The organism is Gilliamella sp. Gris3-2 (assembly GCF_001690345.1).
GTDB classification, from domain to species: Bacteria; Pseudomonadota; Gammaproteobacteria; order Enterobacterales; family Orbaceae; genus Gilliamella; species Gilliamella bombi.
In genome coordinates, this window is record NZ_LZHB01000002.1 from 57,672 (window position 1) to 115,342 (window position 57,671).

The window sequence follows — 57,671 nt, forward strand, 5'->3', positions numbered from 1 at the left end:
AACTTTAAAATACACAAAATTTAGGAAGAGGGCGTTTATAGCTTATGTTTTAAATTAACACTAAAAATAAGAATAAGGTTTAGGTATACGGCGTTTTTTCGGCGTTTTCTTTTTATATGCTTTGGGCTTCCATTGAGAATAATCCGTGACATAAAGTTCATTAAGTTTTAAATCATAGGGGATGTCTTTTATATTATCAGCGATTTCATCGTAAGGTGAAGGTAGTGTGAAAGATAGACCATAATCATCATCAACAATCAGCATGCCAAGTAAGATAGCTCGAAACTTAGTTAGATAGCACAACTCTTCCATGGTAATGCCAGCATATAACTCGTTTTGATATTTATTTATATATTTGCCTTGGTAATTTTGGTTACATCCTATTCCAATAATGTCTCCGTCAAAAGTGGTAGTGATTGTCAATGTGCCATCGTTTAACGAATAGAAGCACCATCTATTTTGCTCACCAGGTGGAGAATACAATTCACATTCTTGACATTTAACATCAAAACGTTGGTACATTTCATCCAAATAAGTGAGAATGTTATCACCAATTTGAATGTTTCCTATTGATTTATAGCTAATAATGTTAGCATTCAATGCGATCATGACTTACCATCCTGATATTTGCCCATCGTCATCTAATATTTTAATCTCAGTCTGACTTCTTATCCATGTAAATAACTGCGCTAAATCTTTTTCGATCCTAGGCGGATGAGCACTTATTTCAATAAAAATTTGAGTATCTTCCAAAAATAGTCTGACATCGAACAATCTACTCTTACCATTATCCCAATATGGTGAGCCTGATAAACAGTATGCGTTATTTTTAGCAATATAAGTGGGTAATGATAAAATTTTATTGGCAATATCATAGGCATTTTGCTGATACCATGTGTGATTTATAAACACTAATCTAAACTCGGCTGACATTGAGTGGTGTTATCCTTATCATAATAAGTTTTATTACTAAAACGTATGGCTAAGTATTTGATATCCATTATTCAATAACTAAATAGTTAATCACCAGTAACACGTAATTGTTTAATATTTTTTTGTTTGAGCGTGATGATGATCCGTTGCAGTTCAGGAATAAAATTTTCAATTTGTGACATAATTTGCGTTAAATCAGTTATCAATATTGCCAAATTGCTAGCATTAAACACAACATTAACGGTGTAATAGTCACGAATTCTTTTTAATTGTTTAAGACTTTTCCAGCAGGTTGATGTACTAAATATTTTTCCATGAAGATCTTCGCTCATGGTAAATATTGCTGATTGCTGATTGTCAAAGTTGATAATAAAATCTAGCGCCATAAATTTAAATACCTATTAGGTAATGAATAGTAAGATATTATCTTACATATTTACAAGATTACTGGATTAATATCTTTGTTTTTACCATAATTATCAGACAGATTAGAGGCTGTTAGATAAAAAAGGTTTATTCAGTTTTTTAGCTAATTTTTCTACACATTCTCTAGCTGCGATTTTGTAATTGATTGCATTTTCATAGGATTCATTTTTATCAACATATTCTTCAAATGTTTTAAGTGCACCTAAAAAACGAGCGGCAACAATAGTAAATTCATTATTGATCCAACAAGAGAAAATTGTTGAAGCAAACCCTTCAAGATTTTTATAATAAACAATATTTTCGATTTTTTCGATATCTAAAATCAGTACATGATTTACCTGTAAACTTTCTGGTAATCGTTTAATCTCTGTCGCATCAATGTATAAAGTTCCGTTTACGGATAAATTTTCGGGCAAGGTGTTAATTTTTTGATTTTGTAAACTTAGATAACCTCCAACTGATAAATTTTCTGATAATTTATTGATTTGCGTGTGAAATAAATCTAAATTACCACCTATAGTAAGATTACGTGGCAATGTTTGAATCTTAGTATATTCAAGTTCTAAACTTCCAGAAACAGAAAGGCCTTCAGGCAGGTTTGTTAATTTAGTGCCACTTAATGCTAAATTACCATTAATAGAGAACTTTTCTGGTAAACTTGTGATATTTGTATAGCTTAAATCTAATCCCCCACCAATTGATAAATATGTTGGTAATACTTCAATTTGAGTATCGTATAAATTTAAATTTCCCTTAACTGTGATATGTTCAGGTAATGCTTTTATCTTAGTATATTGCAAAATTAAGTTACCAAGTACGGTTAAGTTATCAGGTAACGATTCTATTTTTGATGAGTCTAAATCTAAATTTCCTCCACAAAAAAAGTGTTAGGTAATGTTTTAATATCGCTGTAAGCTAAATATAAATTACCACCAACTGATAGATTATCAGGCAATGTCTGGATATGGGTATAATTTAAATTTAGATTGCCACCAATCGTTAAATTTTGAGGTAATTCTTCTATATGTGAATGAGCTAAATTTAGATGCCCACTAATTGATAAATTATTAGGAAGTGTCTTAATATTTGTATGATATAAGTCCACATTACCATTAATGGTTATTTTATTGTTTTTAATAAAATAATTTATTCCCTTTTTTTTAAGTAATATGAAAAATTTTTCCACCACTTATTTCCTTTTTTGTCAATGCGTTAATGGATTGTTGTGTACATAACTTGGCTTTTTTCTATACAGAATAGTTTTAATGATTAGTAATGTTTTAGTGCTATTGCTGTTGTCCTGCTTCAAAATGGTAGTGTTCCATTGAGGCACAGGTAAAAGATTCAATAAAGGCAGGTTTTGTATGCCACGTTTGTTTGGCAGTAAACAAATCATTAGCAATGGCCCAATCATACACCCCAGTATTCACAGGATAACGGGTTAATACACCAGATAATTGATGTTTTTCAATCCAAGTTTTAGCTTCAGTTAACGAGGTGAATATACCAGCAGGAAAGTTTGCTCCTTCACCATTAAATACCCATATTTCGTTCATTTTTGCTATCCTATTTAATCAATTCTGGTTGCAACATGGTATTATGCTATAAAATTAATATGTGATTTAAAACATGACAGTAGTTTAAGAGCAATGTTGTCGAAAATAGATAATTCAAAATTATTAAGATTATCTTGATATTCCATTACTTTATCCACACCATAATTTGAATAGACAAGGCAAGTTATATGTATCATATCGTTTGTGATGCGAATATTAACAATATCATTATCAAATAGTTCCATACTGTTAATTGATAATTTGAAACGCAGATAAATTTGTTGTTTCAAGATATTAACATGTACATAACTAGCCATATCAGTTAATTTAAACTGCCTAGCAATATTCGATTGTAATAAAATACCTAATTGATTGAGTTTATCAGATAAGTTTGATATCAAGTCAACTGTTTTTTTATTGTTATAAATCATCATACTGTAAAAAAGCATCGTTTTTAAAATAAAAGACAAAAGAGCTAAATAAATCCTCTAATGTTGGATTATCTAATTCATTGTTAGCTACGCTAATAATATCTTCAATTTCGGCTTTTTCTAGCGTTGGTATCCAACCTTCTTCTATAGCTTGTTTAGGCAGGTTTGAATCATCATCATCTAAAATATCTTCATCCTCAAGACTAAAAACTCCTTGGGTATTAAGTGTCCAAGATGAGTGATCAGCGGGAAGATAAAAAAAACTGTATGGCATGTTTTCTATGTTAGAAAGCATATCTCGTATAGTAATAAAATTCATCATTTTCAAAAAAAATTAAAAGGTTAAGATACTTTCAGTATTCAGACATCAGTATAATGGCATATTAAATGATTGTCAGTATATTTCAATAAGCAATGTATTCATTTAATCACCATCGGCAATAATCACTTCGTCTTCACTCACAGCTTGCTTAAGTAGCATAATTAGTTTTTGGATTTCGCTGTCGTTATGTTTTTGTAACAAGTTGATTAATATTTTTTGATGATCGGGATAGATTCTGTTTCGACCATAGACATCAATCATGATGCCTGTTTTCCGCTTTAAATCGATAAAAGCTTGCTCAAGTAATTGCACTTTTTTATCACTTAAAACAAGAGATGGCTTACTGTCTTTTTGATCTGATAAGTAGGAAAAATCTAGCATCTTTTATATTCCTTGATATTGGTAATGCGTTGATTATTCTTGGTTACATAAATTAAGAATATATTGAGGTGTCTTTTTTCGATAACGTATGCTCTGTTTTAAACCGATGGAGCCTTGCCTTACACATTTTAGCAGATCCTCATCACTAATAATAAAATCACTATCTTCCAGAAAAATATCAATCACTGCTTCGGCAAATGAATCTGGAATATGATTTAAGACAAAGTTAAAAATACGATTTTTTGCGTCGTTGTGTTGTAATATTGATTCAATGATGATCGATGCATTTTGCTGCTAATTTTCGGCAAACCGTAGAAAATCTTGCTCATTGAACGTATCTTGCAGAATGATTTTAGCTACCATTTCGCCTCTTTAGTAATATTGTAAGGTAAATATAATTGTTATTTAAAGATAAATCCTAACTCGCAACAACGATTATCGCTATATTGATTACCAATATTCAAAAAATATATAGATAATTTATTATAAACAATTTTTCATCTTAACAACTATCTAGTATTTCAATACAAAGATTTTAGTTAAGTGATATTTTATTCTTTTTAATCAAAAAATAGCGTTTGGAAGAAATTGGACGGGAAATGTAAGGTAGATATCTCAGTGCAAACGGAAAGGTTTTTATAGGTTCGTTAAAAAGTTCGAGTAACCAACCATCAGAATCCTTAAACGACATAAATTCAAAACTTATCGTATTATCGGATAAAATTTTAATATCATCAATACCATTCCCAGCAAACCAAGAAGAGTAGCCACCACCAATTCTAGCTCGATCGACGATTTTATTACTTTTTAAATCAAGTAAGTAAATAGATAAAATCTCTTCCCAAGCGTCACCATTTAGCGACACAAAAAGTAAGATATAATCATCATTATAACTAAAAGCCGCTTCTAAATAGCCCCCTTTCAGTTTTTCATTACAGCAAACACCATCAACTTCAACAAGTGAATAGATTTCGCCAGGTTTCCTGGGAGGTAATCGCTTTACTACAACATTGGATATCATTTTTATCATACTTAATCTAAAAAATGTTATTTAAAATATCAATAGAAAGCCTATCAACACTAAACTTAATAAAATCACCACTTAAGTAAGCAAAATCATAAAATAAATCATCTTGAAAAACAAGATTCGATAGTATTAATCTATTTTCAAATAGATAACCATTAATATGATGAACAAAAGTATCAGCTTGTTGCATAATAGAAAAATGCTTATCTCCAGATAGTTCAGGCTTTATCTTGTCAATAAAACACAAATTAAGTTCTAATAGATAAATATTGCCCTGATTTAGCGCACAAGCGGAAGAATTGATAAAACAGCAAAGTTGATATTGGCCAAAATCAAAAGTAGCCTGCTCCTCAATATATGGATCTATAGCAACTAGCTTTGCGTAATATTTCATTGTTTTTTCCATGTTTGATTGTGACTAGTGAGTGAGCGCATAATTAGGGGATATAATAACAGAACATCCAGATGCATAAGATCACTAAAATTCAGTTGTATTATCCTATAATTATCTTGGTTTGTGATTGTATGATATTGATTGCATTATTTCGTGAAATGAATGATTTGATATAAAAAATGAATTTAATAACCTTAACACTTTTCCCAAATCAAAATATTATCTTTGATCCTTTTGCTGGCCCCAATTGATCTATATCAATACCAATAGAGCCTAAATAATCTATCATTTGTTGATACAAATTGAATTCATGAATTTCATTAATAATCGTTTCATGTTCGTCGAAAAAATCCACACCATCGACTAGTTTTATAACTTCGTAAAGAACCCTATACTTTTTATTTTTAAAATTTATAGCAATAGTAGTAAATTGTGAAGCATTATTGGGAAGATCATCAATAATTGTTGTTTGTAATGTTCGCCCTAATCGAATATATTCATCTTTAGTATATTTCATATAACCATAACCTTTTTATTCAATATGATTTTAGAGCCTAATAGGTTTGTCATGCACTAAAGCATAAAAACAAATCATTTACTCAGTCTGATACGTTTTATACAATGCTATTTCAGCCGATATGCATTGGCTAAATTTGCAATTTAAATTTTTTATTACGTCACCTTCTGTATAACAATAGACCATAGGATCATCATGCCTATCCATAAAGAATAGACTTGAATAACCTTGATGTAATAAAAAAGCAAAGAAATTAGTGGGAATAGAAATATTGTTCTCGACCAGTAAAACTAAAGAGCCTTGGTTTATATCATCAATTTCATGAAATAATATAGCTGTACCAAGTTTAAAATCACTTGCATTAATGCCTAGTTTTGACAAAAAAATTTTATAATATACAGGAAGCCGACCATATTGGTGTTCAAGTTGAGCCAATTGTTGGTCATTACAGCCTTTGGTAACAAAACCTTTGGAAGTCAATATAGCAATTAATTGATTGAGTTGATGATTAAACTCCCATTTATTCAATGTGATTTTACCTTTATTTTTCTAGTTGGTAGATGTTCTTAGCTTGTAATTGTATTTTAAGACAGTAATTAAAGTACTTTAACAGTTGCCACTTGTTTAGGTCCCTCATAAATAATTATTTTAAACCCTTTATTGAGTAAGTAACTGGGCGCATTTTTCATTAAAAAATGGGCTTCACCAAAACCTATTCTTTCATGAGTATTAATGTTCTCATTATTTTTAACATTTATTACCAATGACCAACTTGTCATATCACCCTGCTTATCTTTAAGCGGTTCAGTGATCGGATAGTATTTTGTATTTATAGGAAGCGTTTTTTTTCCACCTTGTTGTATGGATCGCCAATAAATTTTGACATTAACTGTTGAATGTAGCATTTTTAGATTCCTATTTAGTCATTTGTTATTCTGTTATTTTTTAATGTGTTTACCAATTTATTTAATAGCCTTCTTAATAATAAATTATCAAATTTTATTTAGCCATAAAGATTGTTTTTTGTTTAAAAAATCAGATTTTACACACTTTCATTGTGATAGGAAAATTTATATAGAAAATTACACTTGCTTCAATTTTAAGCTGGTAGGTGAATACCTTCTTATAAATACATCACTGTATTGCTCAATCAATTCTTTTGTGACGATATTATTTTTATAATCTGTTAAGTAACTTTTGTTTAATTTGCTATAACCATTTTTATCCAATGTATCCGTCTGCCAATTGCAAACAGGGCATATTTCAAAAATAGCATCTTCAGCATTTTCGAACACCACAAATTGGCAACAAGCACAAGCTACCCCTGATATTCCACTATCTGGGTGATCTATAATCTTTATTTTATTACCGGTAATTTGCTCTATTTTTGTTTCGAGATAACGATTTTTTAATAACGGTGAGGGTTTATAATTATCAAAAATATCATTATTAAATATTGCTTGTTTAGCATGCTCGCAAGATTGCTGGTTTATTATGCCATTTTCAAACAAATATGTTGTTCTAGCTTGTAAGCTTAAACTAAATAACGCATGATAACTTAAAAAATTGATGACCTCATTACGCAAAAAAGATATACACATAATGTTGCTATGCCTCTATTAAGCTCATAATTAAATGAACGCTATAATGCTAATTATCTATTTAGCAAAAATATAATTATCACAAACGGTTATTTTTGGAAATAAATGTAAAGCGCAATTGAAGCAATAACCCAAACCCATATAAGAATATCTAGCTGGCGATCTTTCTTATATTTTTTGTCAAGAGATTGTAATACCTCATCCAAAAATAAAATAAAACAGTTAAATGATTCAAATTGCAGTGTTAATTTTTGCTCTACGACTGACCAGTAGTAAACACAACCATTATCTTGAGGCCTTAATGAAAGCAGGTAACAATTCGAGTATAGATCAGAAGCAAAAGGGAGCATATCTTGTAGCTGCGGAAAATCTCGCTTAAACTGCGCATAAATATTTTCTATTGTAAGGCCATATTTTATGCTAAAAAAATTAATCAAAAACTTGTCATCAACATAATTACTCATTTTACTATCAAGTTGTATAAAAGTTCCTCCGTTAAATTGGCGGTAAAAGTTGATAAAATCATCGGGAATTTTATTCCCAACGAATTGACTAAATTCGTTGAGTTCTTCATCAGTTAATTGTTGTTGTGTTTCTTCGAGTTTCAATACCATCTGTTTTTTCTTTTCACCCAAACCATATTAACTAAAAAGCATGACTTATTATTTTTTTGTTTAATAGCTTCATTATGGACTTTTTATTATTTGAGTTATAAATTGATTTCGTCGATAGTTTGCATTACTCGTGCTGTAATTAGAGGCTTAAGTATTGTATTCATGGTTTCAATTTTTCCTAAGTTGGTATCATTCTGATCATCTAAATAACCTTGCTCTCGTAGTGATGCGACTAATGTTGAAAATACACCTTTGTCGAAGAATTCTGGAGCATTAATACCATGCAAAACAGATAACCGTTCAGCAATGAGACGCGCCTCTTTTTCTAGTTTTGCACGGCTAATAGTTGGATCTTTTTGCAATAAAGAAAACGCAATAGCATAACGTTGTAAAGTATCTTTAGAAGATGAAGCAATTAATTGTAATCCCGAAATTTTTAAAGAATTTACTGTCAATTTATCTGTCGAGTCGCTAATTAAATTCAATTTGGCATAAGTTGCTATGATTTGTTGTACATATACAGTTAGCTGTTCATCATTATGATAAAGGAATAGTTCTGATTTTATTAAAGGGAAAAATCGTCTTACTTGTTCTAATATTTCGCCAGATGATATTTGGTTATATTTGAGCACAATTCTAGCTACTATTGCAGGAATAATCAGTAAATGCTGAATATTATTTCGGTAATAGGTCATTAATACTGCTTGTTCAGTTGTAAGTCCAACCATTTCACCAACTTCATCGGTAGTAATAATGAATTTACCCATTTGTTTGGCGTGTTCAAATAACTCTTCAGGTGTTTGATCTGGAATAGTTATCAAATCTGAATAAGGAATATTTTTTAATAATTTTAAAAAATAATCGATATGTTCCAGTAACCTTACTTTGGTTAGTGCGCGTTGGTCTGCGGCCAATAATATTGAACAGCATAAGTTCATCGCATTAATTGCAGCTGAAGAGTTAATATGCTCCATAATTTGTTTAGCAAGTAAATTGGTTGTTGGTGTTAACCAACTAGGGCGCTGTGTACCAGTTGGTTCTATTTCATTTCGCCAATCAGGAACTTGTTGGTTTAAAAATTGATTTAAAGGTATAGGTTGGCCAAAATTAACATAGCCAAACCCTAATTTTTTTAATTTGAAAAATGCTTTAATTGTGCGTCCTAAACTCTCTTTTTCTTTTTTTGCACCACGGAGTTCATTGGCATAAGTTGCAACTTCTAAAACATGTTCATAACCAATATAAACAGGAACAACAGTAATTGGGCGTGCATCACCACGCAATAATGTTTGGATTGTCATCATCAACATGCCTGTTTTAGGATCGAGTAACCGGCCTGTGCGTGAGCGTCCACCTTCAATAAAATACTCAACAGAATAACCACGGATAAATAGTTCAGCCAAATATTCACGAAAAACGGCAGTATAGAGCTTATTTCCTCTAAATGAGCGGCGAATAAAAAATGCACCTAATCGCCTAAAAATAGGACCTGCTGGCCAAAAGTTTAAATTAATGCCAGCAGCAATATGAGGAGGAACTAAACCTTGTCGATAAAGCACATAGGATAATAAAAGGTAATCCATATGACTACGATGACAAGGAGCATACACAATTTCGTGTCCGTTTTGCGCAAGCTCACGAACTGGATCTGCGTTTGTCACTTTAAGACCTTGATAGAGCCTATTCCATGCCCAAGTGAGAACAAAATCAGTTATTCTTAACATACGATAAGAAAAATTTGCGGCAATTTCGTTTAGCATTGCTAAAGCATTTTTTTTCGCTTTATCAATATCAATATTTTTGCTTTTAGCCTCTTCTTGTATTGCTTCTGACAGTCCAGGATTATTTAATAATTTATTAAGCATTTCTTGGCGAATGGGCAGTTTGGGGCCGACAGAAGCTACCCTTTGCTTTGCAAAATGAATACGCGCAACGCGAGCCAATTTATGTGCTAACACTGAAAGATCTTGTTTATCGACATGAATATCTTTAAACGAAACAGTACGAGAAAAGCGTGTATAACAGTCTCTGCCTGATGTCATTATTTTTAATAATTTACTGGGTGCACCAAGTACTTGCAGTGAAAGTTTTTTTTCTCCTTCTTTATCAGGGCGGCGACCAAACATGACCGAAATAGGTAGCATCTGAATATCAAGATCATGATTTTGTTGATGTGCAGAAATATAATCCCTTAAAATTTCAATCGCTTTACTTTTTTGTTGATTGGATGCAAAAATACCAGGTCCTTTATCAATATAGATATAAGCTGGAATAACTTTACCATTAATATCTATGCCAACTAATGGATCAGGTAAACTATATTGCAAACAAAGAGATCGAACCACCATCAAATCAATTTGAGAGTTATAAGGAAGTACGTATAAAATTGGCTTGTTGGTATCGAGGTCTAATTCTGTTATTGGATCGGTAGGAATTGGTTTGCTTTTAACAAAAAGCTTCACCAAAATTTGGATTAGAAAAAAATAAACTTTAGTCCACCAAGAAAACATAAAAAAATAAACCTCATACGTTTTTATTAATTATCCATTTAACTAACTTAGATTCTGCACTTTCTAACTAAACTGAGAAATGAATGTTTAAATTAAAAATTTAAAGCAGTTTTGTTTTTAGTCTGCAAAAGCATTTAATAGTTAATGCAGTATATACTTCTTACTGCTTATCTGTTAGTAAATTTGCACAATCTTTAGTCCATGTAATTAGCTGATAAAAACAACTTATATAACAATATCCAAGTCTAATATAAAGGTTTATTGATATCAACTACATGGCTCTATCTGTTTTTTGCCTTCTTTAGCTAATTGATTAATAAAATAGTTTCAGTTGAATTAACTACGACTTTGGTATAATGCGTCTAAAATATATCGTAATTGTTTAACATCTAATTGACCTGGTGCCGATGCATTCTTAGCCGCTCCAAAAGTCATTGCTGAACCAAATGTCGAACCAGAAATACGACTAACAGTTCCAAGCCCAGCCATTGACATGGTAATAATCGGCGTGGTTGAGTGTTTTTTGTTCATTTCTGTGGTGGCAGCTAGTAAGGTTAATACATCATCCTCGGTGTTGGGCATAACTGCAATTTTGGGAATGTCTGCGCCAAGTTCTTGCATTTTTTTTAGTCGATAGACAATATCGCTCTTAGATGGCGTTTTTTCAAAATCATGATTTGATACCACAACAAATATCTGATGTTTGTGTGCGACATCGATAATATCTTTTACATAGTCATCACCAATAAACATCTCAACATCAATCAGATCGATAAGCCCACTACAAGCCATTTCTTTATTCAATTGGACATAAGATGTTAATGGCCATGGCTTAGCTCCACCTTCGTTTGCGGTTCTAAAAGTGAATAAAATAGGTTTATTTGGTAGTAAATCTGCTATTTTTTTAGCGACTAACTTTACAGTATTAAGATTATCAACGTGGATAAAGTGATCAACACGCCACTCTAAAACGTCAAAATCAATTGATTGTAAAAACTGTACTTCATCAATTAATTCTGCTTCAGTTTTACCGATAATTGGCACAATAATTTTGGGTGCGCCTGAACCAATTTCAAGTTTTTTGATGGTTAGTGTTTTCATTTTGTATCCTGTTAGCTAAAAATTCCGTTAATAGACCATAATTTTATCTGGTTTTAATTTTGTATTAAATAAGACAGTAGAATGAAGTCATTAGCATAAGAAATTATTTATTAATCATTAAAACCCATTTGCTCTTTCACATATTCAATAGGGGCATCTTCACCTGTCCAAATTTTTATTTGAGCTGCACCTTGCCATAACATCATGCCAATACCATTTAATATTTTACAACCTTGTTGCTCAGCTATTTCAAGTAGTTTTGTTTTACGCGGACTATAAATACAATCTGTAACAACAAGATCGGGGGGGAACATTGTTGGATCTGTAATTAAGCTTTTTCCTTCTAACGGTTTCATTCCGACACCTGTTGCATTGCAAAGTACAACACTATCTGAAATTTCTTTGCGTAGCTTATCTTTATCGGCCAGATCGATAACGCGTACATGACATTGAGTATTTTGATTTAATTTTTTTGCAATGGCCTCTATTTTTGTATAGCACTCATCCTTTTGATTAAAGACAGTGATCTCTTTTACGCCATCAAGAGCAGCTTGCACAACAATGGCTGTTGCAGCCCCTCCAGCGCCTAGGATGGTTATTTTTTTGCCTATCACATCAATGTTGGCTTCTTTGAGCATGCGCATGTAGCCCATTCCATCTGTGTTATAGCCTGTTAAAACACCATTATCGTTTGAAATAGTATTACACGCACCACTCATTTCCACAGCAGGTGTTAACTTATCAAGGTATTGGCAGACTAGTTGCTTGTTGGGCATGGACACGGCACTGCCGCGTAATCCTAATGCTCGAATTCCTTTAATTGCGTCAGGGAGTTTTTTTTGGTCAACTTCAAATGCTAAATAAACATAAGGTACCTTTAATTTAGAATAAATGGTATTTTGCATTTGAGGGGATAAGCTATGGCGAATAGGGTAAGCCATTAAACCAATCAATAAAAAATGTCCGTCGATATTATTTCTCATTAACAACTCTCCACAATAGCCCTACAGTTTAGTTAAGGGTTCTATTTTTAGAATTTTTTATTAACACATTTTTAATTTTATATATATAGATGAAAGAGTGAGTATACACTATCGATTGCACTTTCAATATCTATCGCCTAAAATAATAAGTTTTCTTCTTAAATAAGAATTTATTTTATGAATACAGTGCTTGATTTGTTTTCTTCAATAAATGCGGTTGTAGTTGCGGTAATTTGCATGTTAATTTTATCTCTTTGCCGTGTTCATGTCGTTATTAGCTTAATAATTGGCGCATTTGTTGGTGGACTATTTAGCCATTTATCGTTAAAAGAAACCATTGATGCATTTAATACTGGGATCAGCAATGGAGCTAATATTGCACTTTCTTATGCTATGTTAGGTGCGTTTGCAGTGGCAATATCAAAATCTGGCTTACCCGAATTATTGGCTGATAAAGCTATTAAGCAACTTACATCAAGCGATGCCAAAAAACGTATCAAGTGGATTTTGATTGTTATTATTGGGTTAGTAAGTATTTCATCGCAAAATGTTATTCCTATTCATATTGCTTTTATTCCGCTTTTAATTCCACCGCTTTTATACGTAATGTCCCGCTTACAGCTTGATAGAAGAATGATTGCTTGTATTATGACATTTGGATTAATTACGCCTTATATGTTTTTACCAGTAGGATTTGGGAATATCTTTTTAAATCAAATTTTATTAAAAAATATTACCGCATCAGGAATGGATGTTAGCCATGTAAATGTAATGCATGCAATGGCAATTCCTGCATTAGGCATGTTTGCTGGTCTATTATGGGCTATTTTTGTTAGTTATCGTAAGCCTAGAGAATATAAAATTATTCGTGGAGAGGCAAATCAAGATGCTTTAAAAGATGTGAGTAAGCGCTCTCTTATTGTTTCATTATTGGCGATTATTCTATCTTTTACTGTTCAACTTTATACTGGTTCAATGATTTTAGGTGCCTTAATTGGTTTTATTTGCTTTATTGTATCGGGTTCGATTAAATGGGGCGAAGCTGATGGCGTTTTTACGGACGGCATCAAAATGATGGCTATGATTGGGTTTGTAATGATTTCAGCGCAAGGTTTTGCCGAAGTGTTAAAACAGACTCATGAAATAGAACCTTTGGTTAACAACAGTGCAGCATTATTTGCTGGTAATAAAGTGATTGCCGCTTTTGTGATGATGCTAATTGGGCTGGTTATTACATTAGGTATTGGATCTTCATTTTCGACAGTTCCTATCATTGCTGCAGTATATGTCCCACTTTGTGTACAACTCGGTTTTTCACCAATTGCCACCGTATGCTTAATTGGTGCATCAGGTGCAATTGGTGATGCGGGATCGCCACCATCAGATACTATTTTAGCGACCTCTTCTGGGCTAAATAGTGATGGGCAACATGATCATATTCGTGATAGTGTTATTCCAACATTTACCCATTTTAATATTCCATTATTTATTGCTGGTTGGATTGGCTCGTTAATTTTATAAGTTAATCCAATTAAATGAATTAAGGTCGTTATTCATTATGAATAAAAAATCATCCCAAAATATTAGAGCTATTTGTGCGCAAGCTATTTTTAATGTGCTAGAAGAAGGACAGTCATTAGGCGCTACATTGACAACTTTAAACCACAAAATAGCCGATAAAGATAAGGCGTTAGTACAAGAAATCTGTTTTGGTGTGATGCGAGTATTACCAGAACTCAACTTTTATATTCATACCTTGATGAGTAAAGTGTTAAAGGGTAAAAATAGAATTTTACATGACCTATTGTTAGTGGGTATTTACCAGATTCTTTATACCCGTATTCCTGCACATGCTGCAGTTGGTGAGACAGTTAATGCGGTCAATACTCTCAAAAAAACACAGCTTAAAGGGGTTGTAAATGGTGTATTGCGTGAGTTTTTGCGCCAACAAACATCATTACAGCAACAATTTATGCAAGACAGCAAGCAACAAAACCAGCAGACATTACACCCAAGTTGGTTATTAACACGCCTTAAGCAGGCCTATCCAGAGCAGTGGCAAGCTATTGTTCATGCTAATAATCAAAAGCCACCAATGTGGTTGCGAGTTAATATTAACCAATATTCAGTAAGTGATTACCAACAACTACTTGCTGAACGACAAATTGAATCTGATAGCTTTCCAGAGTTACCTAGTGCTCTGCGATTATTGTCGCCTGTCAATGTAAATAAATTACCCTATTTTGATGAGGGTGCTGTCACGGTACAAGATCTGTCTGCTCAATATGCCGCTTATTTGTTAGCACCGCAAAATGGCGAGCTCATTTTGGATATGTGCGCAGCACCTGGTGGTAAAACCACACATATTTTAGAAGTTGCTCCAAAAGCACAAGTTTTAGCGGTGGATATTGAGCCTAGCCGAGTGAAGCGCATTCACGAAAATTTAACTCGATTAAACTTACATGCCGAAGTTAAAGTTGGTGATGGATTAACCCCAGAACTATGGTGTGAAGGGCAACAATTTGATCGCATTTTACTTGATGCGCCTTGCTCAGCAACAGGTGTTATCCGCCGTCATCCCGATATAAAATGGTTACGCCGAGATAGTGATATCATGCAGTTGACCGAATTACAATACGCCATTTTAACTAAAATCTGGGTTTATTTAAAAACTGGTGGTACTTTGGTTTATGCTACTTGTTCAATTCTACCAGACGAAAATAAATTACAAATTGAGCGTTTTTTACAAGAAAACACCAGCGCCAAATTACAAGGTGAACTTAAACAATTTTTACCTACTGAAAATGGTGGTGATGGTTTCTTTTATGCAGTATTAAAGAAAGTATAATTTTCCCTTTTATTTTTGTTAAAAAGTTTCAGGTAACTATGTGTTTAAGTATAAAAAACTAAAAAAATCACACAATCCTAATTTGGACAATCTTTAGTAGTTGTGATAAATTTTGGGCTTGTTTTATCTTATAAAGATGTTCAGATATGGCTTATACTCTCACCTACAATGATTTACCTGAAAATATCCAACATTGGCAAGGTTTACCGCTGTCATTAAATGGCTGTGAAGTGGTTCCTTTAGATTATAATGCAGGTAAAACAGGCTGGATTATTTATGGTAAAAAGTTAAATAAAACAGTCTTATCAAAATTCCAAGATCAACTTGCTATGCCAATGGTGATTGTTTCATCATGGAAAATCAAAACTTATCAGATTGTTCGTATTGCAGGGGTGATACCTAAAAAAGCTAAATCGATATCATTAGCATTAGGTATTGATGTTGCCCCAATCGATAATTTACCCACGCTACGCTCCCCAGGGTTACTTGTTATGGACATGGATTCGACAGCGATTGGCATTGAATGTATTGATGAACTGGCCAAATTGCATGGTGTAGGGCAGCAAGTTGCAGCGGTAACTGAACAAGCTATGCGTGGTGAACTTGATTTTGCCACAAGTTTGCGAAAACGTGTGGCAACCTTAAAAGGCGCACATCAAGCTATTTTAGATCAAGTTAAAGATAATTTACCACTTACTCCTGGGCTTACTTATTTAGTAAAAGAACTGCATAAAAAAAATTGGCATGTAGCTATTGCCTCAGGCGGTTTTACCTATTTTGCGGATCATTTAAAGCAAAAGTTAAAATTAGTTGACGTTTATGCTAATGAATTAGAAATCAAACATGGAAAATTAACTGGTAAAGTTTCTGGTCAAATTGTTGATGCAAAATATAAAGCAAGGACATTACAACAACTAGCAGCATCGCTGGAAATTCCCATTGAACAAACTGTCGCAATTGGTGATGGAGCCAATGATTTGATGATGATTCGTATTGCTGGTCTAGGTGTTGCTTATCATGGTAAACCTAAAGTTGTCGAAAAAGCACGAATTAGTATTAATTATGCAGATTTAACAGGTTTATGGTGTATTTTATCCACTAGTTTATTAAGTGAAGGTTAGGAGATTAAATTGGCAAAAGCAGTAAAACGTGCTTATGTTTGTAATGATTGTGGAGCAGATTACCCACGTTGGCAAGGGCAATGTAGCTCATGCCATGCTTGGAACACCATTACCGAAGTTAGGCTTGCAAGTACCTCTTCACGTAACGACAGATTAACGGGTTATGCAGGTAGCGGGATTGGGCAAGCTAAAATTCAAAAATTGTCCGAAATCAGTTTAGAGGCACTGCCAAGATTTTCAACTGGTTTTTCAGAATTTGATCGTGTGCTTGGTGGTGGTGTTGTACCGGGGAGTGCCATTCTCATAGGAGGGAATCCCGGAGCAGGTAAAAGTACGTTGTTACTGCAAACCATGAGTAAACTCTCATCACAAATGAATACACTTTATGTTACTGGTGAAGAATCCCTCCAACAAGTTGCAATGCGTGCCCATCGATTAGGCTTACCTGCGGATAATATCAATATGTTGTCCGAAACCAGTATTGAGCAAATCTGTTTATTGGCTGAGCAGTCCCAACCTAAATTAATGGTGATTGACTCTATCCAAGTGATGCACCTTACTGATATCCAATCTTCGCCTGGTAGTGTTGCACAAGTACGCGAAACAGCGGCTTATTTAACACGTTTTGCTAAAACAAAAGGCATTGCTATTATTATGGTGGGGCATGTTACTAAAGATGGCTCTCTTGCTGGTCCAAAAGTACTTGAGCACTGTATTGACTGCTCAATTTTATTAGATGGCGATGCCGACTCACGTTTTAGAACTCTACGTAGTCATAAAAACCGTTTTGGAGCAGTAAATGAGCTGGGTGTATTTGCTATGACCGAACAAGGTTTAAAAGAGGTTAGCAACCCATCAGCAATCTTTTTAAGCCGTGGAGATGAAATGCTACCAGGTAGTTCGGTAATGGTATTGTGGGAAGGTACTCGCCCATTACTGGTCGAAATCCAAGCGCTAGTCGATCACTCGATGTATGGTAATCCAAGACGTGTGACTGTAGGATTAGATCAAAATCGGCTTGCATTATTGCTTGCAGTATTGCATAGGCATGGGGGATTGCAAATGGCCGATCAAGATATTTTTGTTAACGTTGTTGGTGGTGTAAAAGTTACCGAAACAAGTGCGGATTTGGCATTGATTGCAGCACTTGTATCAAGTTTTCGCAATCGCCCGTTGCCACAAGATATCGTTATTTTTGGTGAAATTGGTCTTGGTGGCGAAATTCGACCAGTACCAAGCGGACAAGAACGAATCTCTGAAGCGGCTAAACATGGTTTTAAAAAAGCAATTGTACCTATTGCCAATATGCCGAAGAAGAAGCCCGAAAATATGCAGATTTTTGCAGTTAAAAAAGTATCAGAAGCACTAGATATTTTAGGTGATTTTTAAAAACCAGATAAAATAGTAATAGTTAAAATTAATCCGCCAATAAGATTATCGGCGGATTAAAGTTGGATTCAATTTCTATTAAATGGGTTAATATTATTGTTTAATAACAAATTTCATAACAAGGTTGATAAGCGCTTCCTCCTGGCAATTTCATTCGGTTTTGTTTAACAAAACTACGCAATAAATTATCAAGTTGCTGCATAATTTCAATATCACCTTGTAATTTGTATCGACCATTTTCGGCAATTTGCTTCATACCAAATTCTTTAACATTTCCTGCAACAATACCAGAAAACGCACGACGCAAATCAGCGGCTAACAGCTCGACAGGTTGCTCACGATGAAGATTTAATGAGGCCATATTAGCGTGAGTAGGTTCGAAAGTATGTTGTAACGATTCATCGATTTTTAATAGCCAATTAAACCCATAAGCATCGCCTGTTTTTAAGCGTGAAGCTTTAACATGCTTAACACCCTCTTTCATAATACGAGCTACTTGTTCAGGTGAATCGATAATAATTTGATAAAGTTTAGTGGCCTCATCGCCTAATGTGCTACGAATAAAATTATCTATTGAAGCAAAATAATCTTCGCATTCTTTAGGTCCAGTCAGAATAAGAGGTAGGGTTTGGTGTTTATTTGCAGGGTTTAATAAAATACCCAGAATATAAAGCAACTCCTCAGCGGTGCCTGGTCCACCAGGGAAGATAATAATGCCATGAGCCATTCGCACAAACGCTTCAAGGCGTTTTTCGATATCGGGCATAATAATCAATTCATTGACTAATGCATTAGGCGGTTCTGCTGCAATAATTGACGGTTCGGTCATACCAATAAAACGGCTTTCTTTATAACGCTGTTGCGCATGACCAACGGCAGCACCTTTCATTGGTGCTTCCATAACACCTGGACCACAACCAGTACAAATATTAAGTTCACGCAAACCAAGTTGCATACCTACTTGACGGGCATAATAGTATTCATTTTCGTTAATCGAATGTCCACCCCAGCAGACAACCAAATTTGGCTCTTCACCCACATGGAGCGCATTGGCATTGCGTAAAATAGAAAAAACAAGGTTTGTAATATAAAACGAATGATCCCTTTCAAATTTGAAATCGGAAATAAGCTCTTTAACTGCACTGATTTGACTATTCAAAAAAAGGATATCGCGTAACACTGCAAACAAATTAGCTTGAATTGAACGAATAATTCGACCATCAACAAAAGCGCTTTCTGGAGCATTAACCAACTCTAACTTGACACCTCGCTCTTTACTAATCACATTAATTTCGAAAGACTGGAATCTATCTAACAGATCTTTTGTATTATCGGTTTTACTACCTGCATTTAGTGTTGCTAACGAACAATTTCTATATAATTTATAAAGCTCGCTATTGGCCGATTTTTTCAGAATATCGACTTCTGCCTGAGCAAGTAGATCCATTGATCCTAATGGGCTAATATGGGTGATCATTACAACCTCCATTTGACTATTTTATCAGCAAGGCGACTATTATATACTTAAACTGACTGAATATGTAAAGTTGATAAATCTTCTTGATAACAGATTAACAGTTTAAAGTGATACAACAAAATCCAAACAGAATTAAACTCACTAAAGTCTCTACCACTAAACTATGAGTAGATTAAATTAGACTACCTATAATGAATAGAGTAAAGAAAGAGACTTTTATCTTATATCTTTATTAATTTTTTACTAAAACACATAGTAACCTGAAACTTTTTGACAAAAAGTCAATTTATCTTTATCCAATGCTTATTATTAATCAATTCGTTTAATAAAGTGTTTTATCTTAAATCCCATGGCAATCAATGATGCAAAATAGACTAAAATACCCACAATAACCAATAAAAATAATCGCCCGATACGAATCAACATTGAACCAGTTGACCAATCAGGTAATAACTGTGAACCGAACCACAATATTGCAGACATTAGAATTACCGCAATGACGATTTTACTCAAAAAGCAACGCCAACCAGGTTGGGGTTGATAAAGCTGTTTTTTACGCAACTGCCAATATAATAATCCAGCATTAAAGCAAGCGGCTAAGCCAATTGATAGCGAAAGACCAGCATGTTGTAATGGACCAATAAAAGCAAGATTCATTAGCTGTGTTAAAATTAATGTAATAATTGCAATTTTAACTGGTGTTTTAATATCCTGACGCGAATAAAAGGCTGGAGCTAGCACTTTAATCAAAATCAACCCAAGTAGACCTATAGAATAAGCAACTAAGGCTTGCTGTGTCATTAAGGTATCATTTAAGGTAAATTGTCCATATTCAAATAGCGTTGATATAAGTGGGCGAGAAATAACCCCTAATGCAATTGTACTCGGTAGAGCCAATAAAAAACAAAGGCGTAATCCCCAATCTAACAATTCACAATATTGTTTATGATCACCTTTAGAAAAGCTTTTTGCTAATGATGGCAGTAAAATGGTGCCTAATGCTACACCAAGCACCCCAGCAGGAAACTCCATTAAGCGATCAGCATAATACATCCACGAAACCGAGCCTGAAACTAGAAATGAAGCAAAAATAGTATTAATAATTAAAGATATTTGCCCTACAGACACCCCTAAAATTGCTGGTCCCATTTGTTTTAAAACCCGCCAAACACCGCTATCTTTTAAGCTAATACGCGGTAATACTAGCATGCCAATTTTCTTTAAATAAGGTAGCTGGTAAAGCAATTGTAAAATCCCACCAACACCAACAGATACAGCAAGTGCCAATACTGGTGGATTAAAGTAAGGCGTTAAAAATAGGGTAAATACAATCATACTCACATTGAGTAGTGTTGGAACAAAAGCAGGGACAGAAAACCGATTCCATGTATTAAGGATGGCTCCAACAAGTGATGCCAACGATATAAAAAAGATATAAGGAAAGGTTATGCGTAGCATGGTAGTTGCAAGTTCAAATTTTTCAGTTGATTCTTGCATAAATCCAGGCGCAGTTAGCATAATGATAAAAGGCGCAGTGATAACTCCAATTAGCGTGACCAACGCCAAGACTAAAGTTAATAATCCAGCAATATAAGCAATAAATGTGCGAGTTGCCTCAGTTCCTTGTTGATTTTTATATTCAGCCAAAATTGGTACAAATGCTTGTGAAAAAGCGCCTTCTGCAAAAATACGGCGGAGTAAATTAGGAAGTTTAAAAGCAACAAAAAATGCGTCGGTGGCCATACCTGCGCCAAAAAAACGTGCAATAATGGCATCACGCACAAAACCTAATACACGAGACACCATCGTCATTGAGCTGACAGTAGCTAAAGATTTTAAAAGATTCATATTCAAATTATATACAAAGTATACAGCCTAAAACTGATAATGAAGCATAGTCTACAAACTATTACTTTAAATAACCATGCTTTTTTAATAAACTTAATTTTATTGATACCGCCAGCAAATACTGGCAAATGTTTGGTTTAACGATCTTCTTAAGGTGTAAACAGCACGAATTCAACGATATCTTTATAGGCATGGCGAATAACTGACAATCATCAAAATTGAGCTCTTCAATCCAATGAGCACACCACCTAATAATACAAGACATTACAAATAATGTCGTATAATCATCTTTTGATAAGTCAATCATGTCATAAACACAAAGCCTGAATAGAAATCAACATTGACACAAACGAGAATAAGCTAATAAAGCGCTATTTGAATATATTGAAATCTATTATAATCAAGTTCATCGACATTCCGCCAATGGTTGAATATTGTCACACAAAAATGAAATTAAGTTATATAAGGTGAATACTGCTTAATATTTATTTTGGCGAAAATCTGAAAAAAGAGCATATACCAATTATGAAGATACCAAAAATAGTTATTCTAACCGGTGCCGGTATTTCGGCTGAATCGGGTTTATCAACCTTTCGTGCCCAAAATGGATTATGGGAAGGTTATGATGTTAATGATGTAGCAACTTACGAAGGCTATATACGCAACCCAACAGCGGTACATGATTTTTATAATATGTTACGCCGTAAATTACAAAATCCAGACGTAAAACCGAATGCTGCCCACTTTGCGCTGGCTGAATTAGAACAGAAATTAGGTAGTGATAACCTCTTAATTGTGACACAAAATGTGGATAACTTACATGAACAAGCTGGATCTAAAAATATTATTCACATGCATGGTGAATTATTAAAGGTGCGTAATGAAAAAACAGGACAGATAATTGATTGCTTTAACGATGTGGATTATCAACAAAACAAATTCATTCGCCCACATATAGTCTGGTTTGGTGAAATTCCGCTACAAATGGAACAAATTTATGATGCGCTTTCGCAAGCAGATTGTTTTATATCCATTGGCACATCAGGTAATGTCTACCCTGCTGCTGGATTTGTACAAATCGCTAACCAAACAAGTGCTAAAACGGTTGAACTTAATTTAGAGCCCAGCTTAGGTGAAAGTCTGTTTCAAATCAAAATTTACGGATCAGCAAGTAAAATTGTTCCTGAATTTATCAAAAAATTCATCTAAAGCAAATTGCTACTTTAGTTGTTTAAGATAATTTTTGTTGCCTAAATTACTCATTTGGGCATGAATCCATTTGGTTCTCTTTTTTACTCGTTCACTTGGTTTAATTGGGCTCCAGCGTCTAGGATTAGGTAATACTGCCGCAAGTAAACTTGCTTGTTGTGACGTTAATTGATTGGCACTTACATTAAAATAATACTGAGAAGCCGCTTCAATGCCAAAAATACCTTCTCCCCATTCTGCACAGTTTAAATAGACCTCAAGAATACGTTCTTTTGACCAAAAAAGTTCTATCCATAATGTAAACCAAGACTCCATTCCTTTGCGAATCCAACTACGAGTTGGCCATAAAAAGATATTTTTAGCGACTTGCTGAGTAATTGTGCTAGCACCTTTAATATTTTTGCTATTTTGATTATGATTTAGCGCTAGGCGGATAGCGTTAAAATCAAATCCCCAGTGCACAGGAAAATTTTGATCTTCTGAAGCGATTACCGCAATTTTTATATTATCTGAAATTTCGTCCAAATCTTTCCAGATTCGTTGTTGTGGTGTATTCCAATGCATTATCTTACGTTCTATCATTAGCATAGAACCGAAAGGTGGATTCACCCAACGCATTACTAAGGTCGAAAAGATAGATAATAGCATAAATCCAATTATCGCTTTTTTAGTTATATTTAAAAATTTCCTGAATAAAAGCCTCATGCTGATTTAGATAAAATAACGTAAAAAATTAGCAAATAAGATACGATATATTATTGATTAAATAAATAACTTTTTATAAATTCAATAAGTTGAAGTGGGTTGTTTATATCCAAAATGGGTAAAAAAGCATCTAACGGCTCATCACTAGCAATAGCCAAGGTAAAATCATCAATAAAAAACGGTTTTTTAACGGAACTTCGGTGACAAATAATTTTAGGAATTTGCTCATCTTTAAAGCCCTCAACTAAAATAATATCAACATCAGAAAATTGATTAATTAAAGTCTGCAAATCGGCAGGTTTATTGGGTGTTTCACAAATTAAAGCGTAACGGTTATCACAAGCCACAATTGTTTGTAACGATCCTGCTTTACGCAATTTATAGCTATCTTTTCCTGAAATATCAAATTCAACATCGTGATGCGTATGTTTTAAAGTCGCCACCTTAAAGCCCTGCTCAACAAGTAGCGGAATAACCTTCGCCAACAAGGTAGTTTTACCACTACTACTGTAACCACAAATAGCGAGCGTTTTTTTTATATTCATTATTTCTTGGTTCAAAATGGTTATACTCAATTTAAACCTAATATACACTATTTTCTACCTCGAAAGAGATAAAACCACTGCAAAAGCCACTAAAATTACAACTCAAACAACACCACAGTCAACTATAATCGTTTGATTTGATTGAAAAACTTAAATAAAATCAATAGTCTACCTGAGCTATTTTAGAGTAAAAACACACTTATAGCACCACAATGCTAATATGCTTGTCTTATCACAGCATCAAAATATACCGATAACGAAATAAAGCTAGCACGCCAAACTGGGTTGTTGGGTGTGTTTGTGTTTTAGATGTTATCAGCAATATTAATCATTCCACAAAAGTTAAAAAGTCCTAAAGCTAACACCCTATTTTAATTATAAAATTCACCTATCTATAAAGCTGAATCGTTTTCATCTTTACATTTCTTTACAAAAAAGTCCGCAAAAAAACTAGTCAATCATCCCTTAAACGGCTATACTTTCATCGTTTTAGAAAAATGAGCTTATTAAATAAGCGAATAAACATAAAAATTTAAATAAAACAAAATATTACTTGACAGGTGAAACGAAATGCAGTACCATTTTAGGCACAAGGCACAAGGCACAAGGCACTGGCAAACCTATGTCTTAAATTTATCAAATAATCCTATTCGACAAGTTTTTACTCGAAACTTATTTATACCTTCCAAATTATTTTTCGAATTATTTTCGAAATTATCCACAAAACTATCTTTAAAAATCCCATTGGCATTAGCGCTATTGTTGTTATTGCCGTACTCTTTAGAATCGCAGGCATTATCGGCTACGACTTCTGAGCGCATTCACGGTACTGCGCCTTATTTAACTTTTGATGGCGGTGTTACTAAAGTGACTAAAATAGAAGACTTATTAGGTATTAAGTTATCAGATGGTCGAATATTCACACCGCAAAATAATCCTTCATCACCAACAGCGCCAATCGAGTTGGCTAATGTAGGGGATACCTTGGCTGATATTGAAATGATAGTCCCGCCATTAAGCGACTCAATAAATATAAATGACTTAGTGGCACAAGGTAAATGGGGAGATGATGATGGAGATGGACAGGGAGTAAATGGTATTTCCGCATTAGGAAGTATATCGTTAGCAATAACGGATAAATATGGTAATACCGTTAGTCGTGGTGATGCATTAAGTCTATGTCATGCCCCTTATAAGGTAACCTTAAGTAGTACTGGAGGAAATTTAGCTACGCAGTACGGTGTACCCAATAGTAGTACTTTTAGTGGAGGCACTGCGGAGTATTATATCACTTTACCGTTACAGCCCGTTATTTGTTTGGCCAGGCCGAATTTGTATCTTGGTGGCACAACTGGCTTGGGTTGGGACAAGCCAACCTTTGCTGGTCCATCTAACATATGGAATCCAGATAAGGGCTTTTTAATTCAGTCAGCAAACCCATCATCTTACGGCCAAAATTTTCCAACTACAGGTTCAGATGGCTTGTATTTTGATTTGGATGTAGGTGGGCTTGATGCAAGTCAGTTGAGTTGGACAGTTAAAACAAATGGTAGTATACGTGCAACGGTGAGTTGGACAAAGCCGCGTACAGATTCACACATAGACTCACGTAATCGTAGAGTTCTACACGATAGTTGGCTTAAAGATAAATCCAAGAATGTAACACGGGTAATATTAAATGGTCCAAGGGCAAGTAGTACTCAGATAAATTCAGATAATCCTAGTTCACTAACACGTCCATCTTTGCCACAGACCTTTGAGTTAGTCGGTAAGGATAGTCGAGGCAATGAGATTCGGTATGGCTTTAAGTTAAGGCAGTGGTTCGTCAATCGGGGAGATAAAACAGATACTCCTTCTAATCAAACAGCATGGTGTAATAGTTTGGGTTATCGAATAACACAGGTCAAAGATTTAACTAACGCAAAGTGTGGTGTAGATAGTACATTCCCATGTATAAATGGCACAGATGGTGCTTCACCTAACTCATCAGTTAATTATTTCATGCGTCACATAGGTGCAGGCTTTTTAGCAGAGTGGGGTAACCTGGAGAGCTACGCTGATGTGGGCTTTATTTTCAACTTCTACTTTGCGAGTGATGCAACAGGTAGCAATAACTACGCTATCATGCCGCATGGCAAGACTTACAAGGATGGGGCCGCTATGGCTTACGTTGTCTGCACCACACCTTAGTTTTTAGCGTTTAGTCCTTAATCCTTCGGGTGCGGAAGGTGGTTATGGTACCTGAGGGGATAATATAAAAAAGAATAAAGCCCCTGCGCAAGTTGGGGCGCTGAGCAGGCAAAGCTTACGCGCCTTGCCAATCTATCAGTTGTTTGCGTTGTTCTTCAACCTTTAGCCTTCAATGCTTAGGGTGTTGGATAAGTTTAAATAATTTATTTAACAAATTATATGTTTGTTGGCATGGAAATTTATTAGTAATGCTAGAAATTTATAAAAATAAAATATTATTTGATAAAGGAAATAAAATGAAGTATCCAAACTATTTAACTGCTGAACGTATTTTATTTTGCAATATATGTTTGCTTTTTTTTATTTTATGTAGTGCCTTTTATAGTAGTTATTCATTTGGGGTTAATCGTAGTGATGCAATAGTACTTTCATCTAGCTCATTACCACCATTACCAGAACCACCACCGCCACCGCCACCGCCACCGCCGCCGCCGCCACCGCCGCCGCCGCCGCCGCCGCCACCGCCACCGCCGCCACCGCCACCGCCGCAGCCGAAGCCGAAGATTTGGCTTTTTGTAAGGCCTAACCTGGAGCCCGGTAGAAGTTCTTTCGCAGGTGCTCCTGAGTGGGATCCAGATAGGGGATACAAAGTTTTAGCCAATGATGAAGGAGCTTACAAAAATAATTTTCCAACAATGGGGGCAGATGGTTTATACTTTGATATTTTAAATACATCCGTTCAAGATTTAAGCCAATTAACTTGGTCCCCTGTTGAGTATGATGGAATAAAAGTAACGGCGCACTGGACAAGGCCAGATCAGCGTGATAATTGGATTAAAGATAAAGGGCAATTTGTAGTAAGAGTATGGTTAAATGGTCCTAACTCGAGAGAATATTCAAACCCGAATCCTGGGGGAATTCACAAGCCAAATTTACCACATACCTTCGTACTAGAGGGCAAGGATGCTAGTGGGCGAGTAATGGTGAAATATGGATTTGAATTGAGGCAGTGGTTCGTCAATCGGGGACGTCAACACGCTAACTTTTTTGATCAAAAAAAATGGTGTGAGAGTTTGGGTTATCGTTTACCACTGGTAAAGGAGTTAACCAATGCGTTCGCAAGAAGCCGTACTGATACTATGGCAGGTGCAACACCTAATTCATCAGGGAACAACTACCATCGTCGAATAGGTGGAGGTTTTTTCTCGGAGTGGGGCAACATGAAAGACTACGTTGATGCGGACTTCACTTATCGCTCTTGGACATCTGAGGTAGTGAAAGGTTACAGTCAGTTTCCCTACTCTGTCAGTATTGATACGGGCCACATCGGCTCTAACCAAGATCGCACCTTTTATACTAACGTTGATTGCACTACACCTTAGTTTTTAGCGCTTAATCCTTAGAGAGCAGAAGGTGGTTATGGTGCTTGAAAGGACAATATAAAAAAGAATAAAGCCCCCGCGCAAGTAGGGGCCACCCTTAGGGTTGCACCGTTGTGGCAAAGCTACCGCATCTAACCCATTCTATCCCCAATAAAAAAAGGCATTATTTTTCACAAAACTATCATAAAACGTGTTGATTTTATTTAGTTTTTTGTTTAAAAATAATATTAAAAAACAAATAATTATTTATCTTCTTTTTGATTAAATGCATTAAGCACCTCTAGCGTGTTGATATTGCTAAAACAAACTGCTTTATCGCTAAAATCAACCGATTTAGCACTGATTTGTTCTAAAAACAGCATCAGCTTGCGTTCGCCTTGCTCTAAATAAATTTTTAGTTGTTGAGTAACGGTTTTATGAATAAGTAGGATGGTTGGATGGTAGTATTGTCCATCATGTGGATAAATAGCGCTGTTATTTGCCGTATAAAAAGCTAAACGGTCAATTAAATCAGCTGGCAAAAAAGGCGTGTCACAACTGACAAATAAGTTCCAATCGGTTTTGCTGCGTAATAAACCACTGTAAATCCCCGATAATGGTCCACAAAATCCTGCTAGGTCATCACTAAATATAGGATAACCTGCTTTTTGGTATTGTTCTGTGTGACGATTGCAATTAATCATGATTGCATCAACGTGAGATTTGATGCAATCAATGACATGTTGATAAAGTGGTTTTTGATGTAATAATAATAGTCCTTTGTCGTTGCCATTCATACGGGTACTTTTACCTCCAGCTAGAATGATTGCAGTAATAGAGGGTTTTTCCATAAATTATTTCTCTTTTACGTTGCGAAAAAACAAAATAACATTACTATATAGTAATGTTATTGCAAGTCGTAGCGTATCATTTTTAATGATTGCTTAATTATCATTATCTTCGAAAGGTTTGAAGATTTACTAAAGGTAACAATTATGAAATGTCATCGTATTGATGAAGTAATGGAATTATTGCAACCCGCATGGGAAGGCGATTCTGATCTTAATTTATTACAATTTTTAGCTAAATTAGGTCAAGAGGCTGGTTTTGAAGGTGAATTAAAAGATTTGAGTGATGAAGTTTTAATTTATCATTTAAAAATGCGAGGTTCGGATAAGAATGATGTTATTCCGGGTCTAAAAAAAGATTATGAAGAAGATTTTAAAACCGCATTGTTAAAAGCTCGTGGGATTATAAAAGAATAAGGAGAATCATTAAAATGAAAAAAACACTTATCACAATTAGTATTTTGCTTTTTTCTGTAAACTGTTTTGCAAATGAAAGCCCAACTATTACTAAGGCCGACACCTCAGCGAATGCATTTGAGCCGATTGAATTAGGTAAACAATATGCCGCGCTACCAACTCATCCATCGCCAGATAAAGAAGTTATTGAGTTCTTTTCGTTTAATTGCCCAAGCTGTTTTAGATTTGAAATTCAAAATCAAGGTCCTCAAACTATTAGCAAGGCTTTACCAGAAGGTGTTAAATTCAAACGCTACCATTTAGAAGATTTTGGACCATTAGCTAAAGATCTTGCGCAAGCATGGGCTGTGGCTAATGTACTAGGTATAGAAGATAAAGCTTCAGATGCACTTTATAATGCGGTTCAAAAAGATAAAACGATAAAAACAGCAGATGACATTAAAGCTGTTTTTGAAAAATTAGGTGTTAGTAATGAAGTGTATGATAAAACAAAAGATAGCTTTTTGGTTAAATCATTTATGGTACAACAAGCAGATGCGATTAAAGAGATGAAACCAGATTCAATCCCTACGGTTATTGTTAATCGTAAGTTTTTTATCATAGCAAATCAACTTAATGTAACTAGTGATGATGCATTTATTAATGATTATGCAAGAGTTACTGCATTTGTAGCAGGGTTAGATCCTAATGCAAAAATAGAAGAAAAAGCGCATTCTGATAAAAAATAAATGGTTAACAAGTTTAAAAACAACATAAGTTAATCACTTATTTTTGACGTTTTAAGTCCCATTGTATCATTTTGTACAATGGGATTTTTTATTATAGTAAAATTGCTATTCTCGTTCTAAAGCATAAATTGGATCGAGTTTAGCTGCCCGTCTAGCAGGGAAATAACCAAAAATAATACCAATTATACTTGAGAAACTAAATGCCGCTATAATAGCTATTGCCGAGAAATTCATTGCAAATGATGTAACAACAGAATTAAAAATAAAGCCAATGGCAAATGAGAGTACAATACCTATTGTTCCGCCAATTAAACATACTAATACAGCTTCAATTAAAAATTGCTGTAATATGTCGCTTGACCGAGCACCAACGGCCATTCGTACGCCAATTTCTCGAGTTCTTTCTGTGACTGATACTAACATGATATTCATCACACCAATACCGCCAACAACGAGGGAAATCAGCGCAATAGCCGAAACCAATAACGTCATTACCCAAGCGGATGAGTTGATTGTTTCTCGTATATTATCGGAATTAAAGATGAAAAAATCTTTTGTACCATGCCGTTGTAACATAATTCGATTAATAGCTTGTTCAGCAACAGATAAATTAACATTATCTTTAACACGTACTGTAATGCTTTTTAACGAAGTTTGACCTACCATGCGGTTAATCACGGTAGTATAAGGCAACCAAACATTCAGGCTTTCATTGCTACCAAATCCTTGCTGTTGTTTAGTTGCAACACCAATTATTCTTACTGGTAACTGTCCAACCATTAAAATTTTTCCAATTGGGTTTTGATTTGCAAATAACCGTTTAACAGTATTGTCATCAATCACTGCATCTTGTGCCGAGGCAATAATACTTGCTTCATCAAAAGATTTTCCTTGAGAAATAGTGTAACCACGAACCGCAAAAAATTGCTCTCCTACACCATTTACTGTTCCAGTTACTGCTAAATTATTAATTCGGAAATAAACACTGGTTGCAAGGTTAGGGGTCGTACTGTGGACAAAGTTTTGTTGCGCCAAAAAATCTGCGTCTGATGAGCGTAATGTAGTAATTTTATCCGCATTACGATCACCAAAGCCCGATCCTGCATAGATTTCTAACGTGCTAGTTCCTAATGAGTTAATGTTAGATAAAATTTTCTGCTTTGTGCCTTGTCCTAATGCAACAACAGAGACTACCGAGGCAATGCCAATAATTATGCCTAACATGGTTAAAAATGTCCGTAATCGCTGCGAAAGCATTGATAGCATGGCCATTTTAAAAGCATCTCGAAAACGGTAATATTTTGCTAGTAGATTATCTTGGGTTCTGGTTGCTTCGATTTGCTTAACTTGTCGATTATCATTTTGATCAAATTGATAATTAGGGTTAATAGAATCAGAAATAATATTACCGTCACTAATTTCAACAATCCTTTGGGCACTTTGGGCAATATTTGAATCGTGGGTAACAATGATAACAGTGTGACCTTGTTGATGTAACTCTTGTAAGATAGCCATCACTTCTAAACCACTTTTACGATCGAGTGCTCCCGTTGGTTCATCAGCTAAAATGATTTGTCCACCGTTAATTAAGGCTCTGGCAATACTGACCCGCTGTTGTTGCCCTCCAGATAACTGGTTAGGTTTATTGTGGATTTTTTCGGCAAGCCCTAAACGTGTTAAAATTTCGTTCGCTCTTTTTTGACGTTGTTCATTGGTAACACCAGCATAAATAGCAGGGATTTCTACATTGCCTTGTGCGGTTAGTGCATTTAATAAATGGTAACGTTGAAAGATAAAACCAAAATGCTCACGGCGTAATTGAGCTAACTCATCAGGTGACAATTCACTTGTTGTGCGTCCTCCAATAGAATAAGTGCCTGAGGTCGGTTTATCTAAACAGCCTAAAATATTCATCAAAGTGGATTTACCCGATCCTGATGCGCCAATTATCGCCACCATTTCACCAGCATTAATTGTTAGATTTATGCTTTTAAGAACCTGTATAGTTGTATCGCCTGCTGGAAATTCACGAACAATATTCTCAAGCTTAATAAGAGGTATATTATTGACCATATTAGAATCGAATCCTTGGGGCTCTTGCATTATTACCACCTAGTGAAGCGCCATTAGTGCCACTGACCACAACCATATCACCCTCTTTAATCCCCGATTTTATCTCAACATTGACATTATTATCGATACCCAAAGTAACTTCGTGTTCTTCGATCTCATTATGTTTATCTAACAGGTAAATAATGGCTTTATTATTGCCCAATTTTTTTTGAATTGCTTGAGATGGAATGGTTAGTACATCTTTTGCCTCAGACAAGACAATATAAACTTGCGCTGTCATTGAAATTCTTAATACATGGTCGGGATTATCTACATCAAATAATCCATTATAATAAATTGCGCTTTTTGTTGTTGATGATGAGCTTGACAAGGTTGTTTCAGTGTTAATTGAGTCTGGTGCAGGCTCTATAGCTCTTAGTGTTAAACCATCAAAACGTCTATTCGGTTGGCCTAAAATGGTAAAGTAAACAGGCATTCCTTTTTTTACATTGATCACATCGGCTTCAGAAATTTGCGCTTCAATGGTCATTTTATCAAGTTGCGCTACTTTAACAATGGTTGGTGCACTTTGAACAGAGTTAACAGTTTGTCCTTCATTGACTGGAATGGCAACAATCACTCCATCAATAGGGGAGCGAATTTTAGTATATCCCAAATTAACTTTGGCGGTATCAACTGCAATTTGTGCTTTAACGATATCAGCATCAAGTGCTGCAATATCGGCTTTGATTGCATCGAGTTCAGCTTTTGCCGCATCTAAATCCGATTGAATGCCAACGCCTTTATGAACGAGTTTGTACTGGCGATCATAGGTTAATTGATTGTTAACTAATCTTGCTTTTTTTGCCTCACGTTGTGCCTCTAAACTATTAAGTGACGCTTCAGATTGTTTTAAATCATTGCTTTGTTTAAGATCGTCAATCTCAGCAATCATATCGCCTTGTTTAACTTCATCGCCCAACTCAACATAGAGTTTTTTAATTTGTCCAGAAACCTGCGCACCAACACTAACTTGTTTAAAAGCACTAATTGTTCCATCGGCTAGTACGGTTTTTTCAATATTACCTTTGGTAACTGGTGAAGTAATATAATTAGCTGTAGGCTCTGAATGAGATATGAATAAACATACAATATAAATAATTGTAAAGAAGATGGTAGCTATAACTAAATATTTAATTTTCATTAATTTTAACAATGTTTTTTACCCTTTATTTTCTTATTATAATTTTAACATTTTACCGTAATAACAAAAATGATATTGATAATTATTATTAATAAATTGTAATAATTATGAAATTTTAAATTTTAAACTAATTTATAGAAATTATTCGTGTTGTTTATAGTAATTTGAGGAACTATTGTAATAAACATGAATAAAAAAAGTAAAATTGATCAAACCTACCTATCCACAAATAAGTGGAAAAGTAAAAAGAGTGATACGTACTCAAATGAAGATGTGGTATTGTCAATAAACATTTAGCAACTCAAAAATAAAAAACAAATTTTTAAGTGATTTATTAACTATTATAATATGGCTAAACTGCATAAAATGATTGCGAGGAAAATACTTTATGAGTTTTTATAGGATTATTTTAACTTGAAGTGTAAACAACCTAGTGTTTTTCTACATTTTGTAATTAGAAAAAAATCTGACAAAAGAACAAGAATGGTCTCTTTTATTGAATACATTGGGCTTTATTCTAAAATAAGATAAAATGATCTTAGAAAATGTTATGGGATAATTATTTATGGTTGAACAAAAAAAAGAAGGGTTTTTCTCTCGTTTAAAAAAAGGTCTTTTTAAGACTAAACAAAATATTGGTTCAGGTTTTCTTAGTTTATTTAAAGGGAAAAGGATCGATGATGCTTTATTTGAAGAATTAGAAGAGCAGTTACTTATTGCTGATGTAGGTTTTGACACAACCCAAAAAATTATTGATTCCTTAACTAAACAAGCATCGAGAAAAGAGCTAAAAGATGCTGATGCATTACATGATCTTTTAAAACAGGAAATGAAATCTATTTTAGATGGAGTAGATAAGCCCCTTGATATAGAAAGCCATAAACCATTTGTAATATTGATGGTTGGTGTTAATGGTGTTGGAAAAACAACAACAATTGGCAAATTGGCTCGTCAATTTCAACAACAAGGCAAATCGGTTATGCTTGCGGCGGGTGATACCTTTCGGGCAGCGGCTGTTGAGCAATTACAAGTCTGGGGAGAACGGAATAATATCCCTGTTATTGCTCAGCATACTAATGCAGATTCCGCTTCTGTCATTTATGATGCAATACAAGCAGCAAAAGCAAAAAAAATAGATATATTAATAGCCGATACTGCAGGGCGCTTACAAAATAAATCTCATTTAATGGATGAGTTAAAAAAAATAGTACGCGTAATTAAGAAACACGATGAAACAGCACCCCATGAAATTATGTTGACTATTGATGCTGGTACTGGTCAAAATGCGGTTAGTCAAACCAAACTATTTAATGAGGCTGTTGGTGTCACTGGGATGACATTAACTAAATTAGATGGTACTGCAAAAGGGGGTATTATCTTTAGTATTGCCGATCAGTTTAATATTCCTATTCGTTATATTGGTGTCGGGGAGAAAATTGAAGATTTAAGGCCTTTTGTTGCTGATGATTTTATCAATGCCTTGTTTGATGAAACAGATGGTTAGAGAGTGTCATGATTCAATTTCAGCGTGTAAGTAAAGTGTATTCTGGCGGTAAACCAGCACTACAAAATATTAGCTTCACTTTATTACCTGGTGAAATGGCTTTTTTAACTGGACACTCAGGGGCTGGTAAAAGTACGTTAATGCGATTAATTTGTGGGTTAGAAAGAGCGAATGATGGCAAAGTGTTGTTAAATGGCGTTGATGTTTCAAGTTTAAGACGCCAAGAGATGCCATTTCTACGTCGCACAATTGGTATGATTTTTCAAGATCACCAATTACTGATGGATCACACTGTTTATGATAATGTAGCTATTCCATTAATTATTTTAGGTAAACCAGCTGAAGAAATTAAAAGAAGAGTTTCCGCTTCACTGGATAAAGTTGGATTACTTAATAAGATGGAATTTTATCCAATACAGTTATCTGGTGGTGAACAGCAGCGAGTAGGTATCGCTCGCGCTATTGTTAATCGTCCTAGTGTTTTGCTTGCTGATGAACCCACAGGTAATTTAGATGATAAACTATCAAAAGATATCTTAAAGCTTTTTGAAGAATTTAATCAAGCTGGTGTAACGATTTTGATGGCAACGCATAATATGGGACTGATACGACGCAAGCACCATCGAATATTGCATTTAAATCAGGGACGTTTAGAGATTAAAAATTAATGAGCTTAACTAATATCAAACCTAGTAAATCGAAGAAGAATGAAAATAGCTTTTTCTCTCGCTGGATAAGACAAATCGGTTATGCTTGGCGTAACACGTTTAATGACTTTTCTCAGCATATTATTGCTTCATTACTGACCATTTTTGTTATTGCTATTTCAATTACTTTACCAACTATCAGCTATTTACTTTGGAAAAACGCTAGTCAAACTGCACAGCAATGGAATCCAACTCCCAGTTTGACAGTTTATATCAATAAAGAATTAACATCAGAACAAACAACAGAATTGATTGCTAAAATTAAATCTTATTATGAAGTTGATCAGGTTGAATATCTTTCCAAAGATGAAACAAAAGAAGAATTCGAAACGTGGTCTGGGTTTAGTGATGCACTCGATTTGCTAGATGAAAATCCATTACCTGCAGTAGCAATTGTTATTCCTAAAGATGAGTCAAAAAAGACAGCTGTGTTACATCGATTACAAAAAGAATTGCTTACCATTGATGGTATTGATGATATAAAATTAGATGATAGCTGGTTTACTCGTTTAACAGCACTAACTGATATGGTTAAATCTATCGTATGGATTATTTCTATATTTATGATTATAGCTGTATCCCTTGTGATTGGTAATAGCATCCGTTTAAATATATTCTCTAGAAAACAGACGATTATGGTTATGCAATTAATTGGGGCAACAGAAGGATTTATTTTGCGTCCATTTCTTTATAGTGGAATGTTTATTAGTTTTATTAGCGCTATTATAGCGTTAGTGTTATCGGAAATATTTATTTATCAAATAGAGTTAATTATGTTGAATGTTTCTGATACATTTGGAACAATAATCCATATTGAAGGGCTATTATGGGATGAGAGTTTATTGATTGTCCTTATAACAGCTAGTATTGGGTGGCTTTCATCGTTGATTGCGACTAAGAAATACTTAAAAATAGCACAAATTGTCTAGTTATTTTGCTATAAATTGCCAAGATATATATCAATTTAATAAAAGGCTAATATTAAGTAAAACATTTTAAGTATTTTAGCTAAAATAGTGAACTAATTTATAATTCATTGGTCTAATATTGTAATAAACGCTAGTTTAACGTTTTTATTGTTACATATTTAATGTAACGAAATTTATTATTTAAGGGGGAATTAAATGAGTACTGATTTAAAAATGCAAGTAGGTGCTTTAATCCCACAAGGAAATATAGAATCATACCTTCGCATGATTAACACCTATCCAATGTTAACTGCAGAAGAAGAAAAATCATTAGGTGAAAAACTCTATTATCACGATGATGTAGATGCTGCTCGCCAGTTAATTTTATCTCATTTACGATTTGTAGCGCATATTGCCCGTGGTTATTCGGGTTATGGTTTACCACAAGCTGACTTAATTCAAGAAGGTAATATTGGCTTGATGAAAGCAGTACGTCGTTTCAATCCTGAAATGGGTGTTCGTTTGGTCTCATTTGCTGTGCATTGGATAAAAGCTGAAATCCATGAATATGTATTAAAAAATTGGCGTATTGTTAAAGTTGCAACAACGAAGGCACAAAGAAAGCTATTCTTTAATCTAAGAAAGACTAAACAACGTTTAGGTTGGTTCAGTAATGCAGAAGTGGATATGGTAGCAGATGAATTAGGTGTAAGTCGTAAAGATGTACTTGAAATGGAATCACGTATGTCGGCACAAGATATGTCATTTGATATAGATAATGATGACGATGATAATTCAATTATTGCACCGGCACTTTACTTAGAAGATAGCAATTCTGATTTCTCAAAATCAATTGAAAATGATAATTGGGAAAATGATGCGACAGATAGGCTACATGATGCATTATTAAAATTAGATGAACGTAGCCAAGATATTATTAAAGCACGTTGGTTAGATTCTGATGAAAGCAAATCAACTTTACAGGTCTTAGCCGATAAATATAGTGTTTCAGCAGAGCGTATCCGCCAGCTTGAAAAAAATGCAATGAAAAAGTTAAGAGTTGCTATTGAAGCATAATTTTTTCATTTATAATTTTTTAATTAGTGTTAACTTCCTAAACCTTACTTTTAAAAAAGTAAGGTTTTTTTTATAACTTAAACTTATGAAATAAAAGGATATAAAATAAACACAGATATGATTAAGTTATATTTTCGATTGAATCAATCTGTAAATATAGTAGTGATTTAATTTTTAAACAGAAAAGAGACCTAAAAAAACAATCAAACCGACATAATTGTTATTCATAAATGCGTTAAAACATTTATTTCTTTCTCGATCTTTTATCAACCATTGTTGGTAAATAAATAATGCTGTAACTAGTAATAAAGCAATATAAACTATCAACGATAGTTGGTTGATTAAACTAATCAATAATAAACCAATAATAGAAGCTATCTGTAATAATCCAATGATTAATTTATCATAACGTCCAAATAAGATGGCAGTGGATTTTATACCTATTTTTACATCATCGTTGCGATCAACCATCGCATATTCGGTGTCATAGGAAATTGTCCAACAAATATTAACAAAGAAAAGCAACCAACAGGTTAATGGGAACTGCTCAATAGTTGCTGCATATACCATCGGAATGCTCCAACTAAATGCGATACCTAAGATGATCTGAGGTAAATGGGTATAACGCTTCATAAAAGGATAAATCAGCGCAGTTAATAACGCAAAACAACCTATCAACCATGATAGTTTATTTAAAGTTAGCAATAAGCAAAGAGCAATAAATAATAATACAAATAACGTCCATAATGCATTCTTTTCTGTCAATGCTCCACGAGCCAGTGGGCGATTTTTAGTCCGTTCAACATGTGCATCAAAATGACGATCAGCATAATCATTCACTACGCAACCTGCCGAGCGCATTACAAATACGCCAAGTATAAAAATAATTGTTATGTAAATAGAGGGGTGTCCCGTAAGCCAAATTGCCCAAAGGGTAGGCCAGAGTAAAAGCAATGAGCCAATAGGTCTATCTAATCGCATTAGTTGTAAATAGGCTAGCATTAATTATTTACCTTGAAAAAAGCATAGCATGGATTATACCGATTAAGATAAAAGCTGCAATGTTACAGTATGACAAGTTACAATTCAGCATTAAGTAAAATAATCATTTACCTGAAATAACTATTTTTTCAAAAAATAGAAAATACAATTAAAGCATCTGCAAATATTGATCAGCAATCATAGCTAATGCCCGATAAAATGGACTTATCTCATTTTGCTTTAGTCTTTTTAAATAGGTTGAAGACCAGATCAATAAATGTTCATTGATTAACTGTTTTGCTGCTGTATAGTTATTATTTTCAAGCAACATGGCATACGCCATTAGCATTAATCCAAATTGATCTTCGGGTTCGTTCATTCCTGTATTGAGCGTCAAACCATGTTGCTGCAGAAATTGGCGGTAGCATTCTTGTGATTCGCCTAGTAATAAATGTTCTTTATCAAGGTAAAATGATCCCCATGGTGGTGCAGGCATTGTTCCTTGACCTTCAAATAGTAACGAAAACTGATAATTAAGTTCTGAGTCATCAATGTGATTTGCTAATATATTGCACTGTTCAGAAATAATATAAGGGTTTAACCATTTGACTAAATCATCAATATGCAATAATGCCTGTATTAATGGTGTAGTAACTTTATTATTTGGTGGATAATAAAAAAAAGAACTAAGTAGTTTTGCTAATGTGATTCTGGTTATGTTATCCAAATAAATATCCTTGAAGGTTTGGTTTTTGCGCCTAAAAACAATAAAGAGACAAGAGCTGCTGAACTTTTGTATTAATGATAACCCTCCTTTATGTTTTTAGCCATATCAAACAATGGTTAATAACCATATTGTAGAAATTAATCGTATTATTTGCAGTAATTTGAGAAACGGTGGTAATGAATATACATAAAAAAATTAATTTCTTCTCAATTGGTAAGAGATATGGCAATTATATCATTAAGAAAAAATAACTTTCACTAATTTGTTAGACGCTTTATGGTCAGTTGTCTAACTGCCTTATAAATTTTTATACTTAAACGTAGTGTTACCTGAAACTTTTTTATATTAATATAATTTTTCACCATATTAAACATAAAGTAAGCTGTCATTATTTTATTTTTTGACATATGTCAAAGTTTATAAATTCATATCTGTTTATCCCTTTATTTCCATTTGATTAAAGATTATCATTACAGCTAGTAAGGATGTTAATCGCTTCCAATATAATAAATTAAAACGTAATGTCAGCTTTTTAAGGAGTCCATATGCTATTTAACCGTAGGCAGTTCTTTAAGATCTGTGCTGGTGGTATGGCTGGAACAACGGTAGCTACGCTTGGTTTTTCTCCAAATGTAGCGCTTGCTCAAACTCGCCAATATAAATTATTGAAATCAAAAGAAACTCGAAATAATTGTACTTACTGCTCTGTTGGCTGTGGTATGTTGCTATATAGCCGTGGCGATGGGGCTAAAAATGCCGAATCGTCTATTTTCCATGTAGAAGGAGATCCCGATCATCCTGTTAGTCGTGGTTCTCTTTGTCCTAAAGGTGCAGGTGTTCTGGATTATATAAAAAGCGAACAACGAGTTAAATATCCTGAATACCGTGCCCCTGGTTCAGATAAATGGCAACAAATAAGTTGGGATGAAGCCATTGATCGTATTGCTCGTTTAATGAAAGCTGATCGAGATAAAAATTTTGTTGAAAAAAATGCGGAAGGCACAACAGTCAATCGCTGGACAACAACAGGCTGGCTTGTTACCTCAGCAGCTAGTAATGAAACAGGTTGGTTAGCGTTCAAAGTTGCACGCGCTTTAGGTATGTTAAGCCTTGAAACCCAAGCTAGAGTTTGTCATGGTCCTTCTGTATCTAGCTTAGCGGCTACTTTTGGTCGCGGCGCCATGACTAACAACTGGAATGATATCAAGAATGCTAATGTTGTTATCGTAATGGGGGGAAATGCAGCTGAAGCTCATCCGGTTGGTTTTAAATGGGCTATAGAAGCAAAAATTAATAATGGTGCTGAACTGATTGCCATTGACCCTCGTTTTCATCGAACAGCCTCAGTGGCTGATTTGTATGTACCTATTCGCTCAGGTTCTGATATTGCTTTTCTACTTGGTATTATCAATTATCTTATTACCAATAACGAAGTTAATTTTGACTACTTAGTTACTCATAGTAATGCAAGCCTAATTGTTTGTGATGATTTTAATTTTGATGAAGTTACAGGGCTATTTAGTGGTTATGAAGCTGATACCAAACAGTATGATCAGACAAGTTGGGCATATCAAAAGGATGACAACGGTTATGCTCTTCGGGATAAAACACTAAGTCATCCTCGTTGTGTATGGAATCTATTAAAACAGCATGTCAAACGTTATACACCCGAAATGGTAAATAAAATAACGGGAAGCCCTATTGAAGGTTTTTTGCATGTTTGTCGCTCACTTGCTAGCACTAAAACTAACGATAGAGCAGCCACATTTTTATATGCATTAGGTTGGACTCAGCATACTTATGGATCACAAATTATCCGTACTGCTGCCATGATTCAGCTTATTTTAGGCAATATTGGCGTAATGGGCGGAGGTATTAACGCACTACGTGGACATTCAAATATTCAAGGCTTAACTGATGTTGGTTTATTATCAAATCGTCTGCCTGCTTATCTTGATTTACCAAAAGATTCTCAAGTTTCACTTACTCAGTACCTAGATGAAAAAACACCAAAACCACTTGGTCCAAGCGAAGTGAATTTTTGGGTGAATTATCCAAAATTCTTTGTCAGCTTTATGAAATCAATGTACGGTGATAAATCGACTAAAGATAACGATTGGGGATTTGATTGGTTACCTAAATGGGATAAAACCTATGATATTTTAAGATTTAGCAAAATGATGCGTGATGGTCAAGCCAATGGCTTTATTTGTCAGGGCTTTAACCCACTTGCTGCACTTCCCGATAAAAATAGTATTCGCGAAGGTTTATCTAACTTAAAATTCTTGGTTAGCATTGATCCTATGCCAACAGAAACAGCTGAGTTTTGGAAAAACCATGGCGAATCTAATGATGTAGATTCTAGCAAAATTCAAACCGAAGTATTTAGATTGCCATCAAACTGTTTTGCAGAAGAAAACGGTACAATAGTTAACTCATCTCGCTGGCTACAATGGCACTGGGCAGCAGCAAGACCGCCTTATGAAGCTTTATATGATCCTGAAATTATTGCGCGTATCTTTTTGAGAATAAAAGAGCTGTATGCTGAAGAAGGTGGTGCTTATTACGAGCCAATTGAAAACTTAGTTTGGGATTATAAGGAGCCAGAAGGCCCAGCGGCTGAGGAATTAGCCAAAGATTATAATGGACGAGCACTTGCTGATATAACCGACGAAAATGGCAATGTTATTCTTAAAAAAGGTCAATTACTAAGTGGTTTTTCACAATTAAAAGCAGATGGTACAACCTCATCGGGTATTTGGATATTCTGTGGTTGTTGGACAGAACAAGGTAACCAAATGGCAAGACGTGATCCAAGTGATCCATCTGGTAAAGGCGTTCATGCTGGTTGGGCGTGGTCGTGGCCGATGAATCGACGAGTACTTTATAACCGTGCTTCAACGGATGAAAATGGTAAACCATGGGATCCTAAACGAGTTTTAGTAAAATGGAATGGCTCAAGTTGGGTAGGCAATGATGTACCTGATTTTACAGCAACATTACCACCAAGTAGTGGGGCTGGTGCTTTTATCATGAATAATGATGGTTTAGGTGGGTTATTTTGTTTAAATCGGTTAGTCGATGGGCCATTCCCAGAGCACTATGAACCGTTTGAAACACCTATTAGTAATAATCCATTGCATCCAAATCAAGTCAGCAGCCCTGTAGCTCGCGCATTTAAAGAAGATTTGGCTCGCTTAGGGAATGCTAGCGAATTTCCTTATGTTGGTACCACTTATAGTATCACTGAACATTTCCATTTTTGGACGCAACATGCAAGGATAGCTTCAATTACTCAACCTGAGCAATTTGTTGAGTTAAGTGAAAATCTTGCCCTCAAAAAAGGAATCAAATTAGGTGATACGGTTAAAATCACTTCACATCGAGGTTATATTAAAGCTAAAGCAGTTGTGACTAAACGTCTTCCAACTTTAACAGTTGATGGTAAAGAGATCGAAACCATTGGAATCCCAATAGTATGGGGATTCACAGGTCAGACAAAGAAAGGTTTTTTGGTTAATGAATTGACGCCACATTTAGGTGATGCAAATTCACAAACACCAGAATATAAATCATTCTTAGTCAATATCGAAAAAGTTACTACAGCGGCATAAGATGGGAGGATAAATTATGTCATTACAAACTCAAGATATTATACGCCGCTCAGCAACTAATGCTTTAACTCCAGCGCCACGAGCTAGGGACTATCAACAAGAAGTTGCAAAACTTATTGATGTGACCACCTGTATAGGTTGTAAAGCATGTCAGGTTGCTTGTAGTGAATGGAATGACCTTCGAGCAGAAGTTGGCAATACTGTTGGTGTTTATGATAATCCTGCTGATTTAGAGCCAAAAGCATGGACTGTAATGCGGTATTCAGAAGTCGAGATAAATGGAAAATTTGAATGGTTAATTCGTAAAGATGGCTGTATGCACTGTTCTGATCCTGGTTGTTTGAAAGCATGCCCATCAGAAGGTGCTATCATTCAATATGCTAATGGTATTGTTGATTTTCAATCGGAACACTGTATTGGTTGTGGCTACTGTGTAGCAGGTTGTCCGTTCAATATTCCACGAATTAGTAAAGAAGATAATCACTCCTATAAATGTACATTATGTGTCGATCGCGTTGCTGTTGGTCAAGAACCCGCCTGCGTTAAAACTTGTCCTACTGGCGCTATACACTTTGGTACTAAACAAGATATGATTCGCCATGCTGAACACAGAATTGTAGATTTGAAAAAACGTGGTTTTGAACATGCTGGTCTTTATGACCCACAAGGAGTTGGGGGAACACATGTTATGTATGTTCTTCATCATGCAGATCAGCCAGAATTGTATCACGGCTTACCAAAAAACCCTAAAATTAGTGAAATTGTCAGATTTTGGAAGGGTATTTGGAAACCGTTATCTGCAGCTGCATTTGTGGCAACTTTTAGTGGTTTGCTGTTCCATTACATGGGCGTTGGTGCAATTGAAGTTGATGAAGATGACATTGAAGAAGAAAAAGAAGCAGATAAACAAGCTCGAAAGCGTTTAGGCTTGCCTGTTTTAGAACAGAAAATTGACTCTAATTTATCACAACAGGAGAATCATCATGGATAAGAAAAGCATGATATTAAGAACACCACTTATTGTTCGCTTCTGTCACTGGTGTATGGTCTGTCTGTTTATTCTGACTGCGCTATCTGGCTTATCTTTATTTTTTCCATCTATAAAACTGTTTGGATTATTTCTTGGTACGCCGCAATTAGTAAGAGCATTGCATCCATTTTTAGGGTGCATTGTTTTTGTTTTACTCATGTTTATGTTTATAAAACTTGCTCACCATAATATTCCAAATAAAAATGATCTTTTATGGATTAAAAACTTTAAACATGTCATTTTGGGCAAAGAAAGAGGCATTCCAATAGGCAAATATAATGTAGGACAAAAGTTTTTATTTTGGTGCATTATGGGGTTAATTTTAGTTTTATTTGTTACAGGCCTCATCATGTGGCGCCGTTATTTTGCGGATAATTTTTCTGTTCCAGTTGTCCGTATTGCGATATTTTTTCATTCTCTTGCTGCAATTGGCTTAATCCTGCTTGCAATTGGTCATGCTTATATGGCTATTTGGGTTAAAGGTTCCATTAAAGGGATGATAACAGGCTATGTTTCGCGTGCTTGGGCACAAAAAAATCATTCAACTTGGTATGAAGAAGAAATGGAAAAGATCTATCAAAATGAACTAAGGTTAAAGGCCAAATCTGAAGAAGAATCTACAGATATTAAACATAAACCAGCATAGTAATTTTCCTGCATCTATAATGGTATTTTCCGCTGATAGTTACTATCAGCGGTGTCATTTTAATAGTAAAAAAATAAAAAGCAGTGATGAATAAAATCACAATCAATGAGCATTTATAATGAGTATAAAAATTATCCCCCAAGAACAACTTGAACAACAAGCTACAAACTCAGTTATTAGACAAATCCCGTTACTATTTTATCCATCACCTAAAACACTTTATGCTCATCGAGCAGAACGTTTAAAAACTCTTGCAAACAATAATCCAATTAGTGATTATTTGAATTTTTGTGCAATTATAGCTGAACAACAAGCCAATTTAGTTAAACATAAGCCTATAGATATTGATGTATCGTGTTTATTAAATAGCGAATATCCTCCACTTAGTTTAGATAATTTACCTCTTAAAGATACTTGGCAAGATTACTTTACTTCATTACTCGACTCATTTTCTGATACCACGCAGCAAATCGCTATAGTCATTGAACAGCTTAAAAAAAATAGCGCTTTAGAATTACAAAATAAAGCATTACATTTGCTTAAAGGAGAATTTGATAAAGTTGATGGTAATGAAGCAATATTTATTTGGTCATCATTATCTGTTTATTATTGCCAACTGGCTAGTCAAATTAAAAGTAAAGCTATCGCAGAAAATACAGATAAACTTTGGTTATGTCCAGTTTGTAATAGTATGCCTACTGCTAGTATTATTCAATTAGGCGGTAACAACGGTTTACGCTATTTACATTGCAGTTTATGTGAAAGTGAATGGTATGTACCTAGAATTAAATGTACCTGCTGCGATAATATGAAAGACATACAATACCTCTCTTTAGAAAAAGAACTCGCTGCAATTAAAACCGAGTGTTGTGATGCTTGCCATAGCTATTTAAAAATATTTGATCAAGATAAAGATCCTCATATTGAAGTCATCGCGGATGATATTGCTTCGCTGATATTAGATATCAAAACCGAAGAAGAAGGGTTTGCTAAAAGTGGGGTAAATCCTTTTATATTTGCTCAATAAAAAAACAAAGATACTGATAATATAGTTTTATAGGCATTATATCGAATATGAAATAATTCATTCAAAGCTCATTAATTATTTAACTATTTTACAATAACGATTATTTTGTAACATGATCATCAATTAAATAAAATACAACTTCACATTTTTGATTAATAAAGCTAGAATTAAACTATTGTACTAGTTTGAGAGTTTAATTCATGAAACGTTTTATTTTATTGGTAACAATATTATTGCTTACACCTTTTTTAAGTTTTGCAGATACAATTAAAAATGTGGCCATTACGGCAATTGTTGAGCATCCTTCATTAGATCAAATCCGTGATGGTGTTAAAGATGAATTGGCAGACAGCGGTTATACGTTAAACAAGAATTTAACTGTCCAATACAAAAGTGCACAAGGAAGTAGCGCTACTGCCGCTCAAATTGCAAGGCAATTTGTAGCAGCAAAACCTGATGTTATTGTGGCAATTGCGACACCAAGTGCACAGGCAACAGCTGCAGCAACCAAACAAATTCCTATTGTATTTGCTGGAATTACCGATCCTATCGCCGCTAAATTAATTAAAGATTGGCAACCTGCTGGCACAAACATTACTGGTGTATCAGATTATCAAGAAATTGGTCCACAAATCGAATTTATGAAAAAAATTGTACCTAATGTTAAATCAGTAGGATATATTTATAGTCCAAGTGAAATTAATTCAACCGTGGTATTAAAAAATCTACAAACTCTTTTATCTCAACAAAATATTAATTTTATTGCGGTACCAGCTCAACGAACTGCTGATATTTCAACTGCTGCCAATACATTAAAAGGTAGAGTAGACTTAATTTACACGACAACCGATAATAATGTTGTTTCAGCCTATGAGTCATTAGTCAAATTTGCAAATGAAAATAAAATTCCTCTTTTAGCATCGTTCCCTGATGCGATTGAACGAGGAGCCGTTGCTGCATACGGAATGAGCTACTATGATGTAGGACGCCAATCAGGTAAGCTTGTTGTGCGCATATTAAAAGGTGAAAAACCAGGAAGTATAACTCCAGAAATAGGGCAAGCATTACGCCTTGTTGTTAATACTGATGCAGCTAAAAAACAAGGGGTTGCTTTGCCTCCAGAGGTAATTCAATCTGCTGACAAAGTCATAGGAAAATAATTAAGCCCTACTTCACTAAAATTAATTAAAAATTTTGCTCACTTAGTAGTTAGGTGAGCAAAAAAATGTAACCTACAGTAATCCAATAACTGGATTAACATCAATTAATCCAGTTTACCAAGTTAACATCAAATCACTGATAATGTGTAATAAAAAATTTACACTCATAGCTGTTTTTATACTAGAAAATTATCTTTTTTTGCTTTATAGTAACTTAATATTTAGCTTGATTGTAAAAAAAACATTACAGGAGTGCTCTATGCGTAATTCTATCATTAAACTTTGTATGTTACTTAGTTTATCGTTAGCAACATTTTATTCTTTCGCTGAGGCTAAAACCGAACAAAAATTTGTTGCCATTACAGCAATAGTTGAACACCCCGCATTAGATAATGTGCGTAAAGGTGTTGAGGATGAGTTAAAAGATAGCGGTTATATTGCTGGAAAAAATTTAAAGCTACAATTTTTAAGCGCACAAGGTAGTAGTGCAAATGCAGCCCAAATTGCTAAACAATTTGTAGCAAATAAACCAGATGTTATTGTAGGAATTGCCACGCCAAGTTCGCAAGCATTAGTTGCTACAACAAAACTTATTCCTATTGTTTTCACTGCCGTTACCGATCCCGTAGCAGCTAAATTAACCCCAAGTTGGGATGCATCAAAAACAAATGTAACAGGCGTATCTGACGCCTTATCACTAGATTCTCAAATCGATATGATGCTAAAAATAAAACCTGATGCTAAAAACATTGGTTATGTTTATAGCCCTAGCGAAGTTAACTCAACAATCATACTAAAACAATTACAAAATGAGCTAGAAAAACGAGGTATGAAAATTATTGCCGCTCCTGCGCAACGCACTTCTGATATATCTACTGCGGCTAGAAGTTTAAAAGGTAAGGTTGATATGATTTATACTACTACCGATAATAATGTGGTTTCTGCTTATGAAGCTTTAGCAAAAGTGGCTAATGAAAGTAAAATTCCTCTTATTGCATCCAACCCTGAATCGGCAGAACGTGGTGCTATTGCCGCTTTAGGCATGAGTTATTATGATCTTGGTCGTCAAGCTGGTAAAATTGTTATCCGTATACTTAACGGCGAAAATCCTGGTGATATTCCACCACAAGTGGGTAATGTTACTCAATTAACAATTAATAAAAAAGCGGCTGAACGCCAAGGTGTTATATTATCTGAAAATGTATTAAAATCAGCTACCAAAATTGTTGAAAAATAATTTTTACTTTTTTTATAACTAAGCCGCCAACTTTGGCGGTTAACTTTTATGGATTTTTTTCATGTCTTCTGAATTTTTATTAGGCTCAATTGGAATTGGGCTTATTTATGCGTTGGTGAGTTTGGGCGTATTTATCTCGTTTCGTTTACTTGATTTCCCAGATCTTACTGCTGATGCAAGTTTTCCACTTGGTGGAGCGATATGTGGATTATGCATTTATATCGGTATCGATCCTTGGATTGCAACGTTATTAGGTATGTTTGCTGGCTGTCTTGCTGGAGCAATGACAGGAATACTGTATGTTAAACTCAATATTCTTCAATTATTATCAAGTATTATTGTAATGATAGGACTCTATTCTATCAATTTAAGAATATTAGGTGTTGGTCCGTATATTATGGATGAAACATCAAGAATGGCAGGATCCCCTAATCTTTCTTTACTTGATGCCAAAACTATATTTTCACCATTTATTGCTGAAGATTACAGCAACCAATATATTGTACAACCTCTTATGGCTTTAGGATTTGTCATTGTGTTTTGGGCTTTACTCAATGCGTTTTTAAATACCCAAATGGGATTGGCCTTAAGAGCAACTGGCACCAACCAACGAATGGCAAAATCGCAAGGCATTCCGACTGGAAGAGTCACAATTCTTGGTATGGCTATATCAAATGGTTTAATTGCTCTCGGAGGTTCATTATTTGTACAAACACAAGGTGGAGCTGATATCACCATTGGTGTTGGTACAATTGTAATCGGTCTTGCATCAATTATTATTGGTGAAAGCTTATTCCCCGCTAAACGAATTTGGGCTGTGATGCTAGCAGTTATTGTTGGTTCTATTTTATATCGTTTATTTATTGCATTTGCACTTAGTAATGAGTTTTTACAAGAAATCGGGGTTGGAACAGAAGATTTAAATCTAATTACGGCGATACTCGTTGTGCTGGCTCTTGTTGTGCCTAAGCAATTAAAAAAACACGCAAAAATAAGAGGTAAGTAAGCATGATTAAAGTTGAACAATTACAATTAACTTTTAATCAGGGTACACCAATTGAAAATCATGTATTACGAGGACTAAACCTGAATATTAGTGAAGGTGAATTTGTTACCATAATTGGTAGTAACGGAGCAGGTAAAAGTTCTTTATTGAATGTGATTAGTGGCGATTTACTTCCTGATTCAGGAAAAATTGCTATTAATGGTAAAAATGTCACTCGCTGGCCAGCATGGAAACGAGCTAGTATGGTTGCTCGTGTATTTCAAGACCCCATGGTTGGCACATGTGAAAACTTAACTATTGAAGAAAATCTCGCTATAGCTTATAACCGAGGATATCGTTTTACCTTATCTTCAGCTCTTAATCGAAATATCAGATCAATATTTAAAGAAAAACTTGCTACTTTAAATTTAGGTCTTGAAAATCGATTATCGGATATGATGGGATTACTCTCGGGAGGTCAAAGACAAGCTATTAGTTTGTTAATGTCAACTTTACAACCATCTAAAATATTATTGCTTGATGAACATACCGCAGCGCTTGATCCTAAAACTGCACAGTTTGTTTTAGAGCTAACCAATGAAATTGTTTCAAAAAAACAATTAACAACAATGATGGTGACTCACTCTATGAAACAAGCATTAGAATATGGCACCCGAACGGTAATGCTTCATCAAGGACAAGTTGTGCTTGATGTATCTGGAGAACAACGAGCTAAATTAACTGTAACGGATTTATTAGATATGTTTGAAAAAACACGTGGTGAAAAAGTTACCGATGATGCTTTGCTTTTAGGTTAATCATCAAAAAGCAATATTTCTGATAGAAATATTGCTTTTTATCTATAGCAATTAACTCCATTACCACTTAATTTGCTGTTGCTAGTGACGGGATATAACTTAAACCTAATTTATTAAGCTTATCTGTATAAAATTGCTTTATATCACTCCAACGATAATAAGGATATTGCACTGATTTTATAGGTAAATGCACTTCACGCTCGTTTAATAATACTTTAACTAATACAGGCTGATTTTCTTTCTCGCTTTTATAAAAAATCCATTGAATATTAGCTCCCATAGGAATAATTTTATCCGCTTGCCAAACAGCATAATAATCAAAAATAGACTCAGCAATAGAGGATGTACCTTCAATTTCAAGTAAAGTGGCTAAAGGTGAAATGGTTTCAGCATGGGCAAAACGCAAATTGGCATCAATATTATTATTCGCTATTGCAATATCGGCAGTGTTTAACATATCCCACAACAATGGAGCGGCAATTTTTATTTGGATACCATTGGCATCAAAAGCAGGACCAATTTCCAGATAGTTTTTAGCCGTAACTACGGTATTAAGCCAAGTATTTTCATCAACCGAAAAATACGGATCAAGGTCAAAATAATTATCCTTTAATACTTGCGGCGAAAATGCTTGTAGCTCTTGATACAATTGATAAACCGAAATCACAAAATCCCGTGTTTTTACTGATGATTTATCGACAACCTCAATGCCCTTATCTAGCTTTCGGATAAAATCATCAGCAAAAATCTTTTTTACTACCTGTTCGCTTATTTGCTGTGTTTTAGGCGCATTCTCTATCAATTTCACCGAATCTTTCACTACTTTACTGTGTTTATATTCATTATAAACTGATGAATAATCAAAAAAGCGCAATAACGTTTGTTGATCTTCGGGCTGCTGTGTAACATGGATATCAGGATATTTAGATTTGAAAGAACTAATGAATATTTCTGCGGTTTCTTTGGCTCTAGGGGTTCGAGATGAAACAACATCAATTTTATTTCCTTTAAAAACAGTTGGATTATTCTTCTGCATACGCTGACTAATAAAAGCAATATCTTTACGACCAAAATCAGTAAGCTCGCCGTAATGATTTTTATTTAACTCAGCAATACGAATTATCTGCCTAAATAAATCTTTTCCTAAGCTAGTCAATTGATTTTGCTTTTCAGCCATTAACAAAATTTGATAAGCAATATCTTCAGATTTTGGTTTACTGATATAACGTGAGCCATGTCGTCCAACATGATCAATGTAAAAAGCCATATACCCTGTCGGCGCTGGTGTAATCTTTTGTTCAGCATCATATTGATAGGCTGTTTTAGAACCCACACACATAGTTTGTTGAGCAAGACTTACAGAAGAAAACGCACATAAAAAAACAATAAACCACTTACGAAAACGAACCATAACCATTCGCTTTTCCCCTTGAAATAAACAACGTTAATATACCATTAAAAATGGCCTCAACATCACTATCTATAGTGTAGATTAGCATAAAAATCAAAATAAGCAGTACTTATAAAATGATAGTGTTAATAAAACAATATCTATAAAACTATTTCACAAAAAAGATGATTATTTTCATAACACTCTTTCATTTTTCGTAAAAAAGATTATCTTATTAGACACTCGATACAACTTCCTTTTAATTAATTAAACACAATGAAATTATATGGCCTTTCAGGTACAAAAATTAGCTGTGCATTTATATCTGCATGTATAAGTACCCCTTACAACACAACTCGTTTTATTAAAGATTTAATAGCTGGAATAACTGTTGGGATTATTGCTATACCACTAGCAATGGCACTAGCTATTGCTAGTGGTGTACCACCACAGCATGGTCTATACACAGCAATTATAGGTGGTTTTATCATTGCATTAACGGGTGGTTCAAGGTTTAGTGTTTCTGGACCTACAGCAGCATTTGTAGTTATTTTATACCCTGTATCATTACAATATGGATTATCTGGACTACTAATTGCAACATTGCTATCGGGTATATTTCTTGTATTAATGGGATTAATTCGATTAGGTAGATTAATCGAATATATTCCTTTACCCGTTGTATTAGGTTTCACATCGGGCATTGCCATAACTATAGCAACCATGCAAATTAAAGATTTTTTTGGTTTAACACTTGAGCACATGCCAGAAAGTTATATTGGTAAAGTTACGGAACTAGCTAAAACACTACCAACCATTAATATTGCTGACACTTTAGTCGGTGTAGTAACACTAATTGTGTTAATAGTATGGCCAAAACTTAGACTTAAAATATCAGGACACCTACCTGCTCTAATTGCTGGTATTGCTGTCATGTTTATTTTTAATCAATTTGGCTATCAAATTGAAACGATTGGTTCACGATTTATCTATACACTAGCTGATAATACGATAGGTCATGGTATACCCGCTGTTCTACCAGAGTTTATTTTACCTTGGCAGCACGCTGATTTTACTTGGGATTGGTCAACATTTACTGCCTTACTGCCAATTTCACTGACCATGGCAATGTTATGCGCAATTGAATCATTACTCTGTGCTGTGGTATTAGATGAAATGACACACACTAAACACCACTCAAATAGTGAACTCATTGGCCAAGGCTTAGGTAATATTATTGCACCATTTTTTGGTGGCATTTCAGCAACAGCGGCTATTGCGCGTTCAGCGGCAAATGTCAAAGCAGGTGCAACCTCGCCTATTGCAGCCGTTTTGCATTCTTTAGTTGTTTTACTTGCTCTTATTTGCTTCGCACCAGCATTATCATTTATCCCACTTTCTGCTATGGCGGCATTATTACTTATCGTGGCATGGAATATGAGTGCAGTTCAACGCGTCATTTATATTATCAAATGTGCTCCTAAAGATGATATTTTGATTATGCTTATTTGCATGTCGTTAACAGTACTATTTGATATGGTGATTGCAATTACACTTGGGATTATACTTGCCTCAATCCTATTTATGCGCCGTATCGCCCGCATGACTCGCTTAGTTGAACTTAATCGCAGTAACGATAAAACATTAGTGCTACGTATTAACGGGCCACTATTTTTTGCTGCCGCTGAACGTACATTTTTAGAAATTTATCAAAAGATTAATGGATATGAACACATAGTGCTACAATGGGATGCGGTACCTATTCTTGATGCTGGTGGGCTCAATGCTTTAATTCATTTTATTGATGAACTACCTGAACAAGTTGATCTATCAATTTGTGAGTTACAGTTTCAACCATTAAAAACATTAGCTCGCGCAAAAATTGTTCCAATTCCTAACAAACTAATATTCTATTCAACGCTAGAAGAAGCACTGAAAGATAAAGATTAATTCTAAAATTAGATTTATTATATTAACTAATTTATATGCACAGTAACGGTTTGAACAGAAACTAATTACTGTGCAATAAATTGTACCTTCACTACGTTTCTTTTCATTTACTAAATCACCATTGACAAACTATAAGTGTTAAAAAGTGATTTTAATTTGAAATCCAAAATTAACTTATAAAAATAGGTAAATAACATGATATCTAACGAAAACAATGTCTACAATCTTAAAGAAAAATCAAGTTGGTTTATTTTAGTTGGTGTTATTTTAATTATATTGGGGGGCTTAGCTTTAGGTTATCAGTTCATGGCAACCGTCTTTTCTGTTTATTTTATTGGTTCATTAATTTTAATTGCAGGTATTGCCCAAGCGCTACATTCATTTCGCATTAAAGATTTTGGTCAGTCAGCATTATGGGCAGTAATGGGGATTTTATACATTTTTATTGGTCTAATGTCATTTTTCCAACCTGTTGCGGTTTCATCAGCCTTAACATTGGTGATTTCATTCTTGCTAATTATGAGCGGCTTTACACAAATATTTGCGGCTATGAATAACCGCAATTTACCTCGCTGGGGATGGGTTTTAACCTCAGGGATTATTACATTAATTTTAGGATTTATGATTATTGCAGGTTGGCCATATGACAGTCTTTGGGTATTAGGTATGTTTTTAGGTATCGACCTTATTTTCCAAGGTTGGGCATATGTAGCTATTGGTTTTGCATTAAAAAAATAGATGTTAAATAACACATTCGTTGCTCACTATCTAGCAATGACTTTCAAGAGGTTATCACTAATTGTGAGCAGCAAGTAATTACAGTAATGACTCGAACACAAATACAACTTATTTAATTTTTGTTATACATGAATTAAGCTGATTATTTATAGATTTTGTTAGTTTTTGCCTTAACTTCTTGCATTGTCTGTAAAATCCGATGATAGTTATCAAGCCTTGATGGTGCAATTTTACCGTCTTGTACTGCTTTTTGTAGTAAACAACCTGGCGTATCAAAGTGATTACAATCGCGAAAGTGGCAACCGCCTAAATAATTATCAAATTCTTTAAAACCACTAATCACTTGTTCAGGCTCTAAGTGCCATAAACCGAATTCGCGGATCCCTGGTGAGTCAATAATATCTCCACCATTTGGTAAGTGGTAAAGCCGAGAGGAAGTGGTTGTATGTTGACCAAGTCCAGATATTTCTGAAATACCTCCAGTTATAACTGATTGTGATTGATGAGGTAACAGTAAATTAATAATACTTGATTTTCCTACACCAGACTGCCCAACTAAAATGGAAATCTTACCTTGCAAAATTTCTTGTAATACAGCAATGCCTTGTTGATTTTGACATGAGACATACAAAACTTGATAACCGATATGAGTATAAATCGTCAATTTTTTTTCAACTTCAGTGCGTTGATCATCATTAAGTAAATCAATTTTGTTTAAAACAATAATAGGTTTTATATCAGTGCATTCACAAGCAACTAAATAGCGATCGATAATATTTAGTGATAATTCTGGCAAGACAGCCGAAATAATCACGATTTGATCAACATTTGCGGCAACGGGTTTAACGCCATCATAAAAATCAGGCCGGACAAGTTCAGAATGTCTCGGGTGAACCGCTTCAATAATACCATTGGTATTTGGCTCTAAACTTTCGCGCCATACTACTTTATCACCAGTGACTATCGACGGTAACGTGCGACGAATACTACAACGATAAATAAGACCTACACTATCTTCAACATCTGCAGACTTACCAAAACGACTTATTACTACACCGTCACGAGGTGACGAAAAATTTGCCAGACTCTCATCTTGCTTTATTGCTAATCGTTGCTGATGTTTTGCCGCTACACGTCTTTTTTGATTATTGGATAGTTTATTTTTTGCCATAGTACTCATTTTTTACTAAAACAGATTGTCAGTTATGCTACACTACTCAGTATCAAAAAGAAAATCTCTATAGCAAATTATGAACAAACAATCTCAAATTAATAGTAACAATCTTATTTGGATAGATCTTGAAATGACTGGACTCAATCCAATAACTGATCGCATTATTGAGATCGCAACCATTGTTACCGATTCTAACTTAAATATTCTTGCTGAAGGACCTGTGATTGCAGTTCATCAATCTGATGAGCAATTAGCATTAATGGATGAGTGGAATCAAAACACCCATGGCAAATCAGGACTTATTGAGCGTGTTCGCAAAAGTACTATTAGTGAACAACAGGCCGAACAACAAACCATCGAATTTTTAAAACAATGGGTACCAGAAAACAGCTCTCCAATTTGTGGTAATACTATTGGGCAAGATCGTCGTTTTTTATTTAACTATATGCCTAATTTAGAAAGTTATTTTCATTATCGCTATTTAGATGTCAGCACAATTAAAGAATTAGCTAAACGTTGGAAACCTGAAATACTAAAAGGGATTAGCAAACAGAGTTCTCATCAAGCTCTTGATGATATTCGTGACTCAATTGCTGAACTTGTTTATTACCGTGAACACTTTTTTGATCTAACCAACTTATAATTAGTATGCAAATTTTATATACTTTTTTATTGTATTTGATTCAACCACTGGTTTGGTTAAGACTGCTTTGGCGTAGTCGTAAAGCACCAGCTTATCGAAAGCGTTGGCTTGAACGCTATGGTTTTTGCAAAAATAAAGTTAAATCTAACGGTATTTTAGTGCATGCCGTATCGGTGGGTGAAACGATAGCAGCCATCCCACTAATCAAAGCACTTAAACAACAATATCCTTGTTTACCTATCACAGTTACCACCATGACGCCAACAGGCTCAGAGCAAGTTAAATCATTACTTGGTGATAGCGTCAGCCATGTATATTTACCTTATGATTTGCCCTGCGCGATAAATCGTTTTTTAAATACGGTTAAGCCCAAATTAGTGATCATTATGGAAACTGAGCTTTGGCCTAATTTTATCTGTCAGTGTTATAAACAAAATATTCAGCTAATTATTGCCAATGCCAGATTATCAGAACGTTCAGCTAATCGATACAGTAAACTCGGGCGATCCATTAGCAATTTACTATCAAAAATTAGTGCAATTGCCGCACAAAATAAGCAAGATGGGGAACGTTTTATTTCACTGGGTTTACCCCGTGATCGCTTAACAATAACCGGTAGTATTAAATTTGATATTGATTTAACAGATCAACAACAGCAAAAAATCAAAACGCTAAAACAGCGGTGGCAATTAGACCGCCCTATCTTTATTGCCGCAAGTACACATAATGGAGAAGATGAAATCATCTTATCTGCCTTTAAGCGGTTATTACAAAAATATCCCGATTTGTTATTGATTATTGTCCCCCGCCACCCAGAACGCTTTAAAACCGTCGAAAAATTAATTAATGATTGCGGATTAAATTATATAAACCGCAGTAGCGGTCAAATTCCTGCTAAACAAACCCAAGTCATTTTGGGTGATACGATGGGAGAATTAATAGAACTTTATGGTATTGCCGATATCGCCTTCGTTGGTGGCAGTTTAGTGAAACATGGAGGGCATAATCCATTAGAACCCGCACTTCACCACATCCCAATCATTAGTGGCGAACATTTTTTCAATTTTAAAGTGATTTGTGAGCAACTTATTTCAGCTGATGGCATGATCATTTGTGCTAGCACAGCCGATTCCCTTTATTCAGCGATTAATGGGCTTTTAGAAAATAAAACGCGTAGTCAACAAATTGGCGAACAAGCGTATCAAGTATTAAAACAAAATCAAGGCGCACTACATAGGCTTTTTAACATTATCAACTATTATCTTTGCTCAAAATAAGGATTACTTGTGAATAAAAAACAAGGGTTATTGCTGATTAATCTAGGTACACCAAACGCGGCAACACCAGATTCAATAAAACGGTACTTAACCGAGTTCTTACTCGATCGCCATGTCGTTGATTTACCGAAACTGTTTTGGTATCCGATTTTAAAGTACCTTGTAATACCTAAACGAGTGCCTTATATTATCCATCATTATCAAAAAATTTGGATAAATGGCTCATCACCTTTACTTCATTACAGCCAATTATTATGTGATAAATTACAACTCCACTTACCAAATATTCAATGTGAATTAGCCATGACCTATGGTGAACCCAATATTCAATCTGCATTGAACAAGCTTCAATCATGTTCAAAAATTACGGTATTGCCACTTTTCCCACAATACTCAACGACCACAACACTCGCTGTACTTGATAAACTTAAACAAGTTATAGCAACCGACAAAATCATAAATAGTATTGACTATATTCGTGATTATGCCGATCATCCAAGTTATATCAATGCACTTTATTTACAAATTAAGCAAGCATTTCAATGCCAAGGTGAGCCGGAAGTGCTTATAATTTCTTATCATGGTATTCCAGAGCGTTATATTTACAAACGAAAAGATGATTATATTCAACGTTGTGAAATAACCACACAGTTAATAATCGAAAAATGCCGAACAAATAACATAAATATACCAATTCAAATGGCTTATCAATCTAAATTTGGAAAAGGTAAATGGGTTACGCCAAGTACCAGCGATACACTACAAACATTAGCAAAAAGTGGTGTTAACAATGTACACGTCATCTGTCCCGGATTTTCGGTAGATTGTATTGAAACTATTTACGAAATTGACGAAGAAAATCGAGAAATCTTTTTAAATGCAGGTGGAAAATCATTTTATTATATTCCCACATTAAATGACACAGACTTACAAATTAATTTAATCATGGCATTAATCAACCAAACTCAGCCACCTATACTTAATAATTTATACTGAAACACATAGTTACCTGAAACTTTTTGACAAAAATGATACGACTTAAAAATTACACTAAATAGTGTAATTGTTGATTTTTAAACGAATGAAATTTTAAATAAACGAATATTAATGCTAATTATCTATCACCTAAGTAATCTATGGCGTATGATAAGGCATTATTTTATAATTCAGTATTTGAGCACTGAGGAGAAAATTAAATGAAAATAATCATCATTGGCGCTCAAGCTGCAGGCGCAAGTGCTGCTGCAAAGGCTAAAAGAATGAACCCTGAGGCAACCATCCGTATTTATGAAAAATCAGATATTGTTTCGTTTGGTGCTTGCGGTTTACCTTATTTTATT

General features: G+C 34.5%; 56 protein-coding genes and 1 pseudogene (1 of these 57 only partly in view). 27 read left to right on the plus strand and 30 right to left on the minus strand.

The features are described 5' to 3' along the window. Window positions 1–60: 60 nt before the first annotated feature. From A9G32_RS00560 to A9G32_RS00650, 19 genes are all read right to left on the minus strand, one after another. The gene (locus A9G32_RS00560; RefSeq protein ID WP_065589876.1) at window positions 61–609 is read right to left on the minus strand and encodes a hypothetical protein; all 549 of its coding nucleotides are present in this window, start codon (window positions 607–609) and stop codon (window positions 61–63) included. A gap of 3 nt (window positions 610–612) precedes the next feature. Then, the gene (locus A9G32_RS00565; RefSeq protein WP_065589877.1) at window positions 613–933 is read right to left on the minus strand and encodes a hypothetical protein; all 321 of its coding nucleotides are present in this window, start codon (window positions 931–933) and stop codon (window positions 613–615) included. Window positions 934–1,019: 86 nt separating this feature from the next. Next, window positions 1,020–1,319 (minus strand): hypothetical protein, encoded by a 300-nt coding sequence (locus tag A9G32_RS00570; RefSeq protein WP_065589878.1) that lies wholly within the window; start codon window positions 1,317–1,319, stop codon window positions 1,020–1,022. A 102-nt stretch (window positions 1,320–1,421) separates the two neighbouring features. Then, on the minus strand, window positions 1,422–2,159 hold the full coding sequence (locus A9G32_RS00575; protein WP_065589879.1) for a hypothetical protein: 738 nt from the start codon (window positions 2,157–2,159) through the stop codon (window positions 1,422–1,424). A gap of 62 nt (window positions 2,160–2,221) precedes the next feature. Beyond that, complete coding sequence (locus A9G32_RS00580; RefSeq protein ID WP_141672706.1) at window positions 2,222–2,548, minus strand: hypothetical protein; 327 nt, start codon at window positions 2,546–2,548, stop codon at window positions 2,222–2,224. Between the two features lie 97 nt (window positions 2,549–2,645). Continuing rightward, window positions 2,646–2,915 (minus strand): DUF7710 domain-containing protein, encoded by a 270-nt coding sequence (locus A9G32_RS00585; RefSeq protein ID WP_034913569.1) that lies wholly within the window; start codon window positions 2,913–2,915, stop codon window positions 2,646–2,648. A 41-nt stretch (window positions 2,916–2,956) separates the two neighbouring features. After that, a complete protein-coding gene (locus A9G32_RS00590; RefSeq protein ID WP_141672707.1) occupies window positions 2,957–3,349 on the minus strand; it encodes a hypothetical protein in 393 nt (130 codons plus the stop codon). Next, complete coding sequence (locus tag A9G32_RS00595; protein WP_442902873.1) at window positions 3,336–3,668, minus strand: DUF7716 domain-containing protein; 333 nt, start codon at window positions 3,666–3,668, stop codon at window positions 3,336–3,338. Before A9G32_RS00595 ends, A9G32_RS00590 begins: the two co-directional genes overlap by 14 nt. A gap of 102 nt (window positions 3,669–3,770) precedes the next feature. Next, window positions 3,771–4,049 carry a hypothetical protein gene (locus A9G32_RS00600; protein WP_065575069.1) on the minus strand — a complete coding sequence of 93 codons (279 nt, stop codon included), beginning with the start codon at window positions 4,047–4,049 and terminating at the stop codon, window positions 3,771–3,773. Window positions 4,050–4,584: 535 nt separating this feature from the next. After that, a complete protein-coding gene (locus A9G32_RS00605) occupies window positions 4,585–5,070 on the minus strand; it encodes a hypothetical protein (protein WP_065589883.1) in 486 nt (161 codons plus the stop codon). 16 nt (window positions 5,071–5,086) lie between these two features. Beyond that, complete coding sequence (locus tag A9G32_RS00610; protein ID WP_034913545.1) at window positions 5,087–5,470, minus strand: hypothetical protein; 384 nt, start codon at window positions 5,468–5,470, stop codon at window positions 5,087–5,089. A 211-nt stretch (window positions 5,471–5,681) separates the two neighbouring features. Continuing rightward, a complete protein-coding gene (locus A9G32_RS00615; RefSeq protein ID WP_065589884.1) occupies window positions 5,682–5,987 on the minus strand; it encodes a hypothetical protein in 306 nt (101 codons plus the stop codon). Between the two features lie 78 nt (window positions 5,988–6,065). Then, window positions 6,066–6,515 carry a hypothetical protein gene (locus A9G32_RS00620; RefSeq protein ID WP_065589885.1) on the minus strand — a complete coding sequence of 150 codons (450 nt, stop codon included), beginning with the start codon at window positions 6,513–6,515 and terminating at the stop codon, window positions 6,066–6,068. A gap of 68 nt (window positions 6,516–6,583) precedes the next feature. Then, complete coding sequence (locus tag A9G32_RS00625; protein ID WP_218055793.1) at window positions 6,584–6,892, minus strand: hypothetical protein; 309 nt, start codon at window positions 6,890–6,892, stop codon at window positions 6,584–6,586. Between the two features lie 177 nt (window positions 6,893–7,069). Further along, the gene (locus tag A9G32_RS12485) at window positions 7,070–7,498 is read right to left on the minus strand and encodes a CPCC family cysteine-rich protein (protein ID WP_176701292.1); all 429 of its coding nucleotides are present in this window, start codon (window positions 7,496–7,498) and stop codon (window positions 7,070–7,072) included. A gap of 179 nt (window positions 7,499–7,677) precedes the next feature. Beyond that, window positions 7,678–8,202 carry an SMI1/KNR4 family protein gene (locus A9G32_RS00635; RefSeq protein ID WP_065589886.1) on the minus strand — a complete coding sequence of 175 codons (525 nt, stop codon included), beginning with the start codon at window positions 8,200–8,202 and terminating at the stop codon, window positions 7,678–7,680. 95 nt (window positions 8,203–8,297) lie between these two features. Further along, window positions 8,298–10,712 (minus strand): glycerol-3-phosphate 1-O-acyltransferase PlsB, encoded by a 2,415-nt coding sequence (gene plsB / locus A9G32_RS00640; RefSeq protein ID WP_065589887.1) that lies wholly within the window; start codon window positions 10,710–10,712, stop codon window positions 8,298–8,300. 336 nt (window positions 10,713–11,048) lie between these two features. Next, a complete protein-coding gene (gene aroD, locus A9G32_RS00645) occupies window positions 11,049–11,813 on the minus strand; it encodes a type I 3-dehydroquinate dehydratase (protein WP_065589888.1) in 765 nt (254 codons plus the stop codon). Between the two features lie 110 nt (window positions 11,814–11,923). Beyond that, entirely contained in the window at window positions 11,924–12,796 is an 873-nt protein-coding gene (locus A9G32_RS00650) for a shikimate dehydrogenase (protein ID WP_065589889.1), read from the minus strand. 177 nt (window positions 12,797–12,973) lie between these two features. On the opposite strand from A9G32_RS00650, the gene A9G32_RS00655 reads away from it, so the two are divergent. The 4 genes from A9G32_RS00655 (at window position 12,974) to radA (ending at window position 18,154) form a co-directional block, all read left to right on the plus strand. Further along, window positions 12,974–14,317 (plus strand): Na+/H+ antiporter family protein, encoded by a 1,344-nt coding sequence (locus A9G32_RS00655; RefSeq protein WP_065589890.1) that lies wholly within the window; start codon window positions 12,974–12,976, stop codon window positions 14,315–14,317. Window positions 14,318–14,354: 37 nt separating this feature from the next. Then, window positions 14,355–15,644: a 16S rRNA (cytosine(967)-C(5))-methyltransferase RsmB gene (rsmB, locus tag A9G32_RS00660; RefSeq protein WP_065589891.1), complete on the plus strand. Its 1,290-nt coding sequence runs from the start codon at window positions 14,355–14,357 to the stop codon at window positions 15,642–15,644. A 146-nt stretch (window positions 15,645–15,790) separates the two neighbouring features. Next, the gene (gene serB, locus A9G32_RS00665) at window positions 15,791–16,765 is read left to right on the plus strand and encodes a phosphoserine phosphatase (protein WP_065560868.1); all 975 of its coding nucleotides are present in this window, start codon (window positions 15,791–15,793) and stop codon (window positions 16,763–16,765) included. Window positions 16,766–16,774: 9 nt separating this feature from the next. Continuing rightward, window positions 16,775–18,154, plus strand: a complete 1,380-nt coding sequence (gene radA, locus A9G32_RS00670; protein ID WP_065560869.1) for a DNA repair protein RadA — start codon at window positions 16,775–16,777, stop codon at window positions 18,152–18,154. Between the two features lie 100 nt (window positions 18,155–18,254). Here radA and ppnN read toward each other — a convergent pair whose 3' ends face one another. Both ppnN and murJ read right to left on the minus strand, forming a co-directional pair. Continuing rightward, the gene (ppnN, locus tag A9G32_RS00675; RefSeq protein ID WP_034913512.1) at window positions 18,255–19,631 is read right to left on the minus strand and encodes a nucleotide 5'-monophosphate nucleosidase PpnN; all 1,377 of its coding nucleotides are present in this window, start codon (window positions 19,629–19,631) and stop codon (window positions 18,255–18,257) included. A gap of 309 nt (window positions 19,632–19,940) precedes the next feature. Continuing rightward, window positions 19,941–21,479: a murein biosynthesis integral membrane protein MurJ gene (gene murJ, locus A9G32_RS00680; RefSeq protein WP_065589892.1), complete on the minus strand. Its 1,539-nt coding sequence runs from the start codon at window positions 21,477–21,479 to the stop codon at window positions 19,941–19,943. A gap of 525 nt (window positions 21,480–22,004) precedes the next feature. Between murJ and cobB the strand changes: the two genes are divergently transcribed. Next, on the plus strand, window positions 22,005–22,688 hold the full coding sequence (gene cobB / locus A9G32_RS00685; protein ID WP_065589893.1) for a Sir2 family NAD+-dependent deacetylase: 684 nt from the start codon (window positions 22,005–22,007) through the stop codon (window positions 22,686–22,688). A gap of 9 nt (window positions 22,689–22,697) precedes the next feature. Here the strand turns inward: cobB and mtgA are convergent, their stop codons facing one another. Continuing rightward, entirely contained in the window at window positions 22,698–23,393 is a 696-nt protein-coding gene (gene mtgA / locus A9G32_RS00690) for a monofunctional biosynthetic peptidoglycan transglycosylase (RefSeq protein WP_065589894.1), read from the minus strand. Window positions 23,394–23,443: 50 nt separating this feature from the next. After that, on the minus strand, window positions 23,444–23,938 hold the full coding sequence (gene mobB / locus A9G32_RS00695) for a molybdopterin-guanine dinucleotide biosynthesis protein B (protein ID WP_065589895.1): 495 nt from the start codon (window positions 23,936–23,938) through the stop codon (window positions 23,444–23,446). A gap of 570 nt (window positions 23,939–24,508) precedes the next feature. Between mobB and A9G32_RS00700 the strand changes: the two genes are divergently transcribed. Together A9G32_RS00700 and A9G32_RS12910 are read left to right on the plus strand one after the other, a co-directional pair. Beyond that, the gene (locus A9G32_RS00700; protein ID WP_065639664.1) at window positions 24,509–26,128 is read left to right on the plus strand and encodes a hypothetical protein; all 1,620 of its coding nucleotides are present in this window, start codon (window positions 24,509–24,511) and stop codon (window positions 26,126–26,128) included. A gap of 296 nt (window positions 26,129–26,424) precedes the next feature. After that, on the plus strand, window positions 26,425–27,510 hold the full coding sequence (locus A9G32_RS12910; protein ID WP_176701293.1) for a hypothetical protein: 1,086 nt from the start codon (window positions 26,425–26,427) through the stop codon (window positions 27,508–27,510). 242 nt (window positions 27,511–27,752) lie between these two features. Here the strand turns inward: A9G32_RS12910 and mobA are convergent, their stop codons facing one another. Further along, window positions 27,753–28,340: a molybdenum cofactor guanylyltransferase MobA gene (gene mobA, locus A9G32_RS00715; protein WP_065590258.1), complete on the minus strand. Its 588-nt coding sequence runs from the start codon at window positions 28,338–28,340 to the stop codon at window positions 27,753–27,755. Window positions 28,341–28,484: 144 nt separating this feature from the next. On the opposite strand from mobA, the gene A9G32_RS00720 reads away from it, so the two are divergent. Then, a complete protein-coding gene (locus A9G32_RS00720) occupies window positions 28,485–28,754 on the plus strand; it encodes a YihD family protein (RefSeq protein WP_034911797.1) in 270 nt (89 codons plus the stop codon). A gap of 14 nt (window positions 28,755–28,768) precedes the next feature. Next, a complete protein-coding gene (locus A9G32_RS00725; protein ID WP_065590257.1) occupies window positions 28,769–29,482 on the plus strand; it encodes a DsbA family protein in 714 nt (237 codons plus the stop codon). Between the two features lie 105 nt (window positions 29,483–29,587). Here the strand turns inward: A9G32_RS00725 and A9G32_RS00730 are convergent, their stop codons facing one another. Next, window positions 29,588–31,585, minus strand: a complete 1,998-nt coding sequence (locus A9G32_RS00730) for a MacB family efflux pump subunit (protein WP_255306810.1) — start codon at window positions 31,583–31,585, stop codon at window positions 29,588–29,590. Continuing rightward, window positions 31,557–32,738: an efflux RND transporter periplasmic adaptor subunit gene (locus A9G32_RS00735; RefSeq protein ID WP_065590256.1), complete on the minus strand. Its 1,182-nt coding sequence runs from the start codon at window positions 32,736–32,738 to the stop codon at window positions 31,557–31,559. The genes A9G32_RS00730 and A9G32_RS00735 overlap by 29 nt, the downstream gene beginning before the upstream one ends. A gap of 580 nt (window positions 32,739–33,318) precedes the next feature. On the opposite strand from A9G32_RS00735, the pseudogene ftsY reads away from it, so the two are divergent. The 4 genes and pseudogenes from ftsY to rpoH all read left to right on the plus strand — a co-directional run. After that, window positions 33,319–34,242 (plus strand): annotated as a pseudogene (gene ftsY, locus A9G32_RS00740) (signal recognition particle-docking protein FtsY); the annotation flags it as partial. Window positions 34,243–34,250: 8 nt separating this feature from the next. Continuing rightward, a complete protein-coding gene (ftsE, locus tag A9G32_RS00745) occupies window positions 34,251–34,910 on the plus strand; it encodes a cell division ATP-binding protein FtsE (protein WP_034911799.1) in 660 nt (219 codons plus the stop codon). Then, the gene (gene ftsX, locus A9G32_RS00750) at window positions 34,910–35,878 is read left to right on the plus strand and encodes a permease-like cell division protein FtsX (RefSeq protein WP_065590255.1); all 969 of its coding nucleotides are present in this window, start codon (window positions 34,910–34,912) and stop codon (window positions 35,876–35,878) included. The genes ftsE and ftsX overlap by 1 nt, the downstream gene beginning before the upstream one ends. 195 nt (window positions 35,879–36,073) lie before the next feature. Then, on the plus strand, window positions 36,074–36,934 hold the full coding sequence (gene rpoH, locus A9G32_RS00755) for an RNA polymerase sigma factor RpoH (RefSeq protein ID WP_065590254.1): 861 nt from the start codon (window positions 36,074–36,076) through the stop codon (window positions 36,932–36,934). Between the two features lie 174 nt (window positions 36,935–37,108). On the opposite strand, the gene ubiA is transcribed toward rpoH, so the two are convergent. Then, the gene (gene ubiA, locus A9G32_RS00760; protein WP_065590253.1) at window positions 37,109–37,936 is read right to left on the minus strand and encodes a 4-hydroxybenzoate octaprenyltransferase; all 828 of its coding nucleotides are present in this window, start codon (window positions 37,934–37,936) and stop codon (window positions 37,109–37,111) included. Window positions 37,937–38,084: 148 nt separating this feature from the next. After that, entirely contained in the window at window positions 38,085–38,642 is a 558-nt protein-coding gene (locus A9G32_RS00765) for a TorD/DmsD family molecular chaperone (RefSeq protein WP_176701294.1), read from the minus strand. Window positions 38,643–39,187: 545 nt separating this feature from the next. Here A9G32_RS00765 and fdnG point away from each other — a divergent pair. The 8 genes from fdnG to A9G32_RS00805 all read left to right on the plus strand — a co-directional run bounded on the left by fdnG (window position 39,188) and on the right by A9G32_RS00805 (window position 49,159). Then, complete coding sequence (gene fdnG, locus A9G32_RS00770) at window positions 39,188–42,256, plus strand: formate dehydrogenase-N subunit alpha (protein ID WP_081296694.1); 3,069 nt, start codon at window positions 39,188–39,190, stop codon at window positions 42,254–42,256. A 16-nt stretch (window positions 42,257–42,272) separates the two neighbouring features. Further along, window positions 42,273–43,247, plus strand: coding sequence for a formate dehydrogenase subunit beta (gene fdxH, locus A9G32_RS00775; RefSeq protein ID WP_065590252.1), 975 nt, complete (start codon window positions 42,273–42,275; stop codon window positions 43,245–43,247). Continuing rightward, window positions 43,240–43,932, plus strand: coding sequence for a formate dehydrogenase subunit gamma (locus tag A9G32_RS00780; protein ID WP_065590251.1), 693 nt, complete (start codon window positions 43,240–43,242; stop codon window positions 43,930–43,932). The genes fdxH and A9G32_RS00780 overlap by 8 nt, the downstream gene beginning before the upstream one ends. A 118-nt stretch (window positions 43,933–44,050) precedes the next feature. Then, the gene (fdhE, locus tag A9G32_RS00785) at window positions 44,051–44,959 is read left to right on the plus strand and encodes a formate dehydrogenase accessory protein FdhE (RefSeq protein WP_065590250.1); all 909 of its coding nucleotides are present in this window, start codon (window positions 44,051–44,053) and stop codon (window positions 44,957–44,959) included. A gap of 200 nt (window positions 44,960–45,159) precedes the next feature. Further along, a complete protein-coding gene (locus A9G32_RS00790; protein WP_065590249.1) occupies window positions 45,160–46,119 on the plus strand; it encodes an ABC transporter substrate-binding protein in 960 nt (319 codons plus the stop codon). Between the two features lie 259 nt (window positions 46,120–46,378). Next, the gene (locus A9G32_RS00795; RefSeq protein ID WP_141672738.1) at window positions 46,379–47,356 is read left to right on the plus strand and encodes an ABC transporter substrate-binding protein; all 978 of its coding nucleotides are present in this window, start codon (window positions 46,379–46,381) and stop codon (window positions 47,354–47,356) included. 61 nt (window positions 47,357–47,417) lie between these two features. Continuing rightward, window positions 47,418–48,362, plus strand: a complete 945-nt coding sequence (locus A9G32_RS00800; protein WP_065560857.1) for an ABC transporter permease — start codon at window positions 47,418–47,420, stop codon at window positions 48,360–48,362. Between the two features lie 2 nt (window positions 48,363–48,364). Beyond that, window positions 48,365–49,159 carry an ABC transporter ATP-binding protein gene (locus A9G32_RS00805; protein WP_034911817.1) on the plus strand — a complete coding sequence of 265 codons (795 nt, stop codon included), beginning with the start codon at window positions 48,365–48,367 and terminating at the stop codon, window positions 49,157–49,159. Between the two features lie 67 nt (window positions 49,160–49,226). Here the strand turns inward: A9G32_RS00805 and A9G32_RS00810 are convergent, their stop codons facing one another. Beyond that, the gene (locus A9G32_RS00810) at window positions 49,227–50,570 is read right to left on the minus strand and encodes a histidine-type phosphatase (RefSeq protein WP_176701295.1); all 1,344 of its coding nucleotides are present in this window, start codon (window positions 50,568–50,570) and stop codon (window positions 49,227–49,229) included. Window positions 50,571–50,825: 255 nt separating this feature from the next. Between A9G32_RS00810 and dauA the strand changes: the two genes are divergently transcribed. After that, entirely contained in the window at window positions 50,826–52,499 is a 1,674-nt protein-coding gene (gene dauA / locus A9G32_RS00815) for a C4-dicarboxylic acid transporter DauA (RefSeq protein ID WP_065590247.1), read from the plus strand. Window positions 52,500–52,694: 195 nt separating this feature from the next. Next, complete coding sequence (locus A9G32_RS00820) at window positions 52,695–53,237, plus strand: HdeD family acid-resistance protein (protein ID WP_065590246.1); 543 nt, start codon at window positions 52,695–52,697, stop codon at window positions 53,235–53,237. Window positions 53,238–53,379: 142 nt separating this feature from the next. Here A9G32_RS00820 and rsgA read toward each other — a convergent pair whose 3' ends face one another. Then, complete coding sequence (gene rsgA, locus A9G32_RS00825; RefSeq protein WP_065590245.1) at window positions 53,380–54,408, minus strand: small ribosomal subunit biogenesis GTPase RsgA; 1,029 nt, start codon at window positions 54,406–54,408, stop codon at window positions 53,380–53,382. A 79-nt stretch (window positions 54,409–54,487) separates the two neighbouring features. Here rsgA and orn point away from each other — a divergent pair, with 79 nt between their 5' ends. The 4 genes from orn to A9G32_RS00845 form a co-directional block, all read left to right on the plus strand. Next, the gene (gene orn, locus A9G32_RS00830; RefSeq protein ID WP_034911832.1) at window positions 54,488–55,054 is read left to right on the plus strand and encodes an oligoribonuclease; all 567 of its coding nucleotides are present in this window, start codon (window positions 54,488–54,490) and stop codon (window positions 55,052–55,054) included. Window positions 55,055–55,059: 5 nt separating this feature from the next. Next, window positions 55,060–56,331, plus strand: coding sequence for a lipid IV(A) 3-deoxy-D-manno-octulosonic acid transferase (waaA, locus tag A9G32_RS00835; RefSeq protein WP_065590244.1), 1,272 nt, complete (start codon window positions 55,060–55,062; stop codon window positions 56,329–56,331). Between the two features lie 9 nt (window positions 56,332–56,340). Next, on the plus strand, window positions 56,341–57,327 hold the full coding sequence (hemH, locus tag A9G32_RS00840) for a ferrochelatase (protein ID WP_065590243.1): 987 nt from the start codon (window positions 56,341–56,343) through the stop codon (window positions 57,325–57,327). A gap of 200 nt (window positions 57,328–57,527) precedes the next feature. Beyond that, window positions 57,528–57,671, plus strand: the 5' portion of a protein-coding gene (locus A9G32_RS00845; protein ID WP_065590242.1) for a CoA-disulfide reductase. It continues 1,188 nt past the right edge of the window; only the first 144 of its 1,332 coding nucleotides appear in the window; its start codon is at window positions 57,528–57,530; the stop codon falls past the right edge of the window.

Excerpts from the sequence above, each read along its gene's own strand:
- A9G32_RS00560 (WP_065589876.1), bottom strand. The coding sequence starts at position 609 with ATGATCGCATTGAATGCTAACATTATTAGCTATAAATCAATAGGAAAC.
- A9G32_RS00565 (WP_065589877.1), bottom strand. The coding sequence starts at position 933 with ATGTCAGCCGAGTTTAGATTAGTGTTTATAAATCACACATGGTATCAG.
- A9G32_RS00570 (WP_065589878.1), bottom strand. The coding sequence starts at position 1,319 with ATGGCGCTAGATTTTATTATCAACTTTGACAATCAGCAATCAGCAATA.
- A9G32_RS00585 (WP_034913569.1), bottom strand. The coding sequence starts at position 2,915 with ATGAACGAAATATGGGTATTTAATGGTGAAGGAGCAAACTTTCCTGCT.
- A9G32_RS00590 (WP_141672707.1), bottom strand. The coding sequence starts at position 3,349 with ATGATGATTTATAACAATAAAAAAACAGTTGACTTGATATCAAACTTA.
- A9G32_RS00595 (WP_442902873.1), bottom strand. The coding sequence starts at position 3,668 with ATGATGAATTTTATTACTATACGAGATATGCTTTCTAACATAGAAAAC.
- A9G32_RS00600 (WP_065575069.1), bottom strand. The coding sequence starts at position 4,049 with ATGCTAGATTTTTCCTACTTATCAGATCAAAAAGACAGTAAGCCATCT.
- A9G32_RS00605 (WP_065589883.1), bottom strand. The coding sequence starts at position 5,070 with ATGATATCCAATGTTGTAGTAAAGCGATTACCTCCCAGGAAACCTGGC.
- A9G32_RS00610 (WP_034913545.1), bottom strand. The coding sequence starts at position 5,470 with ATGAAATATTACGCAAAGCTAGTTGCTATAGATCCATATATTGAGGAG.
- A9G32_RS00615 (WP_065589884.1), bottom strand. The coding sequence starts at position 5,987 with ATGAAATATACTAAAGATGAATATATTCGATTAGGGCGAACATTACAA.
- A9G32_RS00625 (WP_218055793.1), bottom strand. The coding sequence starts at position 6,892 with ATGCTACATTCAACAGTTAATGTCAAAATTTATTGGCGATCCATACAA.
- A9G32_RS00635 (WP_065589886.1), bottom strand. The coding sequence starts at position 8,202 with ATGGTATTGAAACTCGAAGAAACACAACAACAATTAACTGATGAAGAA.
- plsB (WP_065589887.1), bottom strand. The coding sequence starts at position 10,712 with ATGTTTTCTTGGTGGACTAAAGTTTATTTTTTTCTAATCCAAATTTTG.
- aroD (WP_065589888.1), bottom strand. The coding sequence starts at position 11,813 with ATGAAAACACTAACCATCAAAAAACTTGAAATTGGTTCAGGCGCACCC.
- A9G32_RS00650 (WP_065589889.1), bottom strand. The coding sequence starts at position 12,796 with ATGAGAAATAATATCGACGGACATTTTTTATTGATTGGTTTAATGGCT.
- A9G32_RS00655 (WP_065589890.1), top strand. The coding sequence starts at position 12,974 with ATGAATACAGTGCTTGATTTGTTTTCTTCAATAAATGCGGTTGTAGTT.
- rsmB (WP_065589891.1), top strand. The coding sequence starts at position 14,355 with ATGAATAAAAAATCATCCCAAAATATTAGAGCTATTTGTGCGCAAGCT.
- serB (WP_065560868.1), top strand. The coding sequence starts at position 15,791 with ATGGCTTATACTCTCACCTACAATGATTTACCTGAAAATATCCAACAT.
- ppnN (WP_034913512.1), bottom strand. The coding sequence starts at position 19,631 with ATGATCACCCATATTAGCCCATTAGGATCAATGGATCTACTTGCTCAG.
- murJ (WP_065589892.1), bottom strand. The coding sequence starts at position 21,479 with ATGAATCTTTTAAAATCTTTAGCTACTGTCAGCTCAATGACGATGGTG.
- cobB (WP_065589893.1), top strand. The coding sequence starts at position 22,005 with ATGAAGATACCAAAAATAGTTATTCTAACCGGTGCCGGTATTTCGGCT.
- mtgA (WP_065589894.1), bottom strand. The coding sequence starts at position 23,393 with ATGAGGCTTTTATTCAGGAAATTTTTAAATATAACTAAAAAAGCGATA.
- mobB (WP_065589895.1), bottom strand. The coding sequence starts at position 23,938 with ATGAATATAAAAAAAACGCTCGCTATTTGTGGTTACAGTAGTAGTGGT.
- A9G32_RS00700 (WP_065639664.1), top strand. The coding sequence starts at position 24,509 with ATGCAGTACCATTTTAGGCACAAGGCACAAGGCACAAGGCACTGGCAA.
- A9G32_RS12910 (WP_176701293.1), top strand. The coding sequence starts at position 26,425 with ATGAAGTATCCAAACTATTTAACTGCTGAACGTATTTTATTTTGCAAT.
- mobA (WP_065590258.1), bottom strand. The coding sequence starts at position 28,340 with ATGGAAAAACCCTCTATTACTGCAATCATTCTAGCTGGAGGTAAAAGT.
- A9G32_RS00720 (WP_034911797.1), top strand. The coding sequence starts at position 28,485 with ATGAAATGTCATCGTATTGATGAAGTAATGGAATTATTGCAACCCGCA.
- A9G32_RS00725 (WP_065590257.1), top strand. The coding sequence starts at position 28,769 with ATGAAAAAAACACTTATCACAATTAGTATTTTGCTTTTTTCTGTAAAC.
- A9G32_RS00730 (WP_255306810.1), bottom strand. The coding sequence starts at position 31,585 with ATGCAAGAGCCCCAAGGATTCGATTCTAATATGGTCAATAATATACCT.
- A9G32_RS00735 (WP_065590256.1), bottom strand. The coding sequence starts at position 32,738 with ATGAAAATTAAATATTTAGTTATAGCTACCATCTTCTTTACAATTATT.
- ftsE (WP_034911799.1), top strand. The coding sequence starts at position 34,251 with ATGATTCAATTTCAGCGTGTAAGTAAAGTGTATTCTGGCGGTAAACCA.
- ftsX (WP_065590255.1), top strand. The coding sequence starts at position 34,910 with ATGAGCTTAACTAATATCAAACCTAGTAAATCGAAGAAGAATGAAAAT.
- rpoH (WP_065590254.1), top strand. The coding sequence starts at position 36,074 with ATGAGTACTGATTTAAAAATGCAAGTAGGTGCTTTAATCCCACAAGGA.
- ubiA (WP_065590253.1), bottom strand. The coding sequence starts at position 37,936 with ATGCTAGCCTATTTACAACTAATGCGATTAGATAGACCTATTGGCTCA.
- fdnG (WP_081296694.1), top strand. The coding sequence starts at position 39,188 with ATGCTATTTAACCGTAGGCAGTTCTTTAAGATCTGTGCTGGTGGTATG.
- fdxH (WP_065590252.1), top strand. The coding sequence starts at position 42,273 with ATGTCATTACAAACTCAAGATATTATACGCCGCTCAGCAACTAATGCT.
- A9G32_RS00780 (WP_065590251.1), top strand. The coding sequence starts at position 43,240 with ATGGATAAGAAAAGCATGATATTAAGAACACCACTTATTGTTCGCTTC.
- fdhE (WP_065590250.1), top strand. The coding sequence starts at position 44,051 with ATGAGTATAAAAATTATCCCCCAAGAACAACTTGAACAACAAGCTACA.
- A9G32_RS00790 (WP_065590249.1), top strand. The coding sequence starts at position 45,160 with ATGAAACGTTTTATTTTATTGGTAACAATATTATTGCTTACACCTTTT.
- A9G32_RS00795 (WP_141672738.1), top strand. The coding sequence starts at position 46,379 with ATGCGTAATTCTATCATTAAACTTTGTATGTTACTTAGTTTATCGTTA.
- A9G32_RS00800 (WP_065560857.1), top strand. The coding sequence starts at position 47,418 with ATGTCTTCTGAATTTTTATTAGGCTCAATTGGAATTGGGCTTATTTAT.
- A9G32_RS00805 (WP_034911817.1), top strand. The coding sequence starts at position 48,365 with ATGATTAAAGTTGAACAATTACAATTAACTTTTAATCAGGGTACACCA.
- A9G32_RS00810 (WP_176701295.1), bottom strand. The coding sequence starts at position 50,570 with ATGGTTCGTTTTCGTAAGTGGTTTATTGTTTTTTTATGTGCGTTTTCT.
- dauA (WP_065590247.1), top strand. The coding sequence starts at position 50,826 with ATGAAATTATATGGCCTTTCAGGTACAAAAATTAGCTGTGCATTTATA.
- A9G32_RS00820 (WP_065590246.1), top strand. The coding sequence starts at position 52,695 with ATGATATCTAACGAAAACAATGTCTACAATCTTAAAGAAAAATCAAGT.
- rsgA (WP_065590245.1), bottom strand. The coding sequence starts at position 54,408 with ATGGCAAAAAATAAACTATCCAATAATCAAAAAAGACGTGTAGCGGCA.
- orn (WP_034911832.1), top strand. The coding sequence starts at position 54,488 with ATGAACAAACAATCTCAAATTAATAGTAACAATCTTATTTGGATAGAT.
- waaA (WP_065590244.1), top strand. The coding sequence starts at position 55,060 with ATGCAAATTTTATATACTTTTTTATTGTATTTGATTCAACCACTGGTT.